At 40.3% G+C, this 46,556-nt stretch carries 42 protein-coding genes and 1 riboswitch; of the genes, 21 read left to right on the top strand and 21 right to left on the bottom strand.

Features of this window, described 5'->3' with window-relative positions; translation table 11 throughout:
- Positions 1-102: 102 nt before the first annotated feature.
- Positions 103-1,260: a tyrosine-type recombinase/integrase gene (locus H5200_RS15540; RefSeq protein WP_182761807.1), complete on the bottom strand. Its 1,158-nt coding sequence runs from the start codon at positions 1,258-1,260 to the stop codon at positions 103-105.
- Positions 1,261-1,563: 303 nt separating this feature from the next.
- On the opposite strand from H5200_RS15540, the gene H5200_RS15535 reads away from it, so the two are divergent.
- Together H5200_RS15535 and H5200_RS15530 are read left to right on the top strand one after the other, a co-directional pair.
- On the top strand, positions 1,564-2,100 hold the full coding sequence (locus H5200_RS15535; protein ID WP_145240254.1) for a YaeQ family protein: 537 nt from the start codon (positions 1,564-1,566) through the stop codon (positions 2,098-2,100).
- A gap of 28 nt (positions 2,101-2,128) precedes the next feature.
- Positions 2,129-2,725, top strand: coding sequence for an alpha/beta hydrolase (locus H5200_RS15530; protein WP_145240252.1), 597 nt, complete (start codon positions 2,129-2,131; stop codon positions 2,723-2,725).
- On the opposite strand, the gene H5200_RS15525 is transcribed toward H5200_RS15530, so the two are convergent.
- The gene (locus tag H5200_RS15525) at positions 2,722-2,931 is read right to left on the bottom strand and encodes a hypothetical protein (protein WP_149982248.1); all 210 of its coding nucleotides are present in this window, start codon (positions 2,929-2,931) and stop codon (positions 2,722-2,724) included. The genes H5200_RS15530 and H5200_RS15525 overlap by 4 nt on opposite strands.
- A 353-nt stretch (positions 2,932-3,284) precedes the next feature.
- On the opposite strand from H5200_RS15525, the gene H5200_RS15520 reads away from it, so the two are divergent.
- Positions 3,285-3,758: a Dps family protein gene (locus H5200_RS15520; protein ID WP_145240248.1), complete on the top strand. Its 474-nt coding sequence runs from the start codon at positions 3,285-3,287 to the stop codon at positions 3,756-3,758.
- Here H5200_RS15520 and H5200_RS15515 read toward each other — a convergent pair whose 3' ends face one another.
- The 5 genes from H5200_RS15515 to H5200_RS15495 all read right to left on the bottom strand — a co-directional run bounded on the left by H5200_RS15515 (position 3,759) and on the right by H5200_RS15495 (position 11,662).
- The gene (locus H5200_RS15515) at positions 3,759-4,157 is read right to left on the bottom strand and encodes a hypothetical protein (protein ID WP_182761806.1); all 399 of its coding nucleotides are present in this window, start codon (positions 4,155-4,157) and stop codon (positions 3,759-3,761) included.
- Positions 4,158-4,205: 48 nt separating this feature from the next.
- The gene (locus tag H5200_RS15510; protein ID WP_182761805.1) at positions 4,206-6,281 is read right to left on the bottom strand and encodes a S9 family peptidase; all 2,076 of its coding nucleotides are present in this window, start codon (positions 6,279-6,281) and stop codon (positions 4,206-4,208) included.
- Between the two features lie 102 nt (positions 6,282-6,383).
- Positions 6,384-6,950: a chitin-binding protein gene (locus H5200_RS15505; RefSeq protein ID WP_182761804.1), complete on the bottom strand. Its 567-nt coding sequence runs from the start codon at positions 6,948-6,950 to the stop codon at positions 6,384-6,386.
- A 119-nt stretch (positions 6,951-7,069) separates the two neighbouring features.
- Positions 7,070-7,162, bottom strand: a riboswitch (cyclic di-GMP riboswitch).
- Positions 7,163-7,297: 135 nt separating this feature from the next.
- Positions 7,298-10,468 carry an efflux RND transporter permease subunit gene (locus H5200_RS15500; RefSeq protein WP_149982252.1) on the bottom strand — a complete coding sequence of 1,057 codons (3,171 nt, stop codon included), beginning with the start codon at positions 10,466-10,468 and terminating at the stop codon, positions 7,298-7,300.
- A gap of 15 nt (positions 10,469-10,483) precedes the next feature.
- Positions 10,484-11,662 (bottom strand): efflux RND transporter periplasmic adaptor subunit, encoded by a 1,179-nt coding sequence (locus H5200_RS15495; RefSeq protein WP_182761803.1) that lies wholly within the window; start codon positions 11,660-11,662, stop codon positions 10,484-10,486.
- 317 nt (positions 11,663-11,979) lie between these two features.
- On the opposite strand from H5200_RS15495, the gene H5200_RS15490 reads away from it, so the two are divergent.
- Entirely contained in the window at positions 11,980-12,222 is a 243-nt protein-coding gene (locus tag H5200_RS15490; protein WP_182717521.1) for a hypothetical protein, read from the top strand.
- 59 nt (positions 12,223-12,281) lie between these two features.
- Here H5200_RS15490 and H5200_RS15485 read toward each other — a convergent pair whose 3' ends face one another.
- The 4 genes from H5200_RS15485 to H5200_RS15470 form a co-directional block, all read right to left on the bottom strand.
- Positions 12,282-13,070 carry a PhzF family phenazine biosynthesis protein gene (locus H5200_RS15485; protein WP_182761802.1) on the bottom strand — a complete coding sequence of 263 codons (789 nt, stop codon included), beginning with the start codon at positions 13,068-13,070 and terminating at the stop codon, positions 12,282-12,284.
- Positions 13,071-13,088: 18 nt separating this feature from the next.
- Positions 13,089-13,574, bottom strand: a complete 486-nt coding sequence (locus H5200_RS15480) for a pilin (RefSeq protein ID WP_149982256.1) — start codon at positions 13,572-13,574, stop codon at positions 13,089-13,091.
- Positions 13,571-14,398: a hypothetical protein gene (locus H5200_RS15475; protein WP_182761801.1), complete on the bottom strand. Its 828-nt coding sequence runs from the start codon at positions 14,396-14,398 to the stop codon at positions 13,571-13,573. Before H5200_RS15475 ends, H5200_RS15480 begins: the two co-directional genes overlap by 4 nt.
- 81 nt (positions 14,399-14,479) lie before the next feature.
- Positions 14,480-15,094: a PQ-loop repeat-containing protein gene (locus H5200_RS15470; protein WP_149982258.1), complete on the bottom strand. Its 615-nt coding sequence runs from the start codon at positions 15,092-15,094 to the stop codon at positions 14,480-14,482.
- Positions 15,095-15,394: 300 nt separating this feature from the next.
- Between H5200_RS15470 and H5200_RS15465 the strand changes: the two genes are divergently transcribed.
- Positions 15,395-16,534: a PepSY domain-containing protein gene (locus H5200_RS15465; protein ID WP_182761800.1), complete on the top strand. Its 1,140-nt coding sequence runs from the start codon at positions 15,395-15,397 to the stop codon at positions 16,532-16,534.
- 44 nt (positions 16,535-16,578) lie between these two features.
- On the opposite strand, the gene H5200_RS15460 is transcribed toward H5200_RS15465, so the two are convergent.
- From H5200_RS15460 to H5200_RS15445, 4 genes are all read right to left on the bottom strand, one after another.
- Positions 16,579-19,419 carry a PD40 domain-containing protein gene (locus tag H5200_RS15460; RefSeq protein ID WP_182761808.1) on the bottom strand — a complete coding sequence of 947 codons (2,841 nt, stop codon included), beginning with the start codon at positions 19,417-19,419 and terminating at the stop codon, positions 16,579-16,581.
- A gap of 145 nt (positions 19,420-19,564) precedes the next feature.
- Positions 19,565-21,100: a PH domain-containing protein gene (locus H5200_RS15455; protein ID WP_182761799.1), complete on the bottom strand. Its 1,536-nt coding sequence runs from the start codon at positions 21,098-21,100 to the stop codon at positions 19,565-19,567.
- A complete protein-coding gene (locus H5200_RS15450) occupies positions 21,093-21,665 on the bottom strand; it encodes a PH domain-containing protein (RefSeq protein ID WP_182761798.1) in 573 nt (190 codons plus the stop codon). The genes H5200_RS15455 and H5200_RS15450 overlap by 8 nt, the downstream gene beginning before the upstream one ends.
- 68 nt (positions 21,666-21,733) lie before the next feature.
- The gene (locus H5200_RS15445; protein WP_182739467.1) at positions 21,734-22,585 is read right to left on the bottom strand and encodes a D-hexose-6-phosphate mutarotase; all 852 of its coding nucleotides are present in this window, start codon (positions 22,583-22,585) and stop codon (positions 21,734-21,736) included.
- Positions 22,586-22,920: 335 nt separating this feature from the next.
- On the opposite strand from H5200_RS15445, the gene H5200_RS15440 reads away from it, so the two are divergent.
- The 14 genes from H5200_RS15440 (at position 22,921) to nudB (ending at position 37,611) form a co-directional block, all read left to right on the top strand.
- Positions 22,921-23,415 carry a MarR family winged helix-turn-helix transcriptional regulator gene (locus H5200_RS15440; RefSeq protein WP_182761797.1) on the top strand — a complete coding sequence of 165 codons (495 nt, stop codon included), beginning with the start codon at positions 22,921-22,923 and terminating at the stop codon, positions 23,413-23,415.
- 118 nt (positions 23,416-23,533) lie between these two features.
- On the top strand, positions 23,534-24,832 hold the full coding sequence (locus tag H5200_RS15435) for a porin (protein ID WP_145240207.1): 1,299 nt from the start codon (positions 23,534-23,536) through the stop codon (positions 24,830-24,832).
- Between the two features lie 298 nt (positions 24,833-25,130).
- Complete coding sequence (locus H5200_RS15430; protein ID WP_145240205.1) at positions 25,131-25,526, top strand: YbaN family protein; 396 nt, start codon at positions 25,131-25,133, stop codon at positions 25,524-25,526.
- A gap of 76 nt (positions 25,527-25,602) precedes the next feature.
- On the top strand, positions 25,603-26,235 hold the full coding sequence (locus H5200_RS15425; RefSeq protein WP_149982265.1) for a PepSY-associated TM helix domain-containing protein: 633 nt from the start codon (positions 25,603-25,605) through the stop codon (positions 26,233-26,235).
- The gene (locus H5200_RS15420) at positions 26,235-26,738 is read left to right on the top strand and encodes a DUF2271 domain-containing protein (protein WP_145240201.1); all 504 of its coding nucleotides are present in this window, start codon (positions 26,235-26,237) and stop codon (positions 26,736-26,738) included. The genes H5200_RS15425 and H5200_RS15420 overlap by 1 nt, the downstream gene beginning before the upstream one ends.
- 36 nt (positions 26,739-26,774) lie before the next feature.
- The gene (locus tag H5200_RS15415) at positions 26,775-27,617 is read left to right on the top strand and encodes a DUF4198 domain-containing protein (protein ID WP_182717530.1); all 843 of its coding nucleotides are present in this window, start codon (positions 26,775-26,777) and stop codon (positions 27,615-27,617) included.
- 317 nt (positions 27,618-27,934) lie between these two features.
- Positions 27,935-30,331 (top strand): PKD domain-containing protein, encoded by a 2,397-nt coding sequence (locus H5200_RS15410; protein WP_182761796.1) that lies wholly within the window; start codon positions 27,935-27,937, stop codon positions 30,329-30,331.
- 227 nt (positions 30,332-30,558) lie between these two features.
- Positions 30,559-31,449: a DUF4097 family beta strand repeat-containing protein gene (locus H5200_RS15405; protein WP_145240195.1), complete on the top strand. Its 891-nt coding sequence runs from the start codon at positions 30,559-30,561 to the stop codon at positions 31,447-31,449.
- Between the two features lie 446 nt (positions 31,450-31,895).
- Positions 31,896-32,747, top strand: a complete 852-nt coding sequence (locus H5200_RS15400) for a pirin family protein (protein ID WP_182761795.1) — start codon at positions 31,896-31,898, stop codon at positions 32,745-32,747.
- Between the two features lie 52 nt (positions 32,748-32,799).
- Positions 32,800-34,653 carry a monovalent cation:proton antiporter-2 (CPA2) family protein gene (locus tag H5200_RS15395; protein ID WP_145240191.1) on the top strand — a complete coding sequence of 618 codons (1,854 nt, stop codon included), beginning with the start codon at positions 32,800-32,802 and terminating at the stop codon, positions 34,651-34,653.
- Positions 34,646-35,542 (top strand): LysR family transcriptional regulator, encoded by an 897-nt coding sequence (locus H5200_RS15390; RefSeq protein ID WP_149982269.1) that lies wholly within the window; start codon positions 34,646-34,648, stop codon positions 35,540-35,542. Before H5200_RS15395 ends, H5200_RS15390 begins: the two co-directional genes overlap by 8 nt.
- A 113-nt stretch (positions 35,543-35,655) precedes the next feature.
- Positions 35,656-36,345 (top strand): pirin family protein, encoded by a 690-nt coding sequence (locus H5200_RS15385; RefSeq protein ID WP_182717534.1) that lies wholly within the window; start codon positions 35,656-35,658, stop codon positions 36,343-36,345.
- A 28-nt stretch (positions 36,346-36,373) separates the two neighbouring features.
- A complete protein-coding gene (locus tag H5200_RS15380) occupies positions 36,374-37,102 on the top strand; it encodes a sulfite exporter TauE/SafE family protein (protein WP_182717535.1) in 729 nt (242 codons plus the stop codon).
- A 65-nt stretch (positions 37,103-37,167) separates the two neighbouring features.
- Positions 37,168-37,611: a dihydroneopterin triphosphate diphosphatase gene (nudB, locus tag H5200_RS15375; protein WP_182717536.1), complete on the top strand. Its 444-nt coding sequence runs from the start codon at positions 37,168-37,170 to the stop codon at positions 37,609-37,611.
- 45 nt (positions 37,612-37,656) lie between these two features.
- On the opposite strand, the gene H5200_RS15370 is transcribed toward nudB, so the two are convergent.
- The 5 genes from H5200_RS15370 to H5200_RS15350 all read right to left on the bottom strand — a co-directional run bounded on the left by H5200_RS15370 (position 37,657) and on the right by H5200_RS15350 (position 45,367).
- Complete coding sequence (locus H5200_RS15370) at positions 37,657-38,535, bottom strand: DNA-binding domain-containing protein (protein WP_149982273.1); 879 nt, start codon at positions 38,533-38,535, stop codon at positions 37,657-37,659.
- Positions 38,532-39,473 (bottom strand): DUF692 domain-containing protein, encoded by a 942-nt coding sequence (locus tag H5200_RS15365; protein WP_149982274.1) that lies wholly within the window; start codon positions 39,471-39,473, stop codon positions 38,532-38,534. The genes H5200_RS15370 and H5200_RS15365 overlap by 4 nt, the downstream gene beginning before the upstream one ends.
- Positions 39,474-39,486: 13 nt before the next feature.
- Complete coding sequence (locus H5200_RS15360; protein ID WP_259399221.1) at positions 39,487-41,760, bottom strand: ferritin-like protein; 2,274 nt, start codon at positions 41,758-41,760, stop codon at positions 39,487-39,489.
- 399 nt (positions 41,761-42,159) lie between these two features.
- A complete protein-coding gene (locus tag H5200_RS15355) occupies positions 42,160-43,305 on the bottom strand; it encodes a DUF1624 domain-containing protein (protein WP_182761793.1) in 1,146 nt (381 codons plus the stop codon).
- Positions 43,295-45,367: a TonB-dependent siderophore receptor gene (locus H5200_RS15350; RefSeq protein WP_182761792.1), complete on the bottom strand. Its 2,073-nt coding sequence runs from the start codon at positions 45,365-45,367 to the stop codon at positions 43,295-43,297. The genes H5200_RS15355 and H5200_RS15350 overlap by 11 nt, the downstream gene beginning before the upstream one ends.
- Before the next feature lie 111 nt (positions 45,368-45,478).
- Here H5200_RS15350 and H5200_RS15345 point away from each other — a divergent pair, with 111 nt between their 5' ends.
- Positions 45,479-45,640, top strand: a complete 162-nt coding sequence (locus H5200_RS15345) for a hypothetical protein (RefSeq protein WP_182717542.1) — start codon at positions 45,479-45,481, stop codon at positions 45,638-45,640.
- A gap of 79 nt (positions 45,641-45,719) precedes the next feature.
- The gene (locus H5200_RS15340; protein WP_149982278.1) at positions 45,720-45,965 is read left to right on the top strand and encodes a DUF3297 family protein; all 246 of its coding nucleotides are present in this window, start codon (positions 45,720-45,722) and stop codon (positions 45,963-45,965) included.
- A 146-nt stretch (positions 45,966-46,111) separates the two neighbouring features.
- On the opposite strand, the gene H5200_RS15335 is transcribed toward H5200_RS15340, so the two are convergent.
- Positions 46,112-46,556 (bottom strand): energy transducer TonB (locus tag H5200_RS15335; protein ID WP_182761791.1); only part of this gene is annotated, 445 nt, incomplete at its 5' end.

Raw genomic sequence — 46,556 nt, 5'->3', positions numbered from 1 at the left:
TAGCTCTGTTGTTTTTAAGCGATTCATAAGATCACAAAACACCATGAATGTTCCCTCGCTTCCCACATTTTTTAATACTATTAGTTCATTGATATATAAAGGCTAATTCTGGGGATACTTTAGGTCAGAACGGTTGTATGCCGCTCTTGTTTCGTTTTCATCTGCATGGGCTAAGCAGGCTTCTACCAAAAGGCTATCGTAACCTTTTTCATGAAGCGCTGTAGATGCAACGGATCGCAAGCCATGGGCTACCAGCTTATCTTTGTAACCCAAGCTACGTTTAATGGCTGCATTCACCGTATAGGTGCTTGCATGGCTCTTTTCATTACGCTCACTCGGGAATACATATTCATGGTGGCCGCTTAATGGCTTCATTTGCTCAAGTATTGCCAAGGTAGCAGGCGTTAAAGGCACTCTGTGAGCCCTTCTACGCTTCATTTCTTCAGCAGGAATCACCCAAACAGCCTCTTCAACATTAATGTCTGCCCACTTAGTGCCTGCGGCTTCCTTTGAACGAGTCATTGTGTGCAACTGCCACAAAATTAAAAGCTTGGTTTTGTCCTGAATGGTTTGAGAGTTATTCACAGCCGTTAAAAAATCAGGTAGCTCTTCAGGCCTTATTGTAGCCATGTGCTCAACCGTGTTTTTAGTAAATACTTTTATAATTTTTGCTAGTGGATTGGCATTGATAAAGCCATGATTTACCGAGTAATCCATGATCTGGTTTAAGCTTTGGCAAATACGCTTAATTGTGGAGTGCTTAGCGTCAGCCTCAAGTGGCCTGAGAATTTCAATGGTATCAATCGCTGTAATGCTTTCTAAAGGCGTGTCTTTCAACTTGGGGAAAATATACATCTCAAGTGTTCGCCATTCCCTAGCTGCGTGATGAGCGGTCACAGTAGGCTGTTTTCGTTCAAACCAAAGCTCTGCAGCAGCTAAAAAAGTATTCGCAGCTTTTCGGCTCTCTGTTCGCTTTTTTGCAAGCTCATATGCCTTTGGGTTAATACCTTGCGCTAGTAGTTCTTGATACTCAATAGCTTTAGTACGTGCGTTAGCAAGCGATAGTGCTGGATAAAGCCCAAGGGGTAATTTATTAAATTTATCACTTATTGGATCTTTAAACTTAAATTGCCAAGATTTAGTACCACTAGGTAAAACACGCAGTTGAAGACCGCCACCGTCAGAAAGCGTTTGTTCTTTGCCTGTACTAGTAATTGATTTTATTTTCTTATCCGTTAGACGAACTACAGGCCTAGCCATAATAAGCTCCATAATGATGATTAAGACTAGTATATATAAAACATAATCTCATGGGTACTAACGTGGGTACTAAAAATAGTAGAAGCAACAAGATTAGACTGGACAAATACGGAATAAAAACAGATTAAACACATGTTTTTTATGGAGTTTAAGTAACACTACGGAGCGGCGCGGAAGTTAATACAAGCGCCCAGGGAACCACTGGATAGCCATTTTTAACTCCTACAGATAATTTCGGGCTATTTTAACTGGCTCAGCCCTTAATTGCGCTATACTGACGCAAATTTTTTTAAATAAACTGTTATGGCTCTTAAATCGACGATTATTAAAGCGCAGTTATCGCTAAGCGATATGGACCGCAACGTATACCAAGACTTTAATTTAACCTTGGCACAACACCCTTCAGAAACCGAGCAACGCTTGATGATCCGCTTGCTTGCCTATGCACTTAATGCCTGTGATGGTTTAGAATTTACTAAGGGTTTATCGGCTGATGATGAACCAGAGCTGTGGCATAAAAGCTATAGCGATGAGATCGAGCTGTGGGTTGAGCTTGGTTTACCTGATGAAAAGCGTGTTAAAAAAGCCTGTAATAAAGCTAAAAAAGTGGTGCTATACACTTATGGTGAAAACAACCAAGCAATTTGGTGGCAAAAGCATCAACCTAAATTGTATGAGTTTAAAAATTTAAGTATTTTTAGTTTAGATTTTGCTACAACTCAAGCGCTGGCAGCGCTGGTTGATCGCAATATATCGCTGACTATTACCATTCAAGATGGTGATGTATGGGTGAGCTCTGATTCAGTTAACATTGAAATAAAACCAGTACAATTAATGTAATTGTAGGTTCAATAGATTAAGAGGGTGTATGACTGTTAAACGCGTTGTAGTATTACACGGATTGTATATGTCTGGCTTTGTAATGCGCCCTTTATGCTCGCAGCTCGAAAAGTCTGGGTTGGATATTCTCAACCTCTCTTACAATACATTGTCTCCCGATCGCGCCGCTATTTTTAAACAGATTGATAATTTTATTAATGATAAAAATACGGCCCTTGTTTGTCATTCAATGGGCGGACTGGTGGCGCGCGCATACCTTGCTGCAAATTCAGAGCAAAGCCAAAACGTAACAAAAGTTATTACTTTAGGCACACCGCATAAAGGCAGCCATATAGCCCGCAGAATGCAGCAAAAAGGCTTTGATGTATTTTTAAAAAACAGTGTGGAATTTTTACTGACCGAAAATGGTGATTGGCCATTTAATGCCAAGCTTTATAGTATTGCTGGCGATTTACCGATCGGCCTCATGCCGCTAATTGCCAAAGGTAGTCAATCAGATGGCACGGTATTAATTGATGAAACCAAACTCAAAGGCATGGCAGAACATAAAGTGTTTCATTTAAGTCACACCAGTATGATCTACTCACGCCAAGTGATGAATTATATTGTTGAGTTGCTGGTTTAATCTTCTGCACTAGCAGCCACTTTATAGGCAACAAATGCGATGATTGCTAAGATCAGTGGTGTTGGCGCTGCGATATAACCAAAGGTATCAAAGTTAGCAAAGCTTGCTCCTGCTAAATGGCCGACTAAGCCAACTACAAATGCAATCAACGCTATACCAATAACAACTAATTCCATTTTACTTTCTTTTTGTGTTTTAGCCTGCATGTTATCTCTCCATCAAATTTATCTGTGTTGATTATGCGCCGACTAAAAACGTTAATTTTGACCTAAATCAAATAACCACTCGCCATGTAATAGCTTGCTATAAAAGCTTGTTTTAGATCATCTTATTGTGCTTTTATTAAACGATTTGCGGTTATTTTGATTTTTGGGGTGGTTTTTTAAAGATTGGAGCCCATCTCTATTGTATGTACGAACAAGTTAATTACTACAGCAGGTTGGCTAATAGGTAAAATCTATTGAGGTTATCGATTTTAACCATTTTACAGATTACTAAAAATGGCTGATACTTGCTTCAGTGTTTAGAAAACATCTTATCAGTTTATTAAGGAGAAGTTATGTCACAGGTAAACGCAATTGGTCTTAACAGCGCGAAAAGTGAAGATATCGTCAAGTCACTCAATACCCTGCTAAGTAGTTATCAAATTCAATATATGAATGCCCGCGGTTTTCATTGGAATATTAAAGGTCGCAACTTTTTTGAACTACACATCAAGTTTGAAGAAATTTATAACCTATTACTTTTAAAAGTAGATGAAGTCGCTGAGCGTATTTTAACGCTTGATGGCGCACCACTGCATGCATTTTCTGATTACTTAGAGATCAGCAAAATTAAAGAAGCAAAAAATATCAGTGATGGTGTCGCAGCAGTCGAAAACTTACTCGCTGGTTACAGCACGCTAATTAAAATGCAGCGCGATATTTTAGAGCAAGCAAGTGATGCACAAGATGAAGGTACGGCTTCATTGATGAGTGATTATATAACTGAGCAAGAGAAGCTAGTGTGGATGCTTAAAGCATATTTAAATTAATCATAACCAGGTTTTAATATATAGATGTTCCGGGTGCTTAGCTAAGTAACCTGGAATATCATCGTAAAATTGTATATCCATATCGCTACCCCGCCAAATATGTTCCAGCAAACTTTTCGCTACAGCACTTGCTTGAATATAAACAATACGTTTATAACCGCGCGCTTTAACACCATGAAAATATTCAGTTGCAACCGCCAAGCTATCTGCGGTCGCTAATTCAAACTCAGCTAAGTTAATCACCGCATATTCAATGGATTGAGGCGGCAACTTTGCTAAATCAGCAAATACATCCTTGGTAAAAGCCTGTATACCTTCTCGATTAAAACATCCAATCACTTTGATATATATTGTTGGTGATTCAATTGAGTATTCCCAGCGCCCATGTACATTAAACATATAAGTGCCTCCAAACATAGTGAAACTCAATTGAATAGAAAATCAAACTTAATCAGCCAAACTGATAAAGAAAGCCATCTCTAATGCTTTTTCTTCCAAGCTTTTAAAACGCCCTGATGCTCCGCCGTGACCGGCATCCATATCAGTTTTAAACACCAAAATATTATCGTCAGTTTTATATTCACGCATTTTAGCCACCCACTTCATTGGCTCCCAATATTGCACTTGTGAATCATGCAAACCGGTAGTCACTAAAATATGTGGGTATGCCTGTGCGGTAATATTGTCATATGGTGAATACTGAGCAATCACATCATAATAGGCAGGGTCATTTGGGTTACCCCATTCATCGTATTCATTGGTAGTTAGAGGTATTGACTCATCCAGCATGGTGGTTAGCACATCTAAAAATGGCACATGGCAGCCAATTCCTAAATAAAGCGCTGGCGCTTGGTTAACAACCGCTCCCATTAGTAAGCCACCGGCACTACCGCCTGAAGCAAACACTTTATCTTGCGCACCATAACCTTGCTCAACCAATGCTTTGGTTACATCAATAAAGTCGTTAAAGCTATTTTGCTTATGTTGTTTTTTGCCTTGCTCGTACCAATCACGGCCCAACATCTCACTACCACGAACATGTGCTATGGCATACACAAAACCACGATCGAGTAAGCTTAATGAGGTACTCGAAAAACTCGGATCGATGGTTATGCCATACGCCCCATAACCATATTGAAACAGTGGATTAGTGCCATTTTTAGCAAAACTATCTTTACGATAAACCAGCGACACGGGCACTTTAATACCATCACGCGCTGTTACCATTAATCTTTCAGAGGCATAGTTTTGCGGATCAAAACTGCCTAATACTTGCTGTTGTTTTAATAAAGTTTTATCACCATTATTTAAGTCTACTTCAAATAATGAACCTGGCGTGGTGAGGCTTGAGTAATAAATACGAGCTACGTACGTATCATGCTCAGGATTCATTGCAATGGCAGCATAATAACAAGGATCATCAAATTCTAAGGTCATACGCTGCTGTTGCTTATTAATGACCACAAAGCGTGTTTGTCCTTGCTCGCGCTCAGTAAGCACCAAGAAATCGTCAAACAGCTCTACGCCTTCTAATAAAACGCTATCACGATGAGGGGTATGCTCAAGCCACTGTGTTTTATCTGCAATGGTGCTTGTATTAGCCGTCATTAAACGAAAGTTTTTAGCTTGCCAATTGGTCACGATATAAAACGTATCGCCGAGTTTATCAACATCAAACTCATGCCCTTCTTCGCGTGGCAGTAACTGAGTAAACACTCCTTGCGGCTGATCAGCATCTAGCACCCAAGTATCGTTCGTTTCTGTAGTGGCTAAATCAATAATGATCAGCCCCTCATCACGGCTTTTACCAAGCCCCATAAAAAAGCTTCGATCTTGCTCTTCATATACCAATACATCGTGCGCTTGCTTAGTACCTAATACATGGCGATAAACTTGATAACCTAATAACGTTTTAAGGTCTTTCTTTACGTAAAAAACCGTTTTATTGTCGTTTGCCCAAACGATTTGCCCTTCGGTGTTTTCTAATACATCTTCAAGTAAATCATCGTTATCAATAACTTTAAACTTTACGGTATAGATACGACGACCATCGGTATCTTCAGAGTAAGCCAACAATTGTTCATTAGGACTAATTGCCACCTCGCCTAATTCATAAAATTCAAAACCTTCTGCAAGTATATTTACATCTAACAGTAGCTGCTTATCTGCCGCATCCATCTGACGACTACGGTAATGGCGAGAATATTCATCATCGCCACGTACTTCAGAGTGATACCAATACTGACCATCTTTAACAGGAAAAGTATTATCGTCTTTAACAATACGCCCTTTTAGTTCTTCGAATAACTGCTTCTGAAAAGACTGAATAGGTGCTAATTGCTGTTCACAATAGTCATTTTCAGCGGCTAAATGTGCCAGCATCGCTGGCTCTGTTCGTTCGTCATCACGCATCCAATAATAATCATCAATGCGTATTTTTTGGTGTGTTGTTAACGTGTGCGGCTGTTTACGTGCAACAGGAGCATTAGGAAGTGAAGACAACGATAAGTTTGATAGAGCCACAGAAAAACCAATAAAAAATTTCGATGGCTGGAGTTTAACATAATTTTCAAAAGTGCATAAAAAAGCCCACTCAATGAGTGGGCCGAAAAATGCTAAATAGCATTAAGGGGAAACTTGCTGCCAGGCTAAATCCCAACTTTGTCCCACACCGGGCTCATAAAGAGGATTATTTTCTTCTTTCACATTGCAAAACTGGCTGAAAGGCCAAGGTTTGCATTTATAAATTAAGCCTGTTTTTGGCTGTAACACTTTTACACCCGCATTATAAACACTGCATTTTTCAGGGTAGATATAGTCATATGCAGGCTTAACGGCTTGGTAATCATCACATTTAGCAATACATTGAAAAGTTAATTCCGCACGAGTAATCCCGCAGCCTTCAAGTGCATAAATCTGGTTTGAACGATAAGCTACCACTAAACCTTGCTCAGTCATTCTTCCTGCTTCAACTAGTGGTATATGGGTATTAATATATTCCGCGACAAAACGCGGCCAATTATGTGGCTCACCTTGTTCTTCGGTGATAATTTCATATTGAAATGATAAATCGACTAGCTCTCCTTGCGTGTCATAAAAAGTCACTGTCACCATATCACCCACAAATAATTGGGTATGATGATTTAGACAACCTATTGGCATCCAATTTCCACAGGCCAATGACGTATGCATAAACAAAGCAACACCTTAAGAACATCTAATAGGTACTATCCAGTATTTATTGGATAAAAGAAATACTTTTTAACTATATTGTAGGGCTGATGACACACAGTGAGGCTAAAATTACCCTGTGCAACGGCCCCGCTATCTTAGTTTTAGCACACTAAAACCTTAGACCGGAAACTTTGCGTCCTAACCTTTCGATTAGTTTGCCAAAACAGCGTGAGTATAATGTGACATAGCTCAAATATCAAACTAAAGAATGTAACCGCCAATAAAAACCAATACTAAGGTATATAAAAATAAAAAAGCCAATACATTACGTATTGGCTTTTAAAGTCCGTAGTAACAAATTGAAACTAACGATCTAACTGCGGCCCTTGTTTACTTTTAAATAAGAGCATAATTTCATTAAATAAAGCTTTAAACACCTTACCTACATCACTCATTATGATGTACAAACACGGCACTAATATTAACGTGATTAAGGTTGCAAACATTACTGCAAATCCAAGCGCTACAGCCATAGGTATTACAAATTTAGCCTGTAAGCTGGTTTCAAACATAATCGGCAATACGCCCGCAAAGGTCGTGATTGATGTCAGCAATATTGGTCTAAAGCGGGCACAACCGGCCTCTATCACCGCATCTTTGATAGCGATACCTTCACGGCGAGCTTGGTTAACAAAGTCGGTCATAACCAGCGAATCATTAATAACTACACCCGCTGCGGCAATGATACCAAAGCCAGACATTAAGGTTAGATCTAAGCCAAACCAATAATGCCCCCATACAGCCCCCGTCAAACTAAACGGGATCACCGACATTACAATCAAAGGTTGCGCATAGCTTTTCAAAGGTACAGCCAACAAGATATATACTAAAATCATGCCACCAAAAAAGAACATTTTTTGCTGATTAGCTTGTGATTGCTGCTCTTCAATAGCACCGCCAAGCTCTGATTTAACGCTTGGGAACTCTTCTTTTAGTTGAGGTAATAGCTTGTCTTTTACTTGTGTAATTACTTCATTTGGCTCGATCACTTCTTCATCGATATTGCCATAAACATACACAGTACGATAACCACCTTCACGGCGAATATAGCTAATGCCCGGTTTTTCAGTCAGCTCGACCACATCACCAAGTAACACTTCTTTACCTTGCGGTGTGGTGATAACTGCATGCTTGAGCGATGAAAACGCTTCACGGGTTAGTTTTGGATAACGTACCATCACCCGCACTTCTTCACCACGGCGAATAACACGCTGTGCTTCACCACCGTAAAAACTTGCGCCAACTTGATTTGCTATTGAGGCTAAGTCTAAACCGAGGTCATAAGCCACAGGTTTTAAACTCATTTGCACTTCTTTGCTGGCAGGGTCAATAGTCGAGCTAATATCAAACAAACCGTCTTGTTGTTGCAATAATTGAATAAAACGACGCCCGGCATCATTTAAAGTGTCGATATCTGAGCCATATAACAAGTAACCAAACTCACCATCACCACCACCTTGAGCATTCACATCGTCATAAATAATAAGCGACTTAACACCAGCAATGGTTGGCATCGCTTCACGCCAACGACGAGAAAGTTCAAACGCGTTATAAGGACGTAAATCCTCTTCAACTAATGGTGCGAGTATTTGCGCTTCAGTACGACCTTGGTTAAACACGAGTACATCTCTAATTAGTTTTTGACCATATTCCCGCTCAGTCTCTTTATCAACGGCAATCACCATAGCTTCGATTTCACGAATTGCTTCAATGGTTTGTATATCAGAGACATTATCATTCATCTCTAAGTTGATCTGCGGATAGTCATGCGGGATCTTCGGCATAAAACCAGTACGCACATTGTTTGATGCAATCAAGGCAAAAGTGACGATCAGTAATGAAATAAACGAGAACAGTACCGCCCAACGCCACTCTACACAACGCACTATAAAACGTCGATATGGTCCATTTACAAAACCAAAAAAGCGCTTATTAAAACGTGCTCGCCAGCTATCTGGTTTAATTGGCGGGAAGTTAGTATGGGCAATATGTGCAGGTAGAATAAGCTTTGATTCTATTAAGCTGAATATTAAACACAACATAACCACGACTGCGATCCCAAAAAAGAATGCACTTTCAGGGCCTGTCGATAACGTAAATGGCGCAAATACCGCAACTGTGGTTAACACCCCAAAGGTTGCAGGGGTTGCGACTTTTTTAGCACCATTAACGACATTAACAACTCCACCGCCTTTTTTCTCTATTTCGGTGTAGGCGCTTTCTCCGATGACAATGGCGTCATCCACCACAATCCCTAGCACCATAATAAAGGCAAATAATGACAAGATATTAATGGTTACACCAAACAGCGGCATCATCATCATGGCGCCTAAAAAGCATACCGGCAAGCCAATCATTACCCATAGCGCAAGCTTAAAGCGTAAGAACAAAGAAAGCATAATAGCGACTAAAATTGCACCTTGGATCAGGTTATTTACCATCATATCTAAGCGAGCATTTAAGTAATAGGTCATATCCATTAATGGCTCTAAACGGACACCCGGAGGTAAGTCTTTATTTTTTTGATCAATAAACGCTTTAACTGAATCCGCAACAGGAATAATACTTTGCTCTTCCGTCGCTTTTACTGATAAATAAACGGCATTTTCACCATTGAACTTAAAGTAACGTTCGCCTTCGGTGAATTGGTCCTTAATAATTGCAATATCTTGCAGTAAAACTTTAGCGCCGTTATCACCAATTTTTACTGGTATTTGGCGAAACTCCTCACCTGAATACAGTTGGTTTTCAACTCGAACAGAAATAACCCCAGCATCGGTTTTTAATTGTCCTGCTGAAAAGTTGGCTGAATAACGACGAACAGCATCAGCGACTTCGCTTAAGGTTAAGTTGTAACGACGTAGTGTGTCTGGTTCAATCTCAATGGCAATTTCATCCAGTGGTACATCATTGACCACCAGTGATACATTTGATAGCTGTAATAGCTCATCTTCAATGCGGTTAGCTATCGGTTTGAGCTCATTCAGTGGTAGGTCGGCAACTAATGTCATGCCTATTACATCTTGGCGAAACTCTATTTGACTTATGGTGACCGGCTCCATGCCTGCGGGGAAAGTAGCGATACCATCAACCCGCAACTTAATTTTATCCAGTACATCGGTGAGCTCTGCATCAGTATTGATTTCTAACTGGGCGCTGCCGCCATTACGAAATGCGCGATATACACCTTTTTTAATTTCGGTAATATCTTTTAAAGATTCTTCAATCTTAACTAGGATACTTTCTTCCATCTCTTGCGGTGAAGCGCCAGGGTAATTCGCATTAATTGTAATGTAATTAATTTCAATGTTCGGGAACATTTGTCGTTGGATAGTTAAAAAACTAATGATCCCCATTACTATAATGAAAACCATCATTAAATTAGCCGCTACAGAGTTATTAGCAAAGTAGGCAATAATACCGGTCTGCTTTTCAACCGTTGAGTCTGGTGTATTTGGTAGTTCAGTGTTACTCATAACGCAGTCTACCCTTTATAGTTTTTCAGTGGTTGCACTATCGAGTGCATCAACTTTTTTAACATCCTGCACACCAGCGATTTTCACTGCCATGCCTTTTTGCGGATACTCAGGTAAGGTAATAACTAATTGATCATCAGCCTCTAAGCCATCACTAATATAAAAGAACTCGCCCTCTTCGCGGATCACTTTCACTTTACGTGGCTCAAGTTGCTGCTCATCATTAACAATCCATACCATTTGGTTATTCACCAGTTCTTGCGGTAAGCGATAGATATTATTAAGCATAGTGCCAGCAAAATTGACTTGTACATAACTGCCATATTTAATTGCCTGCTGTTTATTAACTAACCCATACGGGTCATCTATACGAACAACTAAGCTACTCATACGAGTAGCACTATCAACAATACCTAAATCACGATCAACCACAGCTTGACGCGTAAACCCATGTAAACCGGTTTTTATTACCGTTGCAGTAATTCCTTTAACTCGCTCAGGTAAAAACACACTGTCAAAGCCAGCGATCGGAATAATCACTTCGGCTGTTTCAATATTATTTAACTCACCGATTTGTGTGCCCATATTTATATACTGGCCTACACCAATATCTCGACTTACAACCAGTGCATCATAAGGAGCTGTTACTTCGCAATTATCTAAATCACGTTGCGCACGCTTTAATCGTGCTTGCGCTGACTTAACCGATGCTTGCGCGCTAAGCACTTGTGGCTCACGTAAAAACAATGCAGTACGCTCTTTACCAGGAAAGCGCTTTACTTCATCCGCCGCAACTTGTGCTTGTGCTTGCTCTTCGATTAACTGTGATTTTGCTTGAGCAAGTTCAGCTTGGGCTTGTAATAGCGCCGCTTCATAGTTATCTTTCTCAATAGTAAATAAGGTTTCGCCACGAGCAACAATACCACCAGCAACAAAGTGAGGATGCCAACTAACAACCTCACCCGACACCTGCGCTGATAAACGCGTGCTTTCAAGTGGCTTAACTTCGCCATAGCTATTAATAATCACTTGATGATCGTTGGCAGCTACAGGCTCAACTTTTACAACCGGCCGAGTGTCGACTATTTCTTTTTTTTCTGGCTCTTGGGCAATCGCATTAATTCCCACAAAGCCAACAATTCCTAAGCCAAGCGCGACAAATGGAAGTCCCCATTTTAATATCGTTGTTCGCATAATCAGTCCCCTAAATATTTTACTAAAGCCATAATAACAGAGCTGAATGAAACATTAACGTGACATTTGTAAGGAACTGTTACAAAACCGTATCAAAAAGATTCAAAGTCCTTATTTAAATAACCTGAGCTTCGGATAATAAATCTATCTCCTGCGGCTGCTGTTATTTTCAAAACCGAACACCTGCGTGTTCGATATCGAACAGCTATCACTTTATAATCACCATATAAATACTTAAACAACTGAAAATAAACAGTATTTATTTCTGGCATCAAACTTTCATTAACTACACTATCAACCACGTAGATTTGTAGATTATGAATATTAATATTGAGAAAACCACAAAACTAAACAAAGTTAAAATAGCCCTCATTGTTGCCGCACTAATACTGCTAGCAAGCATCAGCTATTTTGCGGTGCAACCTGCTGTGCCGCAGCTAAATGCGAGTACGCTCAATGTGGTGACCGTCCAACAAGGTGATATTGATATTATGACGCCTGTGTATGGTCAATATGCATCACGCTATGAGCGCCTAATTAGTGCCCCTGCAGTTAGCTAACACAGCGCATGGCGCACAAATCACCATTAAACTACCGCAAGGTAGCAATTAAATAGTCATTATAAATATATTGTGCCCTGCATATAGCGCACAGCATGGCCAGTTACAGTAACTGTGTGCTCAGCGACTTCACAATACAGATGTCCGCCACGGCTAGAAGCTTGATAAGCACTTAACGAGGTTTTACCTAACTCTTTAGCCCAATAAGGCGCAAGACCGGTATGAATTGAGCCGGTAACGTAATCTTCATCACCGCCATTAGCAGGCCAAAAATAACGTGAAATAAAGTCGTATTTTGCGCTTGGTGCGGTTGCAACTACATCTAGCGGAAACAATGTTTTAAGCAGCGCAGAGTCTGTTTTAAGATCTAGCACATCTTGCTCACTATCATAAATAGCAAAGTAAGCTTGTTGGTTTTTCAACACCTTAACGGGTTGTATAGACAAGCCAGCAAATAGCTCAGAGGGTATTTCTGTTGTAACAAAAGGAGTTTGTTTTGGAAAAGTCATGGCAAAGCTGCCATCGCTATTTTTATTAATAACTAACTCACCGACTGCAGCAGCTTGAAAACGAATTTGCGATATATTGTGCTGTTCGCACAACACAAATGCCGCAGCGAGTGTAGCATGCCCGCAAAAATCTATTTCCATTAATGGTGAAAACCAACGGATAGCGTAGCTGCCATCAGCTTGACGACAAGTAAACGCGGTTTCGGATACGTTATTTTCTGCGCCAATGTTTAGCATCAGCTCATTATCAAGCCAATTATCTAAATCAATAACCGCTGCATAGTTGCCTTTAAATAATTCGTTAGTAAAAGCGTCTACTTGATGAATAGTCAGTTGCATTCATTTACCTATAATATTTTAATATTTAAGTTCTTTACACGATGATGGCAAAATATCTTTGGGTACGGTGGTTTTATTTTTACCCATTGCTTGCATACCTGCGACTGGCTGATCGTAGCCACATAACCAAGCTATAGGGCTGCCCGGACTACCCGTGACCACAGCTGGCCGAAATGTTAATATCGTCCCCTGCAAAGGCACTGACGCTTTATTACCAAGGCTAATATGAATAGCCCCAACATCAACGACAATACCAGTTACTCGATTGCCAATTAAAAACTTACTCGCAGGTATACCGGCTTCCTCATTGTTTGATGGAAATCGTCCTTGCTCTAAATAAAAAGTCGTTACATCTTCTCGTATAACGGCAGCCATTGCTAAGGGGTCTACAAGCTCACTGCGCTGTATATATTTACTGTATTGTGGCAATGCCACAGAAGCTAGAATGCCTATGATAGCAATCACAACCATTAGCTCAATTAGGGTAAATCCTTTATTTTTCAAATGATCTCTCCCAATGCGAAGATAGGCCGATAAGCCTCTTTCAAAAATAATGCAATCGCAATAACTAAAGTAATCGTGAAAATAGTAATGAGTTTATTCAAATACCTTTTAGCATCTTGATTAAACACCGCCAGCTTTTGCTTTATTAAAAGCACAAATTCTTTACTAATATCTAAGCCATGTAACTGACAACTTTGTAAATGCTCAATCTCGGGGAAACTAATACTTTCACTTGCCCCGTTTACAGGAAATTCAAGTATTACAATTAGCTCGCTGTGTTGCTGGCGAATTTTTTTGGGGATAATAAAATCGATAAAGCTTGATGATGGTTCTGCTTTTAGTAGATTGCCTATTTGGCTTAGGCGTATAACACTGAGCAAAATTAATGAAAGAAGCATTCCTTGTAGAGATACAAATATATACCAAAATTTTGCCACATCACTAAGCGAGTTATTTAATTGAGCATGATAGTCACTCAATACAGCTGAAAAGGAAGGTATAACAAAAACCTGATAAATCAGACTAATGATAATAAAAGCAGTAAAAATAAATACCAGATAGCTTAATCTGCTCCCGTATTTAAAGCCGTTAGTACTAATTGCATTTGGTAATTGTTCATAACATAACGCAAGTCTTTGCTGCTCGTGTTCACAACGGTTATCAATAAGCTGTGCTGATAATTTTGTAGCTAATTGACTACTGTGCTGCCCAGCTTTATAAACCCGTAAATGCTCGGCACTGCTTAGTTGCTTTTTCTGTGCAGGTGTAAGGTTACTTAATGGCGAAAATAATCGACATAAGTAACCTAGTTGATTCCAATTCATACCTTATCCCTTTTATCTCGATAAGGTAATTTGCCATAAAAACAGTAACTTTGGAATCGCTTGTTTTTAAAACAAACAATTCTATATTATTGCAGGGCGCATTTTATAATATTGAATACAACCAAGTTGCGCAGCATTAGTCAGTAAGATCATCACAAATGTTAAAAGATGCGAAGTACTTGGTGCTGCCATCGCTAATTCTGCAAATAAACCACACACACCAGCAATAAACTGTAAGCTAAAATAACGAGCACTTAAGTTGCTTATATCTCCGCTGCGCAGCGTTTTATAGGTTTGCGGCATGACTCGCACCGAACTCATTATTAAGCCAACAAAAGTAAGCCAAGTAAGTACATTAGCAGTCTCTAGCTGTGGGTTTACTAGCAGTAAAAACGGTAATAGTGAAAAACCTAACATAGCGGCCAACTGAGTTCGCTCTCTAGTTTTGGCGTTATATCGAGCAAAATAATACAAGATTAAGCCACTTAAACACCCGGTCACCACAAACGGTAGTACCATGTAGTAACGTTCAAAAAAGAGATTAAATGCAATAAAATAAATACTTTGCGCCACCCCAAAGGTCATCATTAATAATGACAACCCCGATACACTGCGGTTTTTACGAATTTTATTTAGTAATGGTAAAAAGCTAAACACTAAAATAAATGATGATAAAATAGGCAGGTAATGCGCCAAAGTAGACCTCGTTCGTTAGTAATTGATTAATAAGTTAGCAACTTATAAACAAAACAATAAGTCAGTGTAAACCACTGTTTTTATATGCTTTATGTAAGGCGCGGCATTGTAAAGGTCCTATAAAAACAAGCAACCATTTGTACAAAATAAACTCACTACTCCTGCGGCAAGTTAACCTTACAGTTTCCATGTTTCGACTGACACTTTGCCGTTAGTAAGTAAACATCTCATCGCATAGAATTGAAATAACATTGATAATTGTTATCATGCAACAAATTAATTTTGACGACTCTTTGCCTTATGAGAAAAACACTTTTTAAAATACACAGTTGGATTGCGCTTTGTGCTTTGATTCCACTTATTGTGATCAGTATAACTGGCAGCGTATTAGTGTTTAAAAGTGAAATTGATGGCTTACTCATGCCAGATAGTCACTTTGTCGTTGATAGTCACGCAGAACGCAAACCCATTGATAAATTAATAGCGGTTGCTGAGCATGAATTTCCTAGCTATGTAGTAGGTAGTTGGGAAATATTTAATGATGATACTGCTGATCGGGTTTATTTAATCGAACGCGGTACCGACACTTGGTATAAATTTCATATCAATCAATATTCTGGCGAAATACTTTCGCAGCCAGTTAGCACTAGTCACTACTTCACAGATTGGTTTTTAGAACTGCATTACACATTTTTGCTAAACGATTTAAAAACTCTACCTGGCCAAACAGGCACCGTCCTTGGGTTCTTTTTTGCAATCTTTCTATTTATCCTCGGCGTTACAGGCTTAATAATTTATCGTAAATTTTGGCAACGTTTATTTTCAGTACGCTTCAAGGCGACGCTGCAAATTGTACTAAGCGATATTCATAAAATGACAGGGGTACTTGGCTCACCCATTATTTTAATTTTGGCGATCACTGGCGGCTACTTTAATTGGGCTGTGTGGTATCACGAAGTAGTCGAACACGCAGAAGAACAGCATTTTATACTCACCAAAAACTTACATAGCGATACCATTAACTTTCAAGCCATTCTGGATGATAGCAAAAAACAAATCCCGACATTTAATGGTACTTTTTTAGTTATGCCACTGGAGCCTGACGAAAACATTACGCTATTTGGTGAAGTTGATAGCAACAATCCACTGGCAAGCGAATACGCCAACACCATTACTTATGATAAAAAAACCGGTGAACATATAGCTAACTGGGATATTCGCGAAGTCGGCATTGGTTGGAAAGTAATTGATAGCTTTAGAAAATTACACTTTGGATATTTTGCCGGTTTACTCAGTAAAATCTTATGGTGCGTGATTGGCCTAAGCCCAGTATGGCTTGCAGGCACTGGTTTTTACTTGTGGCTTAGCCGCCGTAACCGTAAAAAACAATCACAAAGAAATCGCGAGCAAAGGCGAACAGCGACAGCATTAAATACTTAACTTAGACAAAGCGATAGAAGAGGCTCCTTGGAGCCTCCATTAATTTACAACGAATAATAAAACCCGAGCCAGCCTCTAAGCTCATCATCAAAGCTGTCGCCTTCTACTCTGACTAGGCCAAAATCAAGTTTCACATCATTGAGGCCTGCAGGGCCTAAGCCAAAACTAAAGGGGCCTTGCCATTTCACACCATAGCTTTGCCCGTATACCTGTTGGTCAATCTGATGCTGTTGATAGTACAACCATGGCATGCCTTCTGCCCAGCTAATACCTCCACCATAACCTTGATAGCGTTTGCCAATAGCGCTGTAAAAGGGCAGTTCAGGTGCAAAAACAAGGTCACTGCGAATATTTTTTGATAACAACGAAGAGCTAAAACCACCTAATCGCAACTCACTATCATCTCTATATTGCTGGCTATAATTAGCATACATCAGGATTGCCAGCGCTTTACCAAATAGCTGCGCAGAAACATCATAGCCCTGCCAACTCTGCGTGTCGCTATCGCCACTATACCAACGCGCATCAATCGCTTGGCCGATGGCATAATCTTGTCTGTCATAGCTCCAAGATTGCTTCAAGCCGACTCTAAGCCACTGTGAACTCTGCTCTTGCTTGATATTTGCATCATCTATCTCTGAGTAGTTATAAGCCAGTTCTGGCTGTACTTTAAACTCTCCAAAGCTCAGTGGCAGGCTGGCAGCAATATAGCCGCCTTGCACTGACTGATCAGCCAACAGGCTATGCTGATATTGCTTGCTAGCATTCAAATCATAAGAAAATAACTGGCTGTCAAACTTGATTGCAAGCGCACTGTAGCGTGCTTGGGCATAAATGCCTTGCAGTGCAGTGTCATGTAAATCAACACTGTAGCCCAGCTGCCAATCTAATTGCTTGAGTAAATCGCTGCCTTTAATACTCGCTGAAAATAATGCCGCGGAGGCTGAATGATATTGTTCACCTAACGCAAAAGTGGCTTTTTGCTGCCAAATATCGTAGTGCGTTTGCTCACCAATGGGTTGTTGATATATTTGAGCTTTTGGCAAGGTGTGCTCATTCACAAGCAACAAAGGCGCAATACTGTTAGTTGCAAAATCGGTGATTTCTTCTTCGTTATTATTTACCTGTAGCTGCATAATGTCAGGGCCATCACTACTGATTGAAAAATACAGTAAATCCCCGTCAGATAATGCGAGTGGATTAGCAACCGCTTGTTGACCTTGAGTCAACTTGAACAAACGTTGTGTAGTTAAATCATAACGGTAGATATCCGTTGCCTGAGCTAATCCTGCAACAAAATAAAGCTGCTTGCCATCCGCACTCCAACTTGGTTGTGATAAGTATTGATATCCCTTAGGCATTGGTACAGCAAATGATTTTTGTCCATCAAGATCTTGTATATACAATTGCCAATTATGATTAAACTCAGTTTTAAGAAAGGCGAGTTGCTGTTGATTGGGGCTAACTACAGGATAATCGTAAACCGTTGCTAGACTTTTTTCGAATAATGGTTGAGCTTGACCGGTTTGTAAATCAACTCGCACTAACTCTGAGTAACCTCCTTTAACCTGTTCTCCATAAAGTGTTTGCCCATTATCTGCAATACTAAAGCGCCGCAGGCCAGCTAAATCAGTTAGTTTGGTAACTTCACCGGTTTGCCTATCCCAGCTAAATATATCTGATATACGCTGATTATCAATATTATCTACGTTGCTGTAGGCTGAAAAATACAGCACGTCGTCATTTAGCCATTGTGGGTTTTGAATACCCGCACGATTGATTTGATTCAAGACTTGCTTTTGCTTACGTTGAAACACCTTGGGTGGTTTATCAGCAACATCTTTAGGATCATCAGCGAGTAGCTCTTGTTGCTCTTGGTTAAACTCTTCTGCAGCTTTGAGGTTATCCTCAGTACTGTAGAGTTTTAACTGAGTCTTGCCGTCTTGATCACGCTCCACCACTGCAAGTTGCTCGCTATTTGGTGATAAAGCAGGACCACTAGCATAGTGATCTAACGCCAACCAAAGCTCACTAGTAAGTGACTGTTCACTTCTTTCTTTACTCATTGCTTGATAGGTATACTCAGCAATAAAACGTCGATACAACTTACTCGCAGAGTCACCAAAGACCCCTTCGAATGCGTCATCAAATTCGCGTTGCTTAACCCCTTGCATACGCGTCCAAACAGCATCAAGGGTTTGCTCTGAATAGTTTTTCTCTAGCCAAGCTAAAAATCGGGCGCCCATTAAATACGCCATAGAGCCAGCCATAAAGCCACCATCTGTACTATTCAACTGATCATAGCGGGGCAATGCACCTTGCTGAGCAAATTCGATTAAAATCGCCTCGCTGTAGTTATCAAATAACCGACCACGCCCCGTCATTTTCGATTCAAGTAATGTTGCGTAACCCTCTGCCACCCAGCGAGGCATCTCGCTGTGTGTTATATCGTATAAATCCCAAATATTCCTGAGCTCTTGACGCCATTTACTGCGGGTAGGTTGTGCTAAATGCACTAGATGAATATATTCGTGCAGTACCAGTAATTGCTGCCAACCACTATTATTTGAGATCACTGTATCTGACTGCGGTGGTGTAGTAAAAAGCGCCATCAATGGCTTATTTGAAACCGGTAATGCAAAACCATTAGCGGCATTGAGTGGATCAAACACCACCACATCAACCGCCTCATCTAAAGCACGGTTTTGTTGCTCAAGCACTTTGCTGCGGACGATTTCTAATTCATTGGCCGCAGAGCGTGCCCAATCTGCATTTTCTTGACTGTAATGAACATTAAAGTGTTCGGTATGAATAGTTTGCCATTGCACGGCGGCCTGTGTATGTGTGGCTAATAATAACGAAGTAGCGAGTAAGGTTTTTTTCATCATGTTCCCTGATCTCTTATTTTAAACCCATTATTGTCATAACTTAGTCTAAAAAGAGAGCATAAAAATGTAAGAAAACGTGAGTTACCGCTATTACGCTTTATAGCCTAATAAAATACCATCCTAAGAACTTGAAAGCGGTGAATTACATCCAACTTCGTTGATCCGATTCAGCTTGGCAGAGAATAAAGTCGATAATTTCATCGGCTTGCTCTGCTTTGATATAAGGCATAGTCGCTGTGCCCGCAGCGAGTTGTATAGACAAGCTCTTCAAACCACTTTTTCGCATAAAATAAGTGCTTACTGCGCGCGTGCTTTGCGCTTTATATAGTTCAAACACTCGATAATGCACACTTATCATGCCACTGCGAAACACTGCGTAATATCGCCCTTGATATTGATAAAAATAATAACCGTATCGTCGATATGATAAGTACACCAAGGAACTTAGTAATACAGCACAAAGCAGGCCATATACCGGGCTGTAACCTTGTCCTGCATAGCCCATAAATGCAATTAAAGCGCTCGGTAACAAAGCATAAAAGCATAGATTTTTGATCAGTAACGCTTTTTCGACACCTTTAAAGTTGAGTGCTTTAAAATCATCACCGGTTAAATTAAGCCAAGGATGTACCCACTGACAAACTTGTTTTACTTGCTCAAGTGAAAGCACTGGCATCACTAAGCTTTGTTTGCTCTTTGCGCCCGCGCTAAAGCCGCCGCTGGTTGCTTGCAAGCACTGCACGGTATAACGTTTAAGTAGTCGTGCAATTAGGTTTTGCTTAATCAGCAGCGATTGTACTTTATCAAGACTCACCGACAACTGATGACGCTCTAATAATCCAGCAATGCGTTTAAATTTTCCGGCCTGAAAGTAAAGCTGAAAATTATAAAAGCGGATTAATGACATTAATACCGATAATAAAACGACAACCAACACAACAAGCACAAGTATTGAAAACACAGCGAGTGCTGCAGCATCAACCAACACGCCCACTTCTTGCTGATAAAATGATTCTAGGCGATTGATCACCGCTTTTTCTAAAAACTCCAGCACAACATTCATAAAAGGCGCAAGCGCTGCTAATGCCAAAATAGCCATATTCGACATCAAGCCAAATTTTGCAACTTCTTTATTGCTCAGCAGCAAACATTGTTGTGGTTCGTTGGTATGTGTATCTTCAGGTTGCTGCTTAGCTGCAGTTTGTTGTTGGGTTTCTTTATAAGCCAATACTCGCTCGCGCATTTGCTCTGCATATAGCGATGTAACCCCGGGTAATACAGCCTCTTGGCTAGTGCTGCCAGCGGCATCAAAAATACAGTTAACCAAACCCAGAGGCTTAAAATAAAACGGTTCGGCAATATTAACATTCTGCACTCGCAAAAAGTTCAAGGTTAAACGCTCTTTTTTAAACACCCCTTTATTAAGTAATATTTCATGCTCATCAGTAATGCAAAAGCGAAAATTAATATAGTAAAAAAATGAATAAATTAACAAGCTAATAATCGCTACCGCTAATGCAACTTGCCCCCAAAACCACTTATTTTCAACTTGCGTAACAAACACAACCATAATAGGTAGTAAGTTAAATACACCGTCTTTGACAAATCGGAAAGCAAAATGCACGATAAAATAAACCAGTGACCAAGACGAAACACGCTGCCATTTCAAATTATCCATTTAACGACTCATCAGTAGCGAATACACTATCACCGGCTTGATTGCTGGTATTGTTAGATACTTGTTTTGCTTCAGTGTACTTTTGAATATACTGACGGATATTTTTACAATCATCATGACTTAAGCCACTAATGTTGAGATCGGCGCTCATTCCGCCAGCACTATACAAACGCAAGCTAGCCAAGCCCAGTTTTCGCTCCAAAGGGCCACGATGTATTTCTGTGTGCTGCACTCGTGAGAAAGGTAAAATCGTCACCTGCTGCCAAATAACGCCTTTGCGATAAGCTATATCATGCTCACGCATAGCAATTCCTTTAAGTCGCATACTGACAACGTTATAAGCTAGCGATAAAGCTAAAATAATTGGTAAACCAATCAGTAAGCTCGTTTGTGCCAGTGCTGCAAACTCCTGATTAAAAAAGCAAACAGCGCCTAATATTGCAGTTAATGGTAGATAAAACAGCAGCCAGTTAAGCTGAGCGTGCAGCAACGCTTTATCTGCCAGTGGCTTATATACTATTTGTTGATGTTGGGGTAAGACGTCCAGTTGGTGGTTTTCGAACACTTTTTTTCCTTAACAAGCCAACGATTTGATACGTTGGCTTTGATTTATAGCAAAGTTGCGGCCCTATATTACACCCAGCGAATGGTCGTCGCTAAGGTATGACTTTCGCCTGGCGCTACAATCGCACTATCATCCATTACATTTGCCGCTTCAAGGCACAACATTGTATGGTATTCATCATCAGCAAAATTAGATAAACGCTTAGACTTATCAATCCACGGGTTCCACAGCACACAAGAGCTGGAGTTTTCACGGCCGACTTCAATAATTCCATCCGGGGTAATAATACGCTGGATAACTGCGGCTTGGGTATAAACCATATCTGTTTCACGAGCAAAACCAACCAGTCCATCTTGATCAAACGGGCCTTCGCTAAACTCAATATATTTGGAACCTTGCAGCCCATCCACTTGAGTTTCTTCAATAGCAGGGGTTGGAAAATAAGTGTGCAGCGCTTGCGTGAAAGTAATAGTTTGGTTACTTAAATTAGTGGTTGTTAAACGCACTTCAAGCTGATTAGTTAGTATAAATTCAACCTTTAGCTTTGATTTGTGTGGCCAGTAGGTTTCATCAACTTGTGCCATTGGCAAGGTTAAGCTAACTCGAATTTCATCGTCTTGCTCTGCAACTTCATCTGCTCGCCATAAGCTCGTACGTGCTACACCGTGAATTGGCCACTCAGGATTTGGATTGACACCAAACCATGGCCAACAAATAGGAATACCACCACGTATACTTTTACCTTCTTGGTAATCTTCTTCGCTTGATACCCAAATTAATGGCTTTTTGCCACTTGGCGTGAATTCAGTGAGTTGTGCACCTTGTAGAAAAATTTTAGCGCTACAAAGCTCGCTTGCAACATTGATATATTCTAAACCAGTGTCAGTTTGTTCGATGCTTACAGATGGAGATAACTTCATTATACGTCCCATAAAAATGAAAAACCTATCTCACCTTACCCAATCCCCAACCAATTAGTAAATATTATTTAGTGAGTTTTTATGTCAAATTTACAATTTTTCACTCTGTCATGACTTATAGGTAAGCTCAGCACCAAAAACGTTTAATTAAATAATATGCAAATGAACTAAATTTAATTTCAACTCAAAACAAATAAAAAACAGCCACAGATCTGTGTAAAGCCAATAATACAGTATAAATCGACCTTATCTATTTGAACTCTATTTATTAGATGTGTAATATTTATTGATTGCGCGAGCGCCTTGACCGCAAACCATCTGCGAATGAGATAAAAATGAAAAAATATGACGAATTATTGGTTTCTTTACGTAAAGTGATCCGCGCGATCGACCTCCATTCTAAGCAGTTAAATAAAATCTCCGGCCTTACCGGTCCGCAGCTATTAATTATGACTGAAGTAGCACAAACTGATGGTATTACAGCCAGTCGCATTGCCCAAAATGTAAACCTGAGTCCTGCAACTGTAACTAATATCTTGGATCGCTTAGAAAACCGCGATTTAGTGACGCGTGTTCGCAGCCAATTAGACAAACGTCGAGTGAGTCTTTACCTCACTGCAAATGGTCAAACGATTCTGCAAGCAGCACCACAACCGTTACAAGAACACTTTATTGAAAAGTTCTCAGCCTTAGACGAGTGGGAACAAAGCCAGCTACTATCATCAATGCAGCGTATTGCTAATATGATGGATGCTCAAAGTATAGATGCAGCTCCTTTATTAGAAGTTGGTGTGCTGACCCGCGCCGCTGAAGGCAAACCCACCGAATAAATAGTTTATAAAATCATATTAAACAAATGATTACCCTAGAACGCATGGTTAGTTAACTTGGGTTAAAGGTACAATTAGTCTATTCTATACAGACCTATATCAAGAATAGCGATTTATCATGCTTAAACTATCAAAGTTAGCTTTCGCGACTATGCTAGGCGCAACAAGCAGCGCCTCATATGCTTCAGACATTGATGCTATGCAAGCTCAACTTTCTCAACTCCAACAACAGATGCAGCAACTGCAACAGCAGCTTGCGGCTGAAAAAGCAAAACAAGCTAAAGTTAATCAACAGCTTGAAGAACAGACCAAGACTATCGCAAAGCAAACTCAAGATAATACCGAAACAGCCCTATCCGGAGTTAAATTTGGTGGTGCAATTCGTACCAACTACAGTCACACCTCATATGATGACGGCAATAAAAACCGTGGTGGCGATTTTGATTTTGATATTTTCCGTTTAAATGTTTCTGGCGATATTGGTGGAGTGCTGATCGGCGGAGAGATCCGCTTTTTTGATTACATGACCGCAATAAAATCAGCATGGGCAGGCTATCAATTTACTGACGACTGGCAAGTGCAAGTAGGTATCACAAAAGTGCCGTTTGGTAATGATCCTTATAACTCCCATAACTATTTCTTTAGTGCAAACTACTACGTTGGTTTAGAAGACGATCATGATTTAGGCGTGATGTTTAAACGTAAAGTAGCTGATAACTGGCAGCTCGATTTAGGTTTTTTCAAAAATGACGAACTCGGTGGTGTCGATGGTTATGTTGAAGATCGCAGCCATCGCTATTCGTACGATATTGTTGGTAGTCGCACCGTCGACGAGGGTATTTATGCCGAACCGAGCAAAGGGCTTGGTGAGTATAATACCTTTGCCGGCCGCTACGCCTATTACTTTGAACACGGCAAAGGCATGACCACAGAAGTCGGAATATCAGGCTTGGCCGGTGGCTTACATGACGGCCAAGACCGCGCAGGAAGTTACAACGCATGGGCACTGCATGTAAACAGCGTTATCAATAATTGGAATATTCAGCTACAGCATGGCGAATATGACTACAATATCGATGACACTAATCGTATCGCGGTTGGCGCATATGGGTTTTATGACTCTATTGCGACCGATGCAACCACCAGTAGCTTTAATGTCGCTTACAGCGTACCGGTTGAATGGGGTCCAGTAAGCAACCTGCAATTTTATAATGATTACAGCGCGATCTATAACAAGTCTGATGACACTGCCGATACTTGGATGAATGTTACCGGGGTATCCGTCGCGGCTGGCGGCTTGTTCACTTACTTTGATTTAGTTCATGCCCGCAATCAAGCATTTGTAGGTGGCTCTGTTGCCGGTGATAGTAATGAAACCGAGCGTCGATTTAATATTAATATTGGCTATTACTTTTAATCTTTAAAGTCAGCCTGTAATTAGGGGGGTTAGTCTTAAGAGGTTACCCCCTCATAAACTCATCCTTCATAACGCTGTAAGCAATGACTGCAAGCAATTACATTCCCATCAACTCATAATAGGATATAAAAAGAACAGCGGCATCAGGTTGAATCGCAAGCTGAGGCGCTGAACGTGGCAGAGTATAACGTCATCGAGTACAATTAACTGACAATGCTGAGTAAACTAGCAGCATATTGTTTAACGTTGCTTGCCAAGCATTTAGCCGTTTTCAACTTTATCAGGCACAAGTCTATTCATGAATTTAAAAGTAATTTTAGCCACTTATAAAAGTATTGGCTATCAACTATTAGGACTAGCCTTGGTTGGGCTGGGAATTATAGGTATTGTTTTACCTGTGATGCCCACCACTATTTTTTTCATTTTGGCATTAGCGTGCTTTACTCGCTCGTCCCCAAAACTCGCTGCTTGGTTACTCAATCATCCTCGTTATGGCGTAACCTTACGCCATTGGCAAAAGTACAAAGTAGTACCCGTAAAGGCGAAGTGGTTTGCGGGTATTGGTATGTCACTTGGCTTTATTGTATTGCTGCTTTGTGCACCGCCGTGGTGGGTTTTACTGCTGGTAGCCTGCATCGAAATAGCGGTTATGATTTATTTACTCTCTCGCCCTTCAAAATACCTACCAATGTAAATTTCGTAAATAATGTTGTGATAACTAATGCAAATCATTACCATGTAGATAATATTGCTTAACTACTAAATTATTTATGCCGTTAATAAATAAACGAACTTTATATAGTACCAGTCGTGCGTTGCATATTTATCTATCAACAGCATTGCTGTTTTTGCTTATTTTATTTGCTGTCAGTGGGATTGTACTTAATCATGTTGATTGGCTAGAAGGCGATAAAAGTGATGGGCAACTAACCACATCACTCCCAAGTGCATTACTTGAGCAGGGCCAAGAAAACCTAGCAACCTTACCCATTTTATACCCTGAAATAGAAGCTTACTTAGCCAACCAATATGGCTTAACTAAAGTAAAAAGTATCGACTGGGAAAAAGAAGATGCACTCGTGATGCTCGACTACCCGCTGCCTGCAGGTTTTGCCTTCGCAGAACTTAATTTCATCAGTGGCGAACTGAATCTCGAATATCAAACTGGCGGCTTTTTAAGCTTAATTGGCGATTTACATAAAGGCCGTCATAGCGGCGAAGCATGGAGCTGGGTGATTGATATATCAGCCGTGTTAATGATTTTTTTTGCTATCACCGGGATGATTATTTTATTTCAAAATAGAAAAAAACGCTTAGTAGGAATATGGCTAACAGTGCTTGGGGTCGCAACACCAGCAGTCATTTATTTATGCTGGGTTCCGCAACTAAAAGGAGTGTCTTAATGCTAAAACTTAATACCTTAATAAGCGCTGTTGTTTTATTTACAGCAGCTTTGTTTCAACCTCATGCGAATGCCGCTGAACTTGAAATAGAACTAACCCTACCTGATCTAGACGTACAACCTTACCATCGACCTTATGTCGCGGTTTGGCTAGAAACCCCAGAGCGTAAGCATGTAACCACGGTTGCCTTATGGGTTGAAAAAGCAGAATGGTTTAAAGACTTACGCCAGTGGTGGCGTAAAGCCGGAAAAAGTGACGCTAACTTTGATGGTGTAACAGGTGCAACAAAGCGCCCAGGTACTTACACCATTAACTGGAATGGCACAGATCTAGATGGCAAAGCCGTAGCTGCAGGCAAGTATTTACTTAATTTAGAAGTCGTTCGCGAAGAAGGTGGCCGTGATTACACCCGTGTAGAACTTGATCTAAATAAAGACGGCAAGATCACCATCGATGGCACCAATGAATTTTCACAAAGCTTCGTCACCATTAAAAGTCAGTAAATGTAGCTGCTAAAACAATTTAAATAAGGAAAGACTATGAAAATCAATTTACTTAAAAGCGCATTTATCGGCGCACTTACTTTCACTGCCCTAGCATCTAGCTATGCCAATGCACATGCTCGCTGGTTAGTGCCTTCGCACACATCTCTTTCAGGCGACAAAGCACATTATGTGATGATCGATGCCAGTATTTCGAATGAAATTTTCGCACCAGATAAAGCATATCGTCCAGCACAAAAAGGCGCGGAATATGATGATAATCTGATTATGGCAATCGGCCCTGATGGCAAACCAGTTAGCGATAAAATTCGTGCATATTATCTGCAACGTAAAAATTCAGCGGCGGTAAAACTAGCTGGGGAAGGTACTTATCATATAACGATGAGCCAAGAACCACGACTAATGACTTTTTATAAAGATGCCAAAGGCGAACGTGGCCGTGTATTTGGCCCTAAAGACAGTAAAGATATCCCAGCTGATGCAACCGATATTAAAACCACAAAATCGATTGCAACGGTAGATACATTTGTAAGCCGCAACGGCACCTCAAAACCTGCGCTACTTGGTCAAGGCTTAGAGATCAGCGGCCCGACTCATCCTAATGATTTATTTGTTGGTGAAGAGGCACGTTTTCAGTTATTAAAAGACGGTAAACCTGCTGCCAACATAGAACTTGCCATCTTAAAAGGTGATACACGTTATCGTAACGAACGTGGCGAAGTTAAAGTAACCACAGATAAAAACGGCTTTTTCACTAACACATGGCAACACCCTGGACTATACCTTATTGAAGCAAGTGTGAGCGAAGGTTCAACTGAAAAAGGTATCGATAGCGTACGTTATTCATTATTTACTACCTTAGATGTAGCACCTGAATAAAACCCCTCATTAAAAATAAAGGCCAAGTAACTTAGCTTGGCCTACAACTCGAAATAAACACATAAACAACTTAGCGCCAAAATTTTTCTAAAATTTGAATTTAATTCTTTTATTTTCCCTCTTTTGGGTTCATATTATAAACAATTAAATTAACATAACTATAAAATATTTAACGGAAATAAATATTATGAAAAATGGACTTTATACCAATCTAATTCAAACCAGAAATAATCCTCATTTAAATTTAATAGCAAGCACTACAGGCTTAGCTTTACAGTACCACTAAACACAACAAAACCAACAACAAGGAAAGTAATATGAAATGGAGTTTTTTAATCCAGCTAGCTTTGATCCTAACTCTCACAGCCTGTGGCTCAGGAGGTGGTGACTCAGAAAAAAAACCAACCAATAAAGTCACTAACAATAAACCCGTTGCCATGATCAGTGCACCAACCGGTGAAATGCGGGTAAATACCGCGCTAACATTTAGCGGTACAAAAAGCAGCGATCCCGACGGCGATTCATTAGTTTATAAATGGCGCTTAACCACTGCAGACGGACAAAATGAGATCGCTCTTGCTGTTGATAATGAAAATAAAGTTGAAGTATCACTTGCTGAAGCAAAGAGTTATAAACTAATTTTAGTTGTGAGCGATGGCAAACTTTCGAGCGCCCCAGTTGAAAAATTAATTGAAATTAAAGCCGATCCAACGCAATTAATTGCTCATGCAGGACTTACTCAAACAGTAAAACAAGGTGATGTGGTTGCATTAAATGGTGCGCTAAGTAGCACATCTAACGGTGTAATAAATAAATACTTATGGCAGTTTACGGCAAAGCCTCTTACCAGCAATGCAATCATAGAAAATAATAATAGCGTTACCAGCAAATTCATTGCAGATAAAACAGGTGCTTACGCAATAAAGCTAACCATTACTAATTCACTGGGCGAAACAGCAAGCAACGAGGTAATGATAAAAAGTGAGTCTTTATACGAAAATTCAGCTCCTCAAGCGGTTATTAAAGTACAAAATAAAACCGTCGCTCCTCGCAGCATAGTCACATTAGATGGCAAGCAAAGCAGTGACCCTGATCAAGGTGATACACTAAGTTATCTGTGGACTATTACCGCACAACCTGCCGATAGCAACCCGACACTCACTGATAACTTAAGCAATACCGCAGGCTTCTCTTCTTTAGACCTCGGTGAGTACACGCTCTCACTAACAGTTAAAGATCAATATGGTGAAACTGATACCGCCACAGTTACTTTAACTGTAGAGATAGCAAATCAAGCTCCTATTGCACAACTTGTAGCTGAGAGAAACATTAACTTAGCTGAAACTATTACTCTGCAATGCGAACAATGCAACGATCCTGAAGGGCAACCCTTAAGCTACCTTTGGCAGATAAAAAGCAGACCTGAGAATAGTAAAGCGCAGCTAATCCAAGGTACGACAGCAACCCCTTCTATCAGTGCTGATATTGAAGGTGATTATGTGATCACATTAATCGTATCAGACGGACAGCTTAATTCTGAGCAAGTAATAAGCGTTCTTCACGCTCAAGCCAATGCAAAACCAACAGCGATTATTGCTGATGTAGCACCTATTTTAGTCGATGAAGAAATTCAACTTGATGGCTCACAAAGCACAGATCCTGAAGGCAAAGAGCTTACCTACCAGTGGGAAATTTTATCGCCATTAGGACGTGCTACGCTTTCTAACACAGACGTTGCTAAACCTTACTTTAAAGCATCAGGTGCAGGAAGTTTTGTTATTTCGTTACGTACCAATGATGGTAATAAAGACTCCGATACGCAAACAATCACTATCATAGTTAGAGACAATGCAAAGCCAGTCATTATTTCTAAAGGCGAACAATTACGTCAGGCTTTTGTTGGTAATATAGTAACATTTGATGTTAGCCAAAGTTACGACCCTGAAGAGACCAATCTTAATTATACTTGGGGGCTTACCAAGCCTAATGAGTCAAATGCAGCACTGGTAAACATAAAAGATGGCGTCGCTGAATTTACCCCTGATATTATAGGTAGCTATAATGTTACTGTTACTGTTACTGATGCTGAGGGCAATGCAGCTGTAATGGAGTTTGCGATCTCTGCTACCGATCCCGCTTTACTAACAGGCATAGTTAAAGGACAAATTACCAACGTAGCTAAAGTTGGTATCAATAACGCTATACTGATGATAAATGGTAAGCAGCATACTACAAATAGCAGCGGCTTCTTTGAGGCAATAGTTAGTGTTGAACAGGGCGCAACTGTTAGTATTTCTACAGCAGATGAAAGACTGGCAACTAGCGAGTATAGTTCAGCAGCGATAACACAAAATGATTTTATCATTAATATTAATCAAACAAGCCTACCGGTTTTTCAAGATGTAGAAGTCTCTGTATTCGTCTGTCCTGATTTTACTGGACCCGACACCGTAAATCTGCGCTTTAAAATGATCGATACTATTTTAACGTCGAATAGTTTTCAGGCTCAGTATGATGAAACCAAGCCTTTGATATTACAAAAAAGTAATAACACATATCTAGATAGCACACTAAATATTGCACTCCCTGTAACTGCAACATATGAAATAACCGTGGTTGAAGACAATGTGCGCAATACATCTTATTCAAGTACTGCTATTTACTACTCTCAGTCGCCCCCAAACTTAGCGATAATCACCATTTGTAATAATTAGAAAAAACTAAGCCACTTCACGCGTGTTGAAGTGGCTTAGCGTACCTTCCAGATCCAATCTAAAGAATATTAAGAACAACCCTAAATTTGGTATTTTTGACCACTTATTCGCTATACTTATCTGATAATAAAAATAAAAACCAATAAAAACAAATCATTAAATTTTGGCTTTGTTTTTGCTATAAATTAGCAAATCGTAAAATATAATTAACAATGAGAAAATAAATAATGATCAACAAACCTCTTTCTTTGCTAGCCAAAGCCCTTCCTATTGCCACTAGCCTATTGTTTCTCAGTGGCTGTATTGTGCATGTTTCAACCTCGTCAGCCAATATACAACAACAGCAGCAACGCTCAATATCAGCGTCACAATTACAGCAACTAAGTATTAATGCTGAGGCGGGTTCACTTAAAGTGATCGGCTCAACCACAGCAACTAACATCAGCGTAGATGCCACTATTTATACAGCAAAAAGTGATGACCCTTACATACTTACTCTGGAACAAAAAGGCGATAAAGCCGTACTTATAGCAAAAAATTATAGTTCATCAGGAATAGTGGTATATCAAGGTAATTCACCCAGTATTGATTTAGTTATTACTGTGCCAAGCTCATTTAACCTTGAGATTGACGATGACTCTGGCGATATAGATATTGCTGGTGTACTAGGTAATATCATTATAGATGACGACTCAGGGAGCATTCGTATTGATCAAGGTCATCACGTCACAATTGACGATGATTCAGGGGATATCGATCTGCAAAATATTACTGGTAATGTAGAGATCAGTGATGACTCTGGCAGTATTACTGCACGTAACGTTGCTGGCAATATGACTATTGAAGATGATTCGGGTGATATAACCCTTACTAATATCACTGGCAGCGTAGATATTGACGATAACTCTGGCAGCATCAATGCCAAAACTCTAGGCAGTTACATCACCATTGAAGATGAATCGGGTGATATTTATGTTGAACATGTAAATGGCCTAGTCACCATTGAGGATGGCTCAGGCAGTATTCGTGTTAACGACAGTAAAGGTCTCACCATCATTGACGCTGGCTCTGGTGATTTGAGCATCGATAATATCAACGGCCCAGTAAAACTTAACTAACTCTTGATGTAAAACGGCCAAGTAATTGGCCGTTTTTTACTGTCTAATTTTGTGTTGTCGGTCGTGTGATCACAACAACTGCTATGTTTTGCTAATCGCAAATACCCTCAGCGTCTTATCGCAATGCTTGATGAGCGTAAATGTGTCGTCGCTAGTTTCCCTACCTGCGGTATTTTGCATTAAAAACATCAACAAGTAATAGTAAGCACTGTTTACTACGCATAAAGCTCCTTTTAGTGCCATACAACACACCATTAAAATTCTTTAAAAAAGAATGTTAATGCCTATTTTTACTAATTTTCGTTCTTTTAACCTGAGTATATTATTAATCAAGCATCAATAGTGACACTCGAAATTAAGTGATCATCTATTGTTAGGGCTATAACTTATGTATTCAATTAATCGAATCAACGTGACTCTGCTTGGTCACCTTTAAGGAGCAAAACATGGCTAAAATACTCAACCCAACTGAACATGATATTGGTGGCTTAAACGTAAAGCGCGTACTGCCTAATTTTGATAAAAAAATGGTGGGACCATTTATCTTTTTTGATCACATGGGACCAAACGATTTTCCTGTTGGCCAAGGGATCAATGTTCGCCCTCACCCGCACATAGGCTTATCAACACTCACTTATTTATTTCGCGGCAGCATTTTACATCGCGACTCGCTAGGTAATAATTTAGAAATCCACCCAGGCGATGTGAACTGGATGACGGCAGGTAAAGGCATTGTTCACTCAGAACGAGAAAGCTTTGAAGTGCGCGCTAACCCGCATCATATTGACGGCTTACAATGCTGGATTGCGCTACCAGAAAATATGACTGAGATTGAGCCTTCATTCACCCATATAAAAAAACAGCAACTACCACACATAATTCATGAAGGTATCATGATGCGCTTAATTGTTGGTGAAGCTTACGGATTAAGCTCCCCAGTTAAAACCTACTCCCCCATGTTTTATATTGATGTGGTTGGCAGCGCCAATAGTCAAATTAAGTCGCCTAACCCACAGCAAGAAACCGCGTTATATGTTATTTATGGAAGCGTTACCGTGGGTCAACAGGATTATCAAGCAGGTGATTTTATCCTACTTGATAACCTCGATACTGATATTCACTTTGCCAGTGATGCACGCTTTATTTTGCTCGGTGGCGATAAATTTGAAAAAGTCCCATACTTGCATTGGAACTTTGTTGCTTATAGCAAAGAACGCTTAGAGCAGGCAAAACAAGACTGGCAAACTCAACGTTTCCCAAAAATCTCTGGTGACGATAAAGAATTTATTCCGCTATAGTAAACAGTATTTTAAGGCATAATAAGTTAGCCAGTATTAGCAAAGGACAACTATGTTAGAGATCGCATTAATTTATTTAGCCGCAGCCATTGTTGCGGTGCCTATCGCAAAACGCCTTGGGTTAGGCTCCGTACTCGGCTATTTGCTGGCAGGTATTTTAATTGGCCCGTATTTGCTGGGGTTAGTGGGCGATCAAACGTCTGTTATGCACTTTGCTGAATTTGGTGTAGTAATGATGCTGTTTTTAGTCGGCCTTGAACTACAACCAGCAAGGCTTTGGAAGTTACGCCACTCTATTTTAGGGCTTGGGGGTTTGCAAGTAACCCTAACAGCCGCGGTAATTTTTGCAATTTGTTATTGGTTTATGGCCATGCATTGGCAAACAGCACTAGCAATTGGTTTAATGCTCGCGCTTTCTTCAACAGCAATTGTGCTACAAAGCCTGGAAGAAAAAGGTTGGCTGAAAAATGAAGCCGGCCAAAATGCGTTTTCGGTACTGCTATTTCAAGATATTGCCGTTATTCCTATTTTAGCATTACTACCATTATTGGCGTTTGAGCCAATGTTAAATGCCACCAGCACGCATAATTCGCTAACTGCTGATTGGCCAGTTTGGGGGCAAGTAACCGCCTCAGTAACAGTGATCGCGGCAATTATTTTAGCTGGTAAGTATATTTCTGCGCCGCTATTTAGGTACATTGCTGAAACCAGAATGCGGGAAATATTCACTGTATTTGCGTTATTTTTAGTGGTAGCGATTGCGCTGATTATGCAAAATGTTGGCTTATCTCCAGCGTTAGGGACTTTTTTAGCTGGTGTGGTACTGGCAGAAAGTGAATTTCGTCATGAGTTAGAGGCCGATATAGAACCCTTTAAAGGACTGTTATTAGGATTGTTTTTTGTCGCTGTCGGTGCCTCTATCGACTTTGCATTGTTATTTAATCAATTTACTTTAGTGGTTACATTGGTTGCCGCTTTAATTGTTGTAAAGGCCGCTGTTTTGTATGCCTTAGCACGAACTTTTAAAATTCATCATACCCAGCAACTGTTATTCACTTTAGCCTTAGCACAAGGTGGTGAGTTTGCTTTTGTGCTCCTGACGATGACTAATACATTGCAAATTTTAACCCCAGAACAAAGCAACTTAACCACCTTAGTCGTGGCCATCTCAATGTTAATAGCCCCTTTACTATTAATGCTTTACGACACATTACAAAAACGTAGCAACACAACAACAAAACCTGAGTTTGATAAACCAGAGCAGATAAGCCCAGCCAAACACGTAATCATTGCTGGGTACGGCCGTTTTGGACAAATTATGGGGCGCTTACTGAGCACCCAAGGGTATGATATTAGTGTCCTTGATCACAGTCCTAGCCAAATTGATCTGCTGCGCCGCTTTGGTAATACGGTGCATTATGGTGATGCAGCACGTAAAGAACTACTCGAAGCCGCTGGAGCTGATACCGCACAATTACTGGTTATTGCTATTGATAATGCCGACAAAACTCTCGAAATAGTTAAACTTGTCCGCAAACACTTTCCGCACTTAAAGATTGTGGCGCGCGCTAAAGATCGTCGCCATGCTTACCAATTACTTAATTTGCACGTTGATGCGTTTAACCGAGAAACCGTTGACTCTGCCATCAACCTTGCCGTTGAAACCCTAGAACTATTAGGAAATTCAAAAGAAGACTCGCAGCGCGCAGGACACTTATTTAGAGAGCACGATCGTGCCTCAGTACTGCAACTAGCAAAACTGTGGGGCGATGATCACAGTTATGGTGTAGCTGTACGCCAACGTACTGAAGATCTAAAACAAGTACTCAATCAAGATAAACGTGCCAGAGAATCACTCAATACCTGTGACCAAGGTGACTGCGAGGACAACCATAAAGATGCTTAAAATAACTTTAGAGCAATGGCGTATGTTTAGGGCTGTGGTTGAACATGGCGGTTTTAATCAAGCATCACTAAAAATTTATAAAAGCCAATCAAGTATTCACAATGCTGTTGGTAAAATTGAGACCGCTTTAGGTGTTAAGTTATTTACTATTGAAGGACGTAAAACCGTGATCACCGAAGCTGGTGAGATGATGATGCGCCGCGCTAATTACCTACTCGATGAAGCCGCCAAAATAGAAGCAATTGGGCAGACTCTCAGTGAGGGGATTGAAAGCAAATTACGTATTGCTGTTGATGAAGTTTTTCCGCAAGCACTGCTTTATAAAGTACTCAACAATACCTCGGCAATGTATCCATTATTACGTATTGAATTATACGAATCAGTACTGACTGGCGCGAATGAATTACTAGAGAACACCAGTGCCGATATTGCAATATCGGGATTCACTGGCAAAGCCGGGTTTAGTGAAGAGTTGTGCAATATCGAGTTTACTGCTGTTGCGCACCCAGATCATGCGTTACATAGCATCACCCGACCTATCACCCTTGAAGATTTAAAATCGCACCGACAAATTGTGGTACGCGATTCAGCCTTACACAATAAACAAGACGGTGGCTGGTTAGGTGCCGACCAGCGCTGGACAGTAAGCCATATGCGGACTTCCATTGATATGATCAGCAACGGCTTAGGCTTTGCTTGGCTACCTAGCACAGCGATTACCAATCAGTTAGCACAAAATCGGCTCAAGCCCCTTAATCTTAGCCACAATAGTAAGCGCAGTGCCATGCTACATTTACTATTTAAAGACGGTGATCGCCTTGGCCCGGCAGCGCGCACATTCATTGGCGAGTTACGATATCAAGTAATGCAGGCTGATCTTGATTGCTAATCAAGGGCTTTCATTCTATTAATTAGAACAAATAGTCCTTTTAAAAGCGATTTTAATCTTCCTTATAAAACTTATACTGCTATTCAAATTAGCGTTTAATCAGGAGTTAAGTTATGCACTACATACGCAAAGCCAGCGAGCGCGGCCAAGTTGATCTTGGTTGGTTACAAAGTCAGCATAGTTTTTCATTTGGCCATTACCATGATCTAAAACACATGGGGGTGTCAGTACTTAGAGTGATCAACGAAGATAAAGTACTTGCAGGCCAAGGCTTTGGCACTCACGGACACCGAGATATGGAAATAATTTCCTATGTCATTTCAGGCGCATTAAAACACCAAGACAGCACTGGTAATGAATACATTGTTCCTGCTGGTGACGTGCAACGGATGAGTGCCGGTAGTGGCATTATGCACAGCGAATATAATGCTTCAAATTCAGCAACAGCGCACTTTTTACAAATTTGGATACAACCCAAATTGCGTGGTATAGCCCCTAGCTATGAGCAAAAAAGTATTCCGCAAACAACTCAGCTTACACCACTTGTTACACCAAATGGCGAACACGGCAGCGTGAGCATCAACCAAGATGCTAGTATCTATCGTTTAAAACTTGATGCGGGTCAATCGCATACATTGCAAACAGCGGATAGAAAAGGTTATTTGCATATTATCTGCGGGCATATAGACGCAAACAAGCAAAATTTTAGTAACGGCGATGCCTTTGCACTAAATCGCAATGAACGGGTAATATTAACAGCCACCAGCAGCTTAGAAGCGCTGTGGTTTGATCTACCAGCATAAAGTAAATAATCAGTAAGTAGAAAAACCAATGACAGTAACAACCCTCTCTATCATCGCATTTGTCGTATTGCTCACCGGCGTGTCAAAATCAGGCTTTGCAGGAGCGCTTGGAGTGTTTAGTGTCCCTTTACTAATGCTAGTGATGCCCCCCGTTGCCGCAATCGGTTTGATGCTACCGGTACTTATTGTTGCCGATGTCTTTAGTTTAAAAAGTTACTGGCAACAATGGGATATACAGCAACTTAAACGCTTACTACCGGGTTTATTGGTAGGCGTAGTTATTGCACATGCGTTAATTGGCTGGTTAGATGCGGCGTTTATAAAAACAGCGATTGCTATTTTATGTATAGTGTTTGCTATTCGCAGTTTAGCCTTTAGCAAGTTTACTTTGAATGCCTTAAATAGCCGTTTAGGTGCCTTCTCTATGGGCGGTTTAGCCGGTATTGTAAGTACCTTAGTACATGCTGGCGGCCCACCTTTAATAATGTATTTCAGTACCATTAAGTTACCACCGAAACGATTTGTCGCAACTGTGGCGATTATTTTTGCGATGATGAATGCCGTCAAGCTTATTGGCTTTATTAGTCTGGGTTTAATCGAAATAAAGTGGGCATTAATTGCACTTGCCAGCTTGCCGATTGCTTTTTGTGGTAATCGTTTAGGGATCTGGTTGCAGGGCAAACTCAATACTTCACAGTTTCTGAAAATAATGAATGTACTACTCTTGTTGCTGGGTATTTGGTTGTTAGTGATGTGATCTGGCTAGTTAAACATTTCGTAGTTAGGTAAACTGATTCAACAAACGCTATTTAAGGCTCTATTTTGTTAAATAACCAACCACTTCGTAAACCCTTCTCTGTACTGGTTGTTATTTATAAAAAAAATAAAGACTGTTTACTGATCCAACGTACCGATGATGCTAACTTTTGGCAATCAGTCACCGGCGGGATTGATGAAGGCGAAACGCCTATTGTGACAGCTTACCGTGAGCTATTAGAAGAAACAGGGATAGATGCCCGCGCACTGGGTTTAACAATACGTGATCACCAAAAAACCAATCAATATACCATTAGAGAGTCATGGCGACACCGCTATCAAGCCAATGCGTTAATTAATACTGAGTATGTTTTTAGTATTTGCGTACCCGATGATATCGCCATTACTTTAGATCCGAATGAGCACACTGATTTTATTTGGCTAACGCAACAACAAGCGGCTGACAAAGCCTGGTCGCCAAGTAATCGCGATGAAATCTTGGCGTTATAGTTTATTTAATTGTTATCAATTAGGTTAACTGCTTACTTGTAGCACTTATTGAAACAACAAGCCCATATTGATTGCTTGTGGCAACCACATCATTGCGTCTGAGGTTAACTCATCGCTAGAAACCTCTAGCTGTAATGCTGTTTGCTTAATCGCCATATTAAAGCTACTTCCTTGTATACAAAAACCGAGTAGCAAATACTGCCAATGAGCTAAAGACCAGACTCTAAATCTATAATGTATACGTGTTAAAGCAAGGTAACATGGTTGCTGAATAGGTAAAATCAACTCATCAGGCATTACTTCTAATTTTGCTATGCAGGCTTCAATTTGTGAAATGAGCTCTAAAATAGGGTAATCTAATGTTATTACTCGCAAACAAGGCGCCGCTTGAATATCAGTATTATTTACTAAACACGTGAGCATTTGCTGTTCGATAGAAAGCTCGGTTGCCGTTACATTTTTTTCAAGACCTTGGGCTACTAACACCTCAGACTTGGTGCGTTCAAATAAGGCTATTTGAGCAGGTAAATCGACCATAGTTTGTTGAGCAACATCGATTATACCTTGTGGTTTAGTTTGTGCTAAAAATTCGGCGAATTGCTCACCTAAATAATATAGACTCCAACTTTTAGAAGGCACCGTCACAATAAATGCTTTAGCAAATGTGGAAAATAACGTATCTCCCATATACTGCGCCAACAATGAAAACTCACAACGTAAACAATCCACAAGCCTTAGCACATAACCTGCAGCGTAAATATCTACTCGCTGCTGGGCTGAAATTTTATCTGTACTTTTAATTAGCGTATCAAGCATAACGCCATCATGCGCATATGCCTGTAAGAGTTTATCATCCAAATCACCACGAACAATTAATACTGTTTGCAACCAATGCTGCACTTGCCTCAATGAATGTTCACTCATAATTTCTCTTTAGCTAAAACCAGCGGTGTAGAAATACAACCTTGTTGGTGGTTATTTTGTACTGGAGCATGAGGAATTTGACCCGCTAATACAGTTTTAGCTTTGTTTAACTCAGCGACTAATTCAGGAAACGCAGGAATATTTGCATCCCATTCCAGTAAAGTCGAGACAGGCCCACATAAAGATTGCGCGAGTTGATACAATTCCCATACAGGTTCAGGAACTGGTTTATCATGGGTATCTATCAAACAATGCCCGCTGAGTGTTGGCCCCGCCAAATGCATTTGCACAATACTTTTAAGCGGTAAGTTTTTTATATATGTCCTTGGGCAAAAACCGTGATTATACGCCGACACATAAACATTATTAACGTCTAGCAGCATAGCACACTGTGTTTGTTCGACCAGCTGCGTAAAAAACTCCGGCTCCGTGAGCGACGAGTTTTGAAACTCTAAATAAGTAGAGGGGTTCTCCAGCACTAATGGCCGCTGTAAAAAGTCTTGTACCTGATTAACCCGGTTAATAACATGCTTTAAGCTTTCCTCAGTAAGCGGCATAGGTAGTAAATCGTGGCTATTTACTCCTGCAAAGCCTGTCCAACATAGATGATCTGATATCCACGCTGGTTTTACAAAATCCGCCAATGCTTTTAACTTTTCTAAATAGTCAAAATCAAGCGCAGAGCTACTGCCTATATTCATAGACACACCATGCATAACAATAGGGAAATCAGCCATCAATTGTTCTAATACATGACGGCCATAGCCATAATTATCGATGTAATTTTCACTAATGATCTCAAACCAATCAACCCCTGTTACTGGTTTTTGCATTAAGTACGGATAATGCTCACTGCGCAACCCCAAACCAAAGCCTAGCGGGTTTATTTGCTCAATAGCAGAAGCAGCAAAAGGCTGCTTCTGTATGTATGATGTCATGTATTCAATCCAATTAAGTTGAAGGCGGAAGCGCTAAGCGAATATCATCTGCAGGTGGCGGCGTAGTTTGCACTCCTTTTGCATTACAATAGGCCTGCCACGCGATACTGTAAACCGCATCACCTTCTTTAAATGGCATTTGCTCTAGAACTTTACCTGTTTCTGGGTCGGTATATGGTTTAGCCGTAGATGCATAGTCTGGTCCATCACCAAATTCAAATAATTGCATCTGGGGTTTTGCTGATGGCTCTTTTGGGAATAGCTGCGAGGCAGAAATCGGCACAGCACAACCACCTAAATTATTACATTTGTTATTTGCAGGAGCGCTAAATGGACCATCAGCAGGGGCGCTACCACCACAGCTTCCTCCCGGTGTTGTGCTATGCACAAACCCACACCCACCTTGCGCTTTGCAATTGTTCGAACCTTTACAGCTGTGGAACACTGTTGCGGGAGGTAAATTATTTGAATTTTCTTTTGTATAATCCATACCTTGGCACGCATGGTATAAAACATCCTTAGACATATCCGCAATACCCGCAACCAGATCTGGAGCCTGCCCTGTTGTAGCCCAACAAATAGATACTCGATCGCCCGAACCACCCATTGCAGGACCTGGAAACTCAGTCGTTTTACCACCCCAATAGCGATCCAATGCTGTGGTAAGTCCTTTTAAAGTGCCAACCGCTGATTCACTAAAAATTTGATGTGTTTGTGCACGACGTTCAGGGCTAGAAAACAAATTATTCAATGCTTTTTCTACATCAACTACAGCAGGTAAATCTGGGTGCTTATGCTTAGCCTTATCGCCACCTTGCGGGTTAAGCATTGCTACTGTAAATTTACCGCACAAGTTATGCCACGTTTGCCAGGTCATATACACTTGGGCCGCGTTGTTATCACTGTAAGATTGACCCTCTTGGTATTCATATTGAATAATCAAATCAAGTACATCAGCAAAGGTAATAAAATGATCTTTTTTAGTATTTGTAATACGTGCGCATGCAATACCAGATACAGGAAGTGGCTTTTGCCCAGCGCTATCCGCTGGGTAATCTTCTTTTAGGTTATCAGCATTAGGTTGAAACTTAGCAGCGACCTGATGATCATCTGCCTCAATCGGTGTGCTTTTCAATGCTACCGTTTGTTGCTGCAAATACGTTATTACCCAACTCTCTGCCGCCCAGCGGCTGCAGATTTCAGAAACAACACCTTTACCTTCACCTTGATCCGTTATTGCATTGATATTATTAACAATTTCAATTTTTAACTTATCTAGATCATTACTTTCATTGATTGAACCATTAATCCCCGGGTATTGCGGTTTATATTCGGCTGAGTCACGAGTATTAAAGTAATCACGTTGCACGGAATCAGGTTTAGCTGGATTCACCAAAATATCAATTAAGCTACTACCATCCTCATACACAATTTCAAGATAGTCCCAATAACAGCAATACATATGCCCGATAGAACCAAACATAGGTAAATCAACTTCTGTATCTGTTGCTTTAAACCAATCAAAAGGAGCTGTTTCAAAGTATTTAGGGCGAACGCCATCTAAATCTTTATTGATTATTAATTTTTTTGCACTTTCCTCGGTTTCTTCAATCAATAAAAACAGTAAAGCCTGCTCTTTTGTCAATGCCGCTGCATTGACTCGCATATCTTGTAGTGTTTGACCCTGAAAGTGAGTTGTAAAGTATTCTTTCACTTTAGGGCTAAGTTTTGATAAATCACGGCTGCAGTCTTTAAAATCTAAGATATGCGGGATTTGCGTTGTATCGTCATAACAATGCCAACCAAACTTTTCTGTTTGCAGTGCATTACTGGTAAATGAAGGAGTTAGATTTAGTTTACTGGCGATATTAGAAGCCAACTGTAAATGCAGCATTTCTTCTATAAACACACTATAAACAGCATTAAACGCCTGTTCATTTACGCTCAGTGGCTTGCTGGGTTTTGGCGTTGGAGTAATATCTAATTTTGCTATTCGTTCATTAGGAATAAAGCCTGCTGTTGCCCCTAACCCAGGCCATAAACGCTCGGGATACAAGCCTTCATCCCCACCTATTGCATGCATGCCTTGTATTGAATACAGACCTGTCATATATAACGGGATGGTAAATAACTCAACGTTAATCGCAGCTTGTGCGATGGCTTTTATACACGCAATATCAGCGTCTTTGTAACTTACGGGACGCTCTTTAATTTTTTTGTATTGTTTGATGCTGACTTTAAGATCAAGATCGAGGTTAATCCTTACCGCCTTTTGTGCACTCTGCATTTTCAATTGCTCCATGATGACAGTTATATGCGACCAAGAAACTTGTCGCGTAAGTCAAATGAGTGTAGAAGGTTTCATCAGCGATGCAGTATTACAATACATTACAAAAGTAGATATTTGGTACAGAAGTAAAACTAATACTTTATTCAAAAACAGTAAAAAGCGCGTTGATAAGCACATTAAAGTGGCGTCCGTTCACCCAACAAGCATTATGCTGTTTCGGCTCAGTAATATCGTTTACCCGCTAGTAGCAATCATTTTACTGCGAATATTTACCTCTATCGGCATCATTGTAGATTTGCAAGTAAGATTTAATACTGAATACCCTTGTTATACCCAGCCCCAAAAGCTAGGTATAACAAGTGGATAAATAGCCGGCGCTATAACCGCTGTTTGTTACTATAAATACTTTAACCAAGGTTTATTTGCTTTGCGCTTATAGTGACTAAATGCCTTAGTTGGCCAATATAAAGTAACGGCTAACACAACCGTAATTAACCAAATCCATGTAATATCATTTACGGCAAAATATGCACCATGATTAGCACCAAAAATAGCACTGCAAATTGTGTATAAAATCAATAAAACGTAAAGATGAAAAATATAAAAGAACATCGGCACCGAGCCATACACTCTTAAAGCATTACTAAAGCGATTTAACGGACGCTCAAAAAACCATAAGCCAAAAAACATCAGCGCTAAAGTGATTAATAAAAAGCTCAGTGAAGGTGGATATTTGGTAACGTTAAATATCGACATAGCCGTTTGCACTGCTGTTGAAAACTGCTGCCAAGGTAGCGTTTCGCCATAGATATTTAAGCCGCGTAAAATAGCAAATAACGCTATACACGCTAAGCCCAAACCAATCAGCCACTGTTTACGATCTTCACTGTCTCGATTATGTGCGTACAGTGGGCCTGCGCAGTAACCAAGTAATATAACCCCAATCCAAGGTAATACTGGGTAACTGATTTTGACATTAACTAAACCACCTTCAGAGATAAAGCCGCGATCGTGCAGAATAGTCCATAAGGTATAACCCCACTCATCAGGACTGAAGGTAATTGGTGTGAGTAAGTTATGGCCAAAAACGATCAATAAACCCAATGCTAACAATAGTCGTTGCGGTAAGTTAATTAGTAATGCCAGAGCCAACATACACAGGCCAATAGCCCATATCACTTGTAGAAAAATAGTCGGGATAAACCAAATCCACAAAAAGCAAATAACCGTAACTTCAAGGGCAATTAAAAACAACCCCCGCTTAACTAAAAAACTACGTGCAGAGCGTACTTTACCTGAGCTTGGGTGGCTATAAAGCCACGCCGAAAGCCCTGTTAAAAAGATAAAGGTTGGCGCGCAAAAGTGCGCTGCAAAACGGCTCCAAAACAGCCCTGGAGAGGTAACGTCAACATCCATTGGGTCTAATACCGACATTTGCGAGAAAAAACGCTCTCGCACATGATCAAGTAACATTAATAAGATAACCACGCCACGCATGATATCGATGCTATGAATACGGTTTTTAACTTGTTCAGAAGTCATATGTTATACCCAATTTAAACTGTGTTGGTGCACCAGGGTAGGCCCATAATGCATTGTAGCTACTGGCTATGTAGCTTTCATCAAATACATTATCAACATTAAGTGAAACATTTGTCCGTTCAGTCGCCTGCCATTGAGCAAATAAACCCACCAGCTGATAACTTGGTAAGTTAAAAGATAAGTTTACTGGGTCGCCTAGTCGCTCTGAAATATATTGATAATGACCACCAAATTTAATGTCTTGCTCAAGTACACGGGTATTGTGATTTAAAGAAAGCGAAAAATTATTTTTTGGTACGTTAACTAACGGGCTACCTTTAGGAATAGGCTCTAACCAATCAACATTAATCATGTCTTTGGCTGTTTCAGCCTTTACGTAAGCATACGAAAGTGTGTACTGAGTGTTTTCACCTAAACTACCAGTCAGATCAACCTCAATACCTTTACTGGTTACTTTACCAATAGGTTTTGAATAACCCTTATCGTCAGCCACCAACATGTTGCCTTTGCTAGCATCAAATAAAGCGATGGTACCGCTAACGTTGTCAAAGCCGAACTTCACACCCACTTCAAAGGAATCACTTTCTTCAAAACCAAACGATTTACCCTGAGCGTCAGTACCACTTAAAGGTATAAACCCTTCGGAATAGCTGGTATAAAGGTTAATCGCATCATTTAGCTCATATACCATGCCTAGCCGTGGGCTAAGTCGATTCATCGTGCTATCTGAAGCAACACCTGACTTAGTCTCGAAAATATTCTGCTCAATTTCATCAAACCGCAATCCCAGCATTAATTTAAAACGCTCGGTAAGGTCTAACTGATCTTGTACATAAATACCGTATGCCTTTTGCTTTTCATTGTTTTCATACAGTTGCGCAACATCGGGGCCTTGCCCTTCACTGTAGTTTGGCTGATAAATATTTAATGTGTACGTATCTTTACCACCACGATAACGATAAAGCCCAGTGCGAAGCTCATAGTCATACCCATCAACACCAATCAAAACATGGTTAGTGATATCAGCAAGATCAAAATGACCACTTAATTCTGCGCGTACTGACAAATCATCAGAGTAATAATCTCTATAACGGTGTTGACGCGTAAGCATAGGATTATCTAAAGACAAAGTCTGTCTTGAAGGAGATAGTTCAGCATCAGACGAAAAACCTGTTAACGTAGCGGTACGATGGTTAGCGCCCAATAAGAGTGACCAGTCGCGATTAAAGTCATAGTCATAATTAAGTTGGTGTCCGCGAGAGTGCACTTTAGTTGGCGCATCATTAGGGTTACCTAAAAAACGGCTTCTAGGTACGGTGTCAAAATTATCGTTAAGTACAACAATACCTCGGTCATACATTTGCTGCTGGTCAACGTACTCAAACTCATACGTTAATGACGATTTATCATTGATGCTGTAATACACCGAAGGCGTGATCACAAACTTATCATGATGTACGTGATCTCGAAAACTGTCACTATCTTGCCATGCACCATTAATTCGAAATGCAATATCTTCAGTTAGGCCGTTAGTGTAATCACCTTGCACACGTTTATGATCATCACTGCCAAGTTCAGCTTTTAACTGGCCTTGCTGATAGAACTGTGGTTTTTTAGTAATGATATTAATTGTACCGCCTGGTTCAGAGCGACCATAGAGTGCAGAACCAGGACCTTTTAACACTTCAATATATTCAATGTTAGATACATCACGTGGGCCCGCAAAACCTCGCCCACCACTAAAGCCATTAATTAAATAGCCTGATGGCATATTTTCATTACCCGATAGCCCCCTTATAGAGTAGCTATCCCACAATGCCCCACCATTATTTTTGCGAGAAATACTGGCAGAAAAATCAAGTGCATCCCTGAATTTAGTGATGCCATTATCAACCATCATTTCTTTACTTAATGTGGTAATTGACTGCGGCAGCTCTTTAACAGGAATATCTCCTCTAAAGGCTTGTTTATGTGCAATTGTGATGGTTTCTATATCTGATTCTGTGGCATTAGAGCCAAAAGAGAGTGCTGCAAAGGCAAGAGTTAATGCTGAGTACTTCATGATCCACTTTAATGATTGCTAGTCTTGTTTGGATATAATATAACATAATTGCAAAGCAGTGATACAATATAACGTTCAATTTAATAAAAAATAATACCAACCCTAAATGCTATGGTGTCAGCTACTCTGCAACTTGTTCGTAAATGGCATTGGCCTGAGCAAGAGCAAGCGACTAACCTCACTATGCGCTTTGATTATTACTTTGACAAAGATGTCACTCGTGACGAAATAATTAGCCACTGTATTAAGCAATCAAAGCAACTGTGCAGTTAATTTATTTTGATCAGTATATTGAGCCTAAGGCCTGTATTGCCTACAATGGCACACAATATATTCAATGCAGATCACAATTATGACTGATACAAATAAACCAGAATTACCAGATCAACTTTCGATCAACCCACGTAGCAAATTTTATGTAGAAGAAGTATTCGAGCATGAAATCGGCATTACACTTAACGGCAAAGAGCGTTTTGACGTTGAAGAGTACTGCATCAGTGAAGGTTGGATCAAAGTAGCCGCACCTAAAGCACTAGACCGCCGCGGCCAGCCATTACTTATGAAAGTAAAAGGCACAGTAGAAGCGTTTTATAAGTAACCGCTAAATAATTGAAAAAGCCGACTTTTGTCGGCTTTTTCATCACTGATTTTTACTTAGCGCTAGATAACGCTATAACATTACTTTAATACCTTTTTGCACTCGGCTCTATTTAAACTCATTGATACCTTGGCAATTAAAAGCCGTTACCTTATAAAAAACTCAACAGGTACAACAAGCTCAAGATTATTGCCTGCGATACCATTTGGTATGGCGGGTAATGGCTGTGCGCGTTGTAACATTTTGAGGGCTTCATCATCCAGTGCTGGGTAACCCGATGTTTGCTCTATGCGGCTTGTGACGATCATACCGTCACGACCAACTATAAAGTATACGATTACAGTGCCTTGCTGGCGTCTACTTTTAGCTATTCTTGGGTATTCTTTGTGCTTTTCTAGCCATGTTAATAAGGTCGTTGCATAGTTTTTTTTGTTTGCAAAACTAGCATTAATAGCCCCCTTGTTAAGGGGGGAGCTTTGCGTATTCGTTGCAACTTTTTTATTACTAGAGACAACGCTCTCTGCATTTATTGCTAAGCTTGCACCCTCTGCACCTTGGGCTGGTTTCTCTAGGGGCTTAGATTCTGGTTTA

It is taken from the genome of Pseudoalteromonas sp. SG43-7 (genome assembly GCF_014164295.1).
GTDB lineage: Bacteria > Pseudomonadota > Gammaproteobacteria > Enterobacterales > Alteromonadaceae > Pseudoalteromonas > Pseudoalteromonas rhizosphaerae.
This window is presented reverse-complemented; position numbering and strand designations above follow the sequence as displayed.

Excerpts from the sequence above, each read along its gene's own strand:
- H5200_RS15540 (WP_182761807.1), bottom strand. The coding sequence starts at position 1,260 with ATGGCTAGGCCTGTAGTTCGTCTAACGGATAAGAAAATAAAATCAATT.
- H5200_RS15535 (WP_145240254.1), top strand. The coding sequence starts at position 1,564 with ATGGCTCTTAAATCGACGATTATTAAAGCGCAGTTATCGCTAAGCGAT.
- H5200_RS15530 (WP_145240252.1), top strand. The coding sequence starts at position 2,129 with ATGACTGTTAAACGCGTTGTAGTATTACACGGATTGTATATGTCTGGC.
- H5200_RS15525 (WP_149982248.1), bottom strand. The coding sequence starts at position 2,931 with ATGCAGGCTAAAACACAAAAAGAAAGTAAAATGGAATTAGTTGTTATT.
- H5200_RS15520 (WP_145240248.1), top strand. The coding sequence starts at position 3,285 with ATGTCACAGGTAAACGCAATTGGTCTTAACAGCGCGAAAAGTGAAGAT.
- H5200_RS15515 (WP_182761806.1), bottom strand. The coding sequence starts at position 4,157 with ATGTTTAATGTACATGGGCGCTGGGAATACTCAATTGAATCACCAACA.
- H5200_RS15505 (WP_182761804.1), bottom strand. The coding sequence starts at position 6,950 with ATGCATACGTCATTGGCCTGTGGAAATTGGATGCCAATAGGTTGTCTA.
- H5200_RS15500 (WP_149982252.1), bottom strand. The coding sequence starts at position 10,468 with ATGAGTAACACTGAACTACCAAATACACCAGACTCAACGGTTGAAAAG.
- H5200_RS15495 (WP_182761803.1), bottom strand. The coding sequence starts at position 11,662 with ATGCGAACAACGATATTAAAATGGGGACTTCCATTTGTCGCGCTTGGC.
- H5200_RS15490 (WP_182717521.1), top strand. The coding sequence starts at position 11,980 with ATGAATATTAATATTGAGAAAACCACAAAACTAAACAAAGTTAAAATA.
- H5200_RS15485 (WP_182761802.1), bottom strand. The coding sequence starts at position 13,070 with ATGCAACTGACTATTCATCAAGTAGACGCTTTTACTAACGAATTATTT.
- H5200_RS15475 (WP_182761801.1), bottom strand. The coding sequence starts at position 14,398 with ATGAATTGGAATCAACTAGGTTACTTATGTCGATTATTTTCGCCATTA.
- H5200_RS15465 (WP_182761800.1), top strand. The coding sequence starts at position 15,395 with ATGAGAAAAACACTTTTTAAAATACACAGTTGGATTGCGCTTTGTGCT.
- H5200_RS15460 (WP_182761808.1), bottom strand. The coding sequence starts at position 19,419 with ATGAAAAAAACCTTACTCGCTACTTCGTTATTATTAGCCACACATACA.
- H5200_RS15455 (WP_182761799.1), bottom strand. The coding sequence starts at position 21,100 with ATGGATAATTTGAAATGGCAGCGTGTTTCGTCTTGGTCACTGGTTTAT.
- H5200_RS15445 (WP_182739467.1), bottom strand. The coding sequence starts at position 22,585 with ATGAAGTTATCTCCATCTGTAAGCATCGAACAAACTGACACTGGTTTA.
- H5200_RS15440 (WP_182761797.1), top strand. The coding sequence starts at position 22,921 with ATGAAAAAATATGACGAATTATTGGTTTCTTTACGTAAAGTGATCCGC.
- H5200_RS15435 (WP_145240207.1), top strand. The coding sequence starts at position 23,534 with ATGCTTAAACTATCAAAGTTAGCTTTCGCGACTATGCTAGGCGCAACA.
- H5200_RS15430 (WP_145240205.1), top strand. The coding sequence starts at position 25,131 with ATGAATTTAAAAGTAATTTTAGCCACTTATAAAAGTATTGGCTATCAA.
- H5200_RS15425 (WP_149982265.1), top strand. The coding sequence starts at position 25,603 with ATGCCGTTAATAAATAAACGAACTTTATATAGTACCAGTCGTGCGTTG.
- H5200_RS15420 (WP_145240201.1), top strand. The coding sequence starts at position 26,235 with ATGCTAAAACTTAATACCTTAATAAGCGCTGTTGTTTTATTTACAGCA.
- H5200_RS15415 (WP_182717530.1), top strand. The coding sequence starts at position 26,775 with ATGAAAATCAATTTACTTAAAAGCGCATTTATCGGCGCACTTACTTTC.
- H5200_RS15410 (WP_182761796.1), top strand. The coding sequence starts at position 27,935 with ATGAAATGGAGTTTTTTAATCCAGCTAGCTTTGATCCTAACTCTCACA.
- H5200_RS15405 (WP_145240195.1), top strand. The coding sequence starts at position 30,559 with ATGATCAACAAACCTCTTTCTTTGCTAGCCAAAGCCCTTCCTATTGCC.
- H5200_RS15400 (WP_182761795.1), top strand. The coding sequence starts at position 31,896 with ATGGCTAAAATACTCAACCCAACTGAACATGATATTGGTGGCTTAAAC.
- H5200_RS15395 (WP_145240191.1), top strand. The coding sequence starts at position 32,800 with ATGTTAGAGATCGCATTAATTTATTTAGCCGCAGCCATTGTTGCGGTG.
- H5200_RS15390 (WP_149982269.1), top strand. The coding sequence starts at position 34,646 with ATGCTTAAAATAACTTTAGAGCAATGGCGTATGTTTAGGGCTGTGGTT.
- H5200_RS15385 (WP_182717534.1), top strand. The coding sequence starts at position 35,656 with ATGCACTACATACGCAAAGCCAGCGAGCGCGGCCAAGTTGATCTTGGT.
- H5200_RS15380 (WP_182717535.1), top strand. The coding sequence starts at position 36,374 with ATGACAGTAACAACCCTCTCTATCATCGCATTTGTCGTATTGCTCACC.
- H5200_RS15370 (WP_149982273.1), bottom strand. The coding sequence starts at position 38,535 with ATGAGTGAACATTCATTGAGGCAAGTGCAGCATTGGTTGCAAACAGTA.
- H5200_RS15365 (WP_149982274.1), bottom strand. The coding sequence starts at position 39,473 with ATGACATCATACATACAGAAGCAGCCTTTTGCTGCTTCTGCTATTGAG.
- H5200_RS15360 (WP_259399221.1), bottom strand. The coding sequence starts at position 41,760 with ATGCAGAGTGCACAAAAGGCGGTAAGGATTAACCTCGATCTTGATCTT.
- H5200_RS15355 (WP_182761793.1), bottom strand. The coding sequence starts at position 43,305 with ATGACTTCTGAACAAGTTAAAAACCGTATTCATAGCATCGATATCATG.
- H5200_RS15350 (WP_182761792.1), bottom strand. The coding sequence starts at position 45,367 with ATGAAGTACTCAGCATTAACTCTTGCCTTTGCAGCACTCTCTTTTGGC.
- H5200_RS15345 (WP_182717542.1), top strand. The coding sequence starts at position 45,479 with ATGGTGTCAGCTACTCTGCAACTTGTTCGTAAATGGCATTGGCCTGAG.
- H5200_RS15340 (WP_149982278.1), top strand. The coding sequence starts at position 45,720 with ATGACTGATACAAATAAACCAGAATTACCAGATCAACTTTCGATCAAC.